Source organism: Cellulosimicrobium cellulans (assembly GCF_006539945.1).
Lineage (GTDB): Bacteria > Actinomycetota > Actinomycetes > Actinomycetales > Cellulomonadaceae > Cellulosimicrobium > Cellulosimicrobium cellulans.
This window is the reverse complement of sequence record NZ_BJNZ01000008.1, coordinates 1-57,671: the sequence shown is the minus strand read 5'-3', so window position 1 is coordinate 57,671 and position 57,671 is coordinate 1. Positions and strand designations below refer to the sequence as shown.

The 57,671-nt window shown below is 73.6% G+C and carries 48 protein-coding genes; 27 read left to right on the top strand and 21 right to left on the bottom strand.

Translation table 11 applies throughout. The features are described 5' to 3' along the window. Positions 1–32: 32 nt before the first annotated feature. From CCE02nite_RS08350 to CCE02nite_RS08340, 3 genes are read left to right on the top strand one after another with little or no spacing between them, the layout of a single operon-like run. Positions 33–1,505, top strand: coding sequence for a CDP-glycerol glycerophosphotransferase family protein (locus CCE02nite_RS08350; RefSeq protein WP_141389200.1), 1,473 nt, complete (start codon positions 33–35; stop codon positions 1,503–1,505). 10 nt (positions 1,506–1,515) lie between these two features. Beyond that, entirely contained in the window at positions 1,516–2,499 is a 984-nt protein-coding gene (locus CCE02nite_RS08345) for a glycosyltransferase (RefSeq protein WP_141389199.1), read from the top strand. Then, positions 2,496–3,326: a glycosyltransferase gene (locus CCE02nite_RS08340; RefSeq protein ID WP_141389198.1), complete on the top strand. Its 831-nt coding sequence runs from the start codon at positions 2,496–2,498 to the stop codon at positions 3,324–3,326. Before CCE02nite_RS08345 ends, CCE02nite_RS08340 begins: the two co-directional genes overlap by 4 nt. Positions 3,327–3,342: 16 nt before the next feature. Here CCE02nite_RS08340 and CCE02nite_RS08335 read toward each other — a convergent pair whose 3' ends face one another. Both CCE02nite_RS08335 and CCE02nite_RS08330 read right to left on the bottom strand, forming a co-directional pair. Next, positions 3,343–3,738: a DUF2304 domain-containing protein gene (locus CCE02nite_RS08335; RefSeq protein ID WP_141389197.1), complete on the bottom strand. Its 396-nt coding sequence runs from the start codon at positions 3,736–3,738 to the stop codon at positions 3,343–3,345. Positions 3,739–3,754: 16 nt separating this feature from the next. Continuing rightward, positions 3,755–4,486 carry a glycosyltransferase family 2 protein gene (locus CCE02nite_RS08330; RefSeq protein WP_141389196.1) on the bottom strand — a complete coding sequence of 244 codons (732 nt, stop codon included), beginning with the start codon at positions 4,484–4,486 and terminating at the stop codon, positions 3,755–3,757. Between the two features lie 154 nt (positions 4,487–4,640). On the opposite strand from CCE02nite_RS08330, the gene CCE02nite_RS08325 reads away from it, so the two are divergent. Continuing rightward, complete coding sequence (locus CCE02nite_RS08325; protein WP_141389195.1) at positions 4,641–7,544, top strand: FG-GAP-like repeat-containing protein; 2,904 nt, start codon at positions 4,641–4,643, stop codon at positions 7,542–7,544. Positions 7,545–7,588: 44 nt separating this feature from the next. Here the strand turns inward: CCE02nite_RS08325 and CCE02nite_RS08320 are convergent, their stop codons facing one another. Next, the gene (locus tag CCE02nite_RS08320; protein WP_141389194.1) at positions 7,589–9,613 is read right to left on the bottom strand and encodes a SpoIID/LytB domain-containing protein; all 2,025 of its coding nucleotides are present in this window, start codon (positions 9,611–9,613) and stop codon (positions 7,589–7,591) included. 170 nt (positions 9,614–9,783) lie between these two features. On the opposite strand from CCE02nite_RS08320, the gene CCE02nite_RS08315 reads away from it, so the two are divergent. Next, positions 9,784–10,845 (top strand): hypothetical protein, encoded by a 1,062-nt coding sequence (locus CCE02nite_RS08315; protein ID WP_141389193.1) that lies wholly within the window; start codon positions 9,784–9,786, stop codon positions 10,843–10,845. On the opposite strand, the gene CCE02nite_RS08310 is transcribed toward CCE02nite_RS08315, so the two are convergent. Genes CCE02nite_RS08310 through pseB form a run of 3 tightly spaced genes read right to left on the bottom strand, consistent with a single transcriptional unit; the run spans position 10,846 to position 14,404 of the window. After that, positions 10,846–12,288, bottom strand: coding sequence for a lipopolysaccharide biosynthesis protein (locus tag CCE02nite_RS08310; protein ID WP_170227259.1), 1,443 nt, complete (start codon positions 12,286–12,288; stop codon positions 10,846–10,848). Next, positions 12,285–13,433, bottom strand: coding sequence for a UDP-4-amino-4,6-dideoxy-N-acetyl-beta-L-altrosamine transaminase (gene pseC / locus CCE02nite_RS08305; RefSeq protein ID WP_255318726.1), 1,149 nt, complete (start codon positions 13,431–13,433; stop codon positions 12,285–12,287). Before pseC ends, CCE02nite_RS08310 begins: the two co-directional genes overlap by 4 nt. Next, the gene (pseB, locus tag CCE02nite_RS08300) at positions 13,430–14,404 is read right to left on the bottom strand and encodes a UDP-N-acetylglucosamine 4,6-dehydratase (inverting) (RefSeq protein WP_255318725.1); all 975 of its coding nucleotides are present in this window, start codon (positions 14,402–14,404) and stop codon (positions 13,430–13,432) included. The genes pseC and pseB overlap by 4 nt, the downstream gene beginning before the upstream one ends. Positions 14,405–14,519: 115 nt before the next feature. Between pseB and CCE02nite_RS08295 the strand changes: the two genes are divergently transcribed. Next, positions 14,520–15,233, top strand: coding sequence for a cytidylyltransferase domain-containing protein (locus tag CCE02nite_RS08295; protein ID WP_255318724.1), 714 nt, complete (start codon positions 14,520–14,522; stop codon positions 15,231–15,233). Continuing rightward, positions 15,230–16,711 carry a bifunctional UDP-2,4-diacetamido-2,4,6-trideoxy-beta-L-altropyranose hydrolase/GNAT family N-acetyltransferase gene (locus CCE02nite_RS08290; RefSeq protein ID WP_141389190.1) on the top strand — a complete coding sequence of 494 codons (1,482 nt, stop codon included), beginning with the start codon at positions 15,230–15,232 and terminating at the stop codon, positions 16,709–16,711. Before CCE02nite_RS08295 ends, CCE02nite_RS08290 begins: the two co-directional genes overlap by 4 nt. Before the next feature lie 57 nt (positions 16,712–16,768). On the opposite strand, the gene pseI is transcribed toward CCE02nite_RS08290, so the two are convergent. Further along, positions 16,769–17,833 (bottom strand): pseudaminic acid synthase, encoded by a 1,065-nt coding sequence (gene pseI / locus CCE02nite_RS08285; RefSeq protein WP_141389189.1) that lies wholly within the window; start codon positions 17,831–17,833, stop codon positions 16,769–16,771. Positions 17,834–18,057: 224 nt separating this feature from the next. On the opposite strand from pseI, the gene CCE02nite_RS08280 reads away from it, so the two are divergent. Both CCE02nite_RS08280 and glf read left to right on the top strand, forming a co-directional pair. Continuing rightward, complete coding sequence (locus CCE02nite_RS08280; RefSeq protein WP_141389188.1) at positions 18,058–20,064, top strand: DUF6541 family protein; 2,007 nt, start codon at positions 18,058–18,060, stop codon at positions 20,062–20,064. A gap of 61 nt (positions 20,065–20,125) precedes the next feature. Next, the gene (glf, locus tag CCE02nite_RS08275; protein WP_141389187.1) at positions 20,126–21,313 is read left to right on the top strand and encodes a UDP-galactopyranose mutase; all 1,188 of its coding nucleotides are present in this window, start codon (positions 20,126–20,128) and stop codon (positions 21,311–21,313) included. A gap of 79 nt (positions 21,314–21,392) precedes the next feature. On the opposite strand, the gene CCE02nite_RS08270 is transcribed toward glf, so the two are convergent. Then, positions 21,393–22,190, bottom strand: a complete 798-nt coding sequence (locus CCE02nite_RS08270) for a TIGR03089 family protein (RefSeq protein ID WP_141389186.1) — start codon at positions 22,188–22,190, stop codon at positions 21,393–21,395. 179 nt (positions 22,191–22,369) lie between these two features. Between CCE02nite_RS08270 and CCE02nite_RS08265 the strand changes: the two genes are divergently transcribed. From CCE02nite_RS08265 to CCE02nite_RS08255, 3 genes are all read left to right on the top strand, one after another. Next, the gene (locus CCE02nite_RS08265) at positions 22,370–22,699 is read left to right on the top strand and encodes a WhiB family transcriptional regulator (protein WP_082141085.1); all 330 of its coding nucleotides are present in this window, start codon (positions 22,370–22,372) and stop codon (positions 22,697–22,699) included. Positions 22,700–22,830: 131 nt separating this feature from the next. After that, a complete protein-coding gene (locus CCE02nite_RS21170; protein ID WP_141389185.1) occupies positions 22,831–26,196 on the top strand; it encodes a glycosyltransferase in 3,366 nt (1,121 codons plus the stop codon). A gap of 4 nt (positions 26,197–26,200) precedes the next feature. After that, positions 26,201–27,967, top strand: coding sequence for a DUF5719 family protein (locus tag CCE02nite_RS08255; RefSeq protein ID WP_141389184.1), 1,767 nt, complete (start codon positions 26,201–26,203; stop codon positions 27,965–27,967). Positions 27,968–27,981: 14 nt separating this feature from the next. On the opposite strand, the gene CCE02nite_RS21215 is transcribed toward CCE02nite_RS08255, so the two are convergent. Continuing rightward, a complete protein-coding gene (locus CCE02nite_RS21215) occupies positions 27,982–28,560 on the bottom strand; it encodes a metallopeptidase family protein (protein ID WP_308463688.1) in 579 nt (192 codons plus the stop codon). Positions 28,561–28,671: 111 nt separating this feature from the next. Between CCE02nite_RS21215 and CCE02nite_RS08245 the strand changes: the two genes are divergently transcribed. Next, the gene (locus CCE02nite_RS08245; protein ID WP_047232115.1) at positions 28,672–29,025 is read left to right on the top strand and encodes a DUF3499 domain-containing protein; all 354 of its coding nucleotides are present in this window, start codon (positions 28,672–28,674) and stop codon (positions 29,023–29,025) included. 4 nt (positions 29,026–29,029) lie between these two features. Here the strand turns inward: CCE02nite_RS08245 and CCE02nite_RS08240 are convergent, their stop codons facing one another. Next, a complete protein-coding gene (locus tag CCE02nite_RS08240; protein ID WP_141389183.1) occupies positions 29,030–29,647 on the bottom strand; it encodes a dTDP-4-dehydrorhamnose 3,5-epimerase family protein in 618 nt (205 codons plus the stop codon). A gap of 37 nt (positions 29,648–29,684) precedes the next feature. Between CCE02nite_RS08240 and rfbD the strand changes: the two genes are divergently transcribed. Continuing rightward, positions 29,685–30,590, top strand: a complete 906-nt coding sequence (gene rfbD / locus CCE02nite_RS08235; protein ID WP_141389182.1) for a dTDP-4-dehydrorhamnose reductase — start codon at positions 29,685–29,687, stop codon at positions 30,588–30,590. Here rfbD and rfbA read toward each other — a convergent pair. Next, a complete protein-coding gene (rfbA, locus tag CCE02nite_RS08230) occupies positions 30,563–31,426 on the bottom strand; it encodes a glucose-1-phosphate thymidylyltransferase RfbA (protein WP_141389181.1) in 864 nt (287 codons plus the stop codon). The genes rfbD and rfbA overlap by 28 nt on opposite strands. A gap of 121 nt (positions 31,427–31,547) precedes the next feature. Here rfbA and rfbB point away from each other — a divergent pair, with 121 nt between their 5' ends. From rfbB to CCE02nite_RS08210, 4 genes are all read left to right on the top strand, one after another. After that, the gene (gene rfbB / locus CCE02nite_RS08225) at positions 31,548–32,543 is read left to right on the top strand and encodes a dTDP-glucose 4,6-dehydratase (protein ID WP_141389180.1); all 996 of its coding nucleotides are present in this window, start codon (positions 31,548–31,550) and stop codon (positions 32,541–32,543) included. A 49-nt stretch (positions 32,544–32,592) separates the two neighbouring features. Next, positions 32,593–34,065, top strand: coding sequence for a phosphomannomutase/phosphoglucomutase (locus tag CCE02nite_RS08220; RefSeq protein ID WP_141389179.1), 1,473 nt, complete (start codon positions 32,593–32,595; stop codon positions 34,063–34,065). Then, positions 34,062–34,250: a Trm112 family protein gene (locus CCE02nite_RS08215; RefSeq protein WP_141389178.1), complete on the top strand. Its 189-nt coding sequence runs from the start codon at positions 34,062–34,064 to the stop codon at positions 34,248–34,250. Before CCE02nite_RS08220 ends, CCE02nite_RS08215 begins: the two co-directional genes overlap by 4 nt. Positions 34,251–34,338: 88 nt before the next feature. Continuing rightward, positions 34,339–35,037 (top strand): phosphocholine cytidylyltransferase family protein, encoded by a 699-nt coding sequence (locus CCE02nite_RS08210; RefSeq protein WP_255318723.1) that lies wholly within the window; start codon positions 34,339–34,341, stop codon positions 35,035–35,037. 79 nt (positions 35,038–35,116) lie between these two features. Here the strand turns inward: CCE02nite_RS08210 and CCE02nite_RS08205 are convergent, their stop codons facing one another. Genes CCE02nite_RS08205 through CCE02nite_RS08195 form a run of 3 tightly spaced genes read right to left on the bottom strand, consistent with a single transcriptional unit; the run spans position 35,117 to position 37,917 of the window. Continuing rightward, a complete protein-coding gene (locus CCE02nite_RS08205) occupies positions 35,117–36,046 on the bottom strand; it encodes a glycosyltransferase family 2 protein (protein WP_141389177.1) in 930 nt (309 codons plus the stop codon). 50 nt (positions 36,047–36,096) lie between these two features. Next, positions 36,097–36,330 carry a DUF6752 domain-containing protein gene (locus CCE02nite_RS08200; RefSeq protein ID WP_141389176.1) on the bottom strand — a complete coding sequence of 78 codons (234 nt, stop codon included), beginning with the start codon at positions 36,328–36,330 and terminating at the stop codon, positions 36,097–36,099. A 12-nt stretch (positions 36,331–36,342) separates the two neighbouring features. Then, positions 36,343–37,917: a LicD family protein gene (locus CCE02nite_RS08195; protein WP_141389175.1), complete on the bottom strand. Its 1,575-nt coding sequence runs from the start codon at positions 37,915–37,917 to the stop codon at positions 36,343–36,345. Between the two features lie 269 nt (positions 37,918–38,186). On the opposite strand from CCE02nite_RS08195, the gene CCE02nite_RS08190 reads away from it, so the two are divergent. From CCE02nite_RS08190 to CCE02nite_RS08180, 3 genes are all read left to right on the top strand, one after another. Then, entirely contained in the window at positions 38,187–40,040 is a 1,854-nt protein-coding gene (locus tag CCE02nite_RS08190) for a glycosyltransferase (protein ID WP_141389174.1), read from the top strand. 78 nt (positions 40,041–40,118) lie between these two features. Next, positions 40,119–40,937, top strand: coding sequence for an ABC transporter permease (locus CCE02nite_RS08185; protein WP_255318722.1), 819 nt, complete (start codon positions 40,119–40,121; stop codon positions 40,935–40,937). Further along, positions 40,937–41,689 carry an ABC transporter ATP-binding protein gene (locus CCE02nite_RS08180; RefSeq protein WP_174774901.1) on the top strand — a complete coding sequence of 251 codons (753 nt, stop codon included), beginning with the start codon at positions 40,937–40,939 and terminating at the stop codon, positions 41,687–41,689. The genes CCE02nite_RS08185 and CCE02nite_RS08180 overlap by 1 nt, the downstream gene beginning before the upstream one ends. A 59-nt stretch (positions 41,690–41,748) precedes the next feature. On the opposite strand, the gene CCE02nite_RS08175 is transcribed toward CCE02nite_RS08180, so the two are convergent. From CCE02nite_RS08175 to CCE02nite_RS08160, 4 genes are all read right to left on the bottom strand, one after another. Beyond that, positions 41,749–43,908, bottom strand: coding sequence for an acyltransferase family protein (locus CCE02nite_RS08175; protein WP_170227258.1), 2,160 nt, complete (start codon positions 43,906–43,908; stop codon positions 41,749–41,751). Positions 43,909–43,982: 74 nt separating this feature from the next. Further along, positions 43,983–44,927 carry a glycine betaine ABC transporter substrate-binding protein gene (locus CCE02nite_RS08170; protein ID WP_141389172.1) on the bottom strand — a complete coding sequence of 315 codons (945 nt, stop codon included), beginning with the start codon at positions 44,925–44,927 and terminating at the stop codon, positions 43,983–43,985. A gap of 104 nt (positions 44,928–45,031) precedes the next feature. Continuing rightward, positions 45,032–45,901 carry an ABC transporter permease gene (locus CCE02nite_RS08165; protein ID WP_141389171.1) on the bottom strand — a complete coding sequence of 290 codons (870 nt, stop codon included), beginning with the start codon at positions 45,899–45,901 and terminating at the stop codon, positions 45,032–45,034. Continuing rightward, complete coding sequence (locus CCE02nite_RS08160) at positions 45,898–47,256, bottom strand: quaternary amine ABC transporter ATP-binding protein (RefSeq protein ID WP_141389170.1); 1,359 nt, start codon at positions 47,254–47,256, stop codon at positions 45,898–45,900. Before CCE02nite_RS08160 ends, CCE02nite_RS08165 begins: the two co-directional genes overlap by 4 nt. Before the next feature lie 581 nt (positions 47,257–47,837). Between CCE02nite_RS08160 and ahcY the strand changes: the two genes are divergently transcribed. The 5 genes from ahcY (at position 47,838) to CCE02nite_RS08135 (ending at position 53,976) form a co-directional block, all read left to right on the top strand. Next, complete coding sequence (gene ahcY, locus CCE02nite_RS08155; protein WP_141389169.1) at positions 47,838–49,400, top strand: adenosylhomocysteinase; 1,563 nt, start codon at positions 47,838–47,840, stop codon at positions 49,398–49,400. Positions 49,401–49,435: 35 nt separating this feature from the next. Beyond that, complete coding sequence (locus CCE02nite_RS08150) at positions 49,436–50,053, top strand: hypothetical protein (RefSeq protein WP_141389168.1); 618 nt, start codon at positions 49,436–49,438, stop codon at positions 50,051–50,053. Positions 50,054–50,146: 93 nt separating this feature from the next. Further along, positions 50,147–51,658, top strand: a complete 1,512-nt coding sequence (locus tag CCE02nite_RS08145; RefSeq protein ID WP_141389167.1) for a sensor histidine kinase — start codon at positions 50,147–50,149, stop codon at positions 51,656–51,658. A gap of 115 nt (positions 51,659–51,773) precedes the next feature. Next, positions 51,774–52,433 (top strand): response regulator transcription factor, encoded by a 660-nt coding sequence (locus CCE02nite_RS08140; protein WP_141389166.1) that lies wholly within the window; start codon positions 51,774–51,776, stop codon positions 52,431–52,433. Between the two features lie 334 nt (positions 52,434–52,767). Then, positions 52,768–53,976, top strand: a complete 1,209-nt coding sequence (locus CCE02nite_RS08135; protein ID WP_255318721.1) for an acyltransferase family protein — start codon at positions 52,768–52,770, stop codon at positions 53,974–53,976. Here CCE02nite_RS08135 and CCE02nite_RS08130 read toward each other — a convergent pair. Further along, positions 53,949–54,767, bottom strand: a complete 819-nt coding sequence (locus tag CCE02nite_RS08130) for an RDD family protein (RefSeq protein ID WP_141389165.1) — start codon at positions 54,765–54,767, stop codon at positions 53,949–53,951. The two genes, CCE02nite_RS08135 and CCE02nite_RS08130, sit on opposite strands and share 28 nt — an antisense overlap. Before the next feature lie 89 nt (positions 54,768–54,856). Here CCE02nite_RS08130 and CCE02nite_RS08125 point away from each other — a divergent pair, with 89 nt between their 5' ends. Beyond that, a complete protein-coding gene (locus CCE02nite_RS08125) occupies positions 54,857–55,846 on the top strand; it encodes a stage II sporulation protein M (RefSeq protein ID WP_141389164.1) in 990 nt (329 codons plus the stop codon). A gap of 68 nt (positions 55,847–55,914) precedes the next feature. Here the strand turns inward: CCE02nite_RS08125 and CCE02nite_RS08120 are convergent, their stop codons facing one another. Both CCE02nite_RS08120 and CCE02nite_RS20965 read right to left on the bottom strand, forming a co-directional pair. Beyond that, the gene (locus CCE02nite_RS08120; protein ID WP_141389163.1) at positions 55,915–57,225 is read right to left on the bottom strand and encodes a winged helix DNA-binding domain-containing protein; all 1,311 of its coding nucleotides are present in this window, start codon (positions 57,223–57,225) and stop codon (positions 55,915–55,917) included. A gap of 7 nt (positions 57,226–57,232) precedes the next feature. Then, a complete protein-coding gene (locus tag CCE02nite_RS20965; protein ID WP_255318720.1) occupies positions 57,233–57,355 on the bottom strand; it encodes a hypothetical protein in 123 nt (40 codons plus the stop codon). Between the last annotated feature and the right edge of the window lie 316 nt (positions 57,356–57,671).

The following is a 57,671-nucleotide window of genomic DNA, read 5'->3' as shown; positions in this document are numbered from 1 at the left end:
GCCAGTTCGACGGAGAGTGAGGTCAGGACGGTATGCCTGCGCCATGGAACTACCTGCGGACCGTGCGATCGCTCGCGCACCGCATCGTCCACATCGACGAGACGACGTCGGCGGCGTACACGCGTTCCGAACGGCACGAGGCAGAGCTCGCCGGACTCGTCCGCGAGGTGGCCCGCCTCTCCGAGAGCCTGTCCCGCGCCGAGAAGGACAGGGCGGCGCGCGAGAAGGTGCTCACCTCGGCGCTCGCCGAGGTCCGCGACTCCGTCCATCTGGTCGCGCGCCGAGGGACGCTGGAGCGCCCCACGACCAGGGTCGTCTTCCTCGTGCACCACATCGAGGCGTGGGACAGCTATCACGAGCTCTACCGGCTCATGAGCGAGGCGCCCGACTTCGACCCTGTCGTCGTCTCGTTGCCGCGCGACTTCGCCGACAGCGGGACCCTCCGCGACGAGGACGTCGTCCATCGAGGGCTCGCCGAGCGGGGCGTCAGCCACGTCCGCGCCGCCGTCGAGAACGTCGACGACGTGGGCCGGCTCGTGAAGACCCTCGCGCCGGACGTCATCTTCCGCCAGTCCCAGTGGGACGAGGACATCGACCCCGCGCTGTCGACGCCGGCTCTGAGCCATGCGCGCCAGTGCATCGTCTCCTACGACACCATGAACCTCGTGGAGAACGTGCCGGCGGCGACGACGCGCAACACGGCGGTCGACAGCGAGCTGCACCGGACGGCGTGGCTCGCGTTCTGCGCGAACGCCGACATGCTGGAGGCGGCACGTCGCGACAACCTCCTCGGGGGTGCCCGGTTCCGCGTCGTCGGCCACCCCAAGGCGGACCAGCTGCGCCGGGCGGAGCCCGCGTGGCCGGTGGTGGGGACCTCGGCGGGCCGCCCCCGCGTCGTCTGGTCCTCGCACCACTCGATCGGCGACGGCTGGACCCGGTTCGGGACGTTCCCCGCGATGGCCGAGGACATGCTCCGGTGGGCGGAGTCCGGTGAGGTTGAGATCACGTGGATGCCGCACCCCGCTCTCGTGCCGTACATCTCCACGCCCCGCTCGCCGTACCGACCAGAACAGCTCGAGGACTGGCTCGAGCGCTGGGAGCGGCTCGACAACACCGCCGTCTTCACGAGCGGGTACTACGCCCCGCTCCTCGCGGCCTCGGACGTGATGGTCACCGACGGCCTGAGCATGCTCATCGAGTTCCAGGTCTTCGAGCGACCGGTGGTCTTCGTCGAGCGCGAAGGTCACCGACCGTTCACCGGCATCGGGGAGAAGGTCGTCGCGGGCACCCACCGGGTCGGCCACGCGGGGGCGGCGCGTGCGTGCGTCGAGTCCCTCCTGCGCGACGGCGACCCGCTCCTCGGCCGCCAGCGCGAGATCGTCGCGGAGCTGTTCGGGGCACCCGGGTCGGCGGTCCGCATCCTCGAGGTCCTGCGAGACGAGATCGCGACCGAGCGCCGCTCGGCCACGGCTCGGGCAGACGTCGTACCCGTGCAACTCGGGTAGCCTGCTCGCCGTGCCAGCAGATCCGAGTGCCGCGTCCGAAGCCCCCCGCGTCGTCGCGGTCGTCGTGGCGTACAACCGCCGTGACCTGCTGGTCGCGGCGCTCGACGCCCTCGCCGCGCAGACGCGCCCCGTCGACCGCGTGGTCGTCGTCGACAACCGCTCGGACGACGACTCGGCCGTCGTCGCCGCGGAGCACCCGGTCGGTGCCGAGGTCGTCGAGCTGAGCCGGAACACGGGGGGCGCCGGCGGCTTCGCCGTGGGTCTCGCGCACGCCGTCGACGTCCTCGACGCGGACCTCGTCTGGCTCATGGACGACGACACGATCCCCACCCCGGACGCGCTGCGGGCGCTCCTCGAGGCGCGGGACGAGTACCCCGGCCCGGTCGCGCTCCTGGGCAGCCGCGTCGTGTGGCACGACGGGCGCGACCACCCGATGAACACGCCCCGGGTCCGTCCCGGGGCGTCCGGGGCCGAGATCGCCGCCGCGCGGGCGGCGCGCGCCGTGCCGGTGCGGTCGTCGTCGTTCGTCTCGATGCTCGTGGACGCACGCGCCGTGCGGCACCACGGGCTCCCGGTCGCGGACTACTTCATCTGGAACGACGACTTCGAGTACTCGGCGAGGCTGCTGCGGCGCGGGACGGGGCTCTCGGTCCCGGCCTCCGTCGTCGAGCACCGCACCAAGGCGTTCGGCTCGACCGACGCCGACCCCGGCGAACGCTTCTACTACGAGGTGCGCAACAAGATCTGGATGATCACCCGGTCGTCGTCGCTCGACCCCGTCGAACGGCTCCTGTACAGCGGGGCGAGCGCGCGTCGCTGGGCCCGCACGTTCCTGCGGAGCGAGCGCCGTGACGTGCTGCTGCGCGCTGGGGCGCGAGGACTGCGGGACGGCGTGCTGCGCGGCCCCCGCCCGTCCGCACAGGTCCTCGACGGGGCCGGGGCCGAGGCCCGTTCCGTCGCGGCGGTCGACGCGGGAGCGGCGGGAGCACGGTGACGTCCTTCTCCGTCCTCCTGCCGGTCTACCACCGCGACGACGTGGCGTTCCTGCGCCGCTCCTTCGCGTCGGTCACGACGGAGCAGGAGCTCGCCCCCACGGAGGTCGTCGTAGTCGAGGACGGCCCGCTCGGCGAGGCCCTGGACCACGCGCTCGACGCGCTGGAGGCGGGGTCGCCGGTCCCCGTGCGCCGTGTCCGGCTCCCGCGGAACCGTGGGCTCGCCGTCGCGCTCGAGGAGGGCCTGGCGCAGTGCACGCACGAGATCGTCGCGCGTCAGGACGCGGACGACGTCAGCCGCCCCGAGCGGTTCGCTGTCCAGGTGCCCCTGGTCGACGGCGGTCTCGACATCGTCGGGTCGGCCATCGAGGAGTTCGAGGTCGACGAGCCGGCATCGGGCGCCGGCGCCGGCCTCGTCCGCGTGCCGCCGCTGAGCGCCGAGGAGATCGACCGAGCCGCGCGGTTCCGCTCGCCGTTCAACCACCCGTCGGTGGTGTACCGGCGCTCGGCCGTCGCGGCCGTCGGCGGGTACGAGGACCTGCCGCTCATGGAGGACTACTGGTTGTTCGCGCGCATGCTCGCGAACGGGGCCCGGGCCTGCAACGTCCCCGAACCCCTGGTCCTGTACCGCGTGGGCGCCGGCGCGTACGCGCGGCGAGGCGGGTCGCAGCTCCTGCGGTCCGAGCTGGAGCTCCAGCGCCGCCTGCACGGCATCGGGTTCACCACCACGCTCCAGGAGATCCGCAACTCCGTCCTGCGCGGCGGCTACCGCCTCGTGCCGGAGGTGCTGCGCCGCGGCGCGTACCGGGCGGACGCCCGCCGTCGCTGACGGGCGCCCGCGCGGGTCAGGACGGCTCGGTGCGGGCCTCGGCGACGGTCGTCTCCTCGAGCCGGTCGACCGACTCGTCGACAGCGGCGAGGCGCGCCTCCGCGAGGCTGAGCTCGCGCGTCAGCAGCGTGATCTTGCGGCTGAGCTGGTTCGAGCGACGGTGGCTCGTGGCGATGTAGCTGACGAACGCGATGACGAGCGCGTAGAGCAGGAGGTCGGTGCCACGGCCCACGCCGACCGCGTTGGCCAGCACCGAGAGAGCGTCGGGGAAGATGATCGCGAGCACGGCGGCCACGACGAACCCGGCGAGCAGGAGCCGCCGGATCGCCTGGTGCCGGGCGTTCGCGGTGGAGCGGGTGAGCATGACGGTCACGACGACGACCGCCAGGATGAGGATGACCTGGATCAGCACTGTTCTGGCTCCCCGCTCACTTGAAGATAAGGTCGACGAGGATGTTGACCGAGTTCCACACGGACTGGCCCTTTCCTCGCGAGTAGTCCGTGTACAGGACGTGCACCGGCGCCTCGCGCCACGGCAGCTTGCTCTTGGCGAGCTGGTCGACGATCTCGCTCGCGTGCGCCATGCGGTCCTGGGTCATATTGACGGCCAGGGCGGCGTCGCGACGCAGCACGCGCAGCCCGTTGTGCGCGTCGGAGAGCTTGAGGCCGGTCGTCGTGTTCGTGAACCACACGGCCGCGCGCAGGACCACTCGCTTGATCAGCCCCGGCTTGGTCCGCTCGTCGAGGAATCGTGACCCGAAGACGATCGCGACGTCCTCCGAGCGTGCGAGCTCGACCATGGCGACGGCGTCCGAGACCTGGTGCTGTCCGTCGGCGTCGAACGTCACGAGGTACGTCGCGCCGGGCTGCTCGCGCGCGTACTCGATGCCGGTCTGCAGCGCCGCGCCCTGCCCGAGGTTCACGGCGTGGCGCAGCACGATCGCCCCCGCCGCGCGCGCCTGCTCGATCGAGTCGTCGGAGCTGCCGTCGTCGACGCACACGATGTGCGGGAACGTCGGCAGGGCGTCGCGCACGACGTCGCCGATGACCGAGCCTTCGTTGAAGAGGGGGATGACGAGCCAGGCGTCGTCGACAGGAGCCGGAGCCACGGCGTCCGGGGCGTGGGCAACCGCGTGCCCACGCGTCTGTGGCGGATGCATGACCCCCATTGTGACAGTTCCCGGACCGCGGCACGCACGCCCGCGCGCAGGCGCAACTCGCGCGGATCGGGCGAAGCCGTGCCCATACTGGCGACCGTGGGCGAGCACAGGGGCGTCGCCCGGTCGGAGGTGACGCAGGGTGTTCCGGGTGCGCATGGCGACATCGGTCGTCGCAGGGGTCTCGGCATGGGTGACGATGGCGGTGGGCTCGGTCGGCCTGCCCGTCCTCGGCGGGGAGGCGGCGGCGTCGCCCGGGGGCGGAGCGGCGTCGGTGCCGCTCACGACGGTAGCTTCCGCGTTCGTCGCCGCCCAGGACACCGAGGGCGAGCCCGTCCTCGAGGAGGTCCCGCTCGAGCCCGACCCCGCGCTCGGCAGCCCGGACGCGTCCACGGCACCGGACGCGGTCCCGTTCGAGGGCGGCACTGCCGGTGACGGCACCGCCTCGTCCGACGTCGTCCTCGCCGCCGAGACGACGGCAGCCGGGGTGGTCGTCGTCGGCGTGACGTGGGAGCAGGGCTCCGCGCCGGCGGACCTCGCGGTCGAGATCCGCACGCGGTCCGCCGACGGGTGGGGCGTGTGGACCGCGCTCGAGGCGGACGACGCGGAGGCGGGCGAGGGCGACGGCAGCCCGCTCGCCGGCGTCCGGGACGGCACGGAGCCGTACCTCGCCGGCGAGGTCGACGCGGTCGAGGTCGCGCTGCGCCACGCGGCGGGGGACGGTCCGGTCGACGCGCGCCTCTCGGTGGTGGGCACCGCGTCGCCCGACGCGGCGGCGGGCACCGACACCGGCGCAGACCCCGGGACGACGGAGCCGGGCACGTCGGACGTCGAGTCCCCGATCGATGCGAGCCTCGGCGCGGAGGCGCTCGGAGAGGTGAGCCAGGTCTCCCTCGACGTGCTCGGCGCCGACGCCTCGACGGTCGGGACCTCGACGGAGGCCGCGCCCACGGGGGCGGGGGTGGCCGGGGCGGCCCTCGCTGCGGCCTCGTCGCCGCGACCGACGATCTTCAGCCGCGCGCAGTGGGGCGCGGACGAGTCGATCTCGACGTGGACCCCGCAGATCGGCAAGGTGGTCGCCGCCACGGTGCACCACACGGCGGGCACGAACAGCTACACCTCGGCCCAGGTCCCGGCGTTGCTCCGGGGCATCTACACGTATCACGCGCAGTCGCGCGGTTGGGGCGACATCGGCTACAACGTGCTCGTCGACAAGTTCGGACGGCTCTGGGAGGGCCGCAAGGGTGGGCTCGACCGCGCCGTGATCGGCGCGCACGCGTCGGGCGTGAACTCCGCGGCGTTCGGCGTGTCGTTCCTGGGCAACTACGACACGACGGCGGTCCCGACCGTCGCGATCGACGCCGCGGCTCGGGTCATCGCGTGGAAGTTCGCGCTCCACGGTGTGACCGCCGGTGCCTCCACGGTCATCAACGGGCAGCGTCTGCAGACGGTGTTCGGCCATCGTGAGGTCGGGCAGACGTCCTGCCCGGGGCGGTATCTGTTCGCGCGCATGCCCGAGCTGCGGTCCAAGGTCAAGGGGCTCGAGGGCGACACCGCCTCTCGGGCCTACGCGCCGCGCGACCTGTCGGGCGACGGCTTCGCGGACCTCGCGCTCCGCGGCTCGTCGTCGGCAGACCTCGCGGCAGCGTCCGGTGCAGGCTGGCGACCTCCGACGTCCGTCGGCATGGGCTGGACGGGATCCCGGACGATCGGCGCGGGTGACTGGACGGGCGACGGGCTGCCCGACCTCATGCTGGTCGACGCGAGCGGTCGGCTCTGGCTCTACCCGGGCCGCTCCGACGGGGGATGGGCGGCCCGGCGAGCGATCGGGAACGGCTGGCACGTCATGACCCTCGTGACCGGCGGGCACGACTGGGACGGCGACGGTCGACCCGACCTGCTCGCGCGGCACACGGACGGCAGCCTCTACCTGTACCCGTCCGACGGCAGGGGCGGCTTCGAGCCGCGTCGCCGCGTCGGCTCGGGGTGGCAGTCCATGGCTGCCGTCGCCATGACGGGCACCCTCGCCGACGGCCGCCCCGCGCTGGTCGCTCGCAGCGGGGTCACGCTCTACCTCTACCGCGGTGACGGGAGGGGCGGTTTCAGCGGCTCGCGCACCGTGGTCGGCACCGGCTGGCAGACCATGACCGCCATCGTCGGCGTGGGCGACATGAACGACGACGGCCGGAGCGGCGACCTCGTCGCGCGCGACACCGCGGGGCGCCTCTTCCTCTACCCGGGGACGGGCACGGGCGGGGTACGGGGCCGGTCGCAGATCGGTGCCGGCTGGCAGTCCTTCTCGGGGATCGTCTCGGCGAGCCGGTCGGGCCGCGGTCAGGACCTGTACACCGTGCGCTCGGGGAACGGCGAGCTCCTCCGCTACTCCTACCAGGGTCAGGGCGACTTCCAGCGCGTCGTGGCGACGGGCGTCGCCGGTGGCTCCGGCGTCGCGGAGCTCGTCCCGACGGGCGACTTCGACGGCGACGGGCGTCGTGACCTCGTCGTGCGCCGCACCGACGGCGACCTCTACCTGCACCGCGGGACCGGCGGCGGCCGGTACGCCGCATCAGGTACCCGCGTCGGCACGGGGTGGCAGGTCATGCGCCAGGTCGTCGACGGTGGGAACTTCCTCGGTGACGGGAACCCCAGCCTGATCACGCTCGATACGAGCGGCCGGATCTGGCTGTACCCCACGACGGGGACGGCGCGCTTCGGCGCGCGGGTCCTCCTCGCGTCCGGCGTGTCGAACGTGGACATGATCGTCACCGCGGGGATGTGGTCCGGCGGACGGGTCCCGGACCTCCTCACACGCGACTCCCGTACGGGCGACCTCCAGCTGCGGCGCGGCAACGGGGCTGCGCTCCTCGGCAACCCCACGACGATCGGCACGGGGTGGGGCGGGCTGACGCGCGTCGTGGGCGTCGGCGACGTGGACGGTGACGGCAAGCACGATCTCGTCGCGAGCCGGCCGGACGGCACGCTCGTGCTCTATGCCGGGAACGGCTCGGGCGGCTTCTACCCCTGGCGCACGTACGGGTCGGCCAGGGCCCCGATCTCCTGAGCTCCGGGCAGGGGGCGCCGTCGCCGGCGTCCCCTGCCCGGTGGTCACAGCAGGCGGTCGTACACGGTCCAGCCCTGGCCGATCGCGCGGCGCGGGGAGAACGCGTTCCCGTTCCACGGGTAGAGGTACAGCGCGCCCGAGCCGTCGGAGGCCAGGACGTCGGGCCGGCCGTCGCCCGACCAGTCACCGTGCACGGTCAGGAGGCGCATCGTCTGCCAGCCGTTGCCGATGACGATCGCGCCCCGGAGCGTCCCGTCGCCGCGACCGCGGTACAGGAGCAGTCGGCCCGCGGAGTCGCGCGCGACGACGTCGGCCGTGCCGTCGCCGTCCATGTCTCCGGCGCCCACGACCGCGGTCATGATCTGCCAACCGCTGCCGATCGCGCGGCGAGCCGTGACCTTGCCGGTCCCGTCGCCCGGGTAGAGCCAGAGCGTGCCCGCGCCGTCCACGGCGAGGACGTCGGCGCGCCCGTCGCCCGTCATGTCGCCCGGAGACGCCAGGAACGCCATGACCTGCCACCCGGTGCCCACCTGCTGTCGTGCCGCGAGCCCGCCCGCGCGGTTCGACGGGTAGAGCCAGAGCACCCCGCCGCCGTCGATCGCGAGGACGTCGCCGTTCCCGTCGCCGTCGAGGTCGGCCCCGTCCGTGACGTGCCGCATGACCTGCCACCCGGTGCCGATGCGTCGCGCCGCGGTCGCGAAGCCGCCGGACCGGTTGCCCTCGTAGCTCCTGAGCTCGCCGGCGGGCGTGCGCGCGGTGAGGTCGGGCCGGCCGTCCGCCGTCGTGTCCGGCTCGAGCCGAGAGGTCCCGGTGACCTTCCACCACGCGCTCCGCAGGCCGAAAGCCGTCCGGAACGCTGCGCCAGTGACCGTCCTGGAACCTGCGGAACCCGCGAGCACGACGTTCTCGACCCTCCCGCCCCACTCACCCGGACCGGTCCTGCTCACCACGGTGACGGAACGCGGCGTCCCGATCGTCGGATATGCCGCGCGGATCTGCGCCGCCGTGACCCGCACGCTCCACGCGTGCACGGGATTGCCCTGTGCGTCCCACGGGTCCCGCTTGGCCACGAGGTACGGAGCGCTACCGGCTGCGGTCCATCCGCCGTTCGAGGCGCTGAACTGGGTGAAGGCCGGTGCGCCCCCGTAGTAGAGCGTGACGCCCGACGTCGCGGAGATCGCCGCGTCGGTCGCGGCTGCCTCGTGCGGGGTGACCGCCCCCGCCGCGCTGAGCGAGCGCACGCCCCGGTACACCTGGCACGCGGTGTCGTCGCACGTGTGCCACGCGCTCGTGGGTCGGGCGGCGCGGTTCTGGGCGGCGTACGTCCGGGCCGCGACGGTCTGGGCTCGCAGGGCGTTCGCAGGCCAGCTCGACGGCATCTCCGCAGGCACGACCGACCGCAGGTAGTCCTCCATGCGCACGGCGTTGACGGAGGCGAGGCCGGGGGCGGCGCCGTCGGCCACGGCGCGCGCGGACCCGCGGTACTCGCGCCGCGAGCCGTCGGGCAGGACGACCTGGACGGTGGACGCGGGCGACGTCGACAGCGAGATGAAGCCGGGGGACGCGCTCTGGGACCACAGACGCCACGTCGACCCGACGAGCCCGAAGAGCACGAAGCCCGTGTCGTTGGCGTTGCGCAGCACGCGCCACTGGCTGACGGTCGCCCCCGGGAACCCGATGCTCCTCGGCACGCCCCGTGCGTCGGACATGACCATGCCGGGTGTCGCCACGACGCGCAGGTCGTCATCGGTGTCGGACTTGAGCAGCACCCGGAGCTCGGTGCTCGCGACGGTCGTCGCCGTGGTGCCGGGGTAGTAGAAGTCGAGGATCTGCCGGTACGTGGAGCCGCCGGCGGCCGCGGCGCGCGCCCCGTACTGGGACATGCCGATGCCGTGGCCGTAGCCGCGGCCCGCGACGGTCACGATGCTGCTCGCTGTGAGCGTCACGCGCTCGGTCGTGGTCACCGACGCCTGTGCAGGTGGGCCGACCACAGCCAGCGGCGCGAGCAGCGCCGCGAGCAGGACGGCGACGAGACGGGATCCTCGTCGCCGGAGTCTGGTCATGTCCATGTGCACCGACCTCCCTCTTCCTCCAGCCAGGCTAGGCACGGCGTCAGGGGGCCGCACCCCGCACGCAGGACGGTCGGTATGCTGGGCGCGCGTCGTCCGGGAGCTGCTCGGGAGACGCGCCCCGTCCGTCGGCGCGTACGTCGACGCGTGCCCGGAACCGGAGAGGCTGGATGGAGTCCCAGAACCACTACTACGGTCACAGTCGCGCCTTCGCGCACTACCTCGGCGAGGACAGGCCGCGGCACATCGCCGGGCTCGTCCAGCACGGCTGGACGGCGCTCTCGCCGGTGACCACGCACTTCCGGGACTTCCCGTGGCTCGCGAGCCCGACGTACCGCGGACCCAACCGGCTCCTCGTGTGGAGCCACCGGTCGCGCGCGTGGGACCCGGCCTCGAGCGCACCGACGACGGCGGTCGGTGCCCCCTTCGCGTACGAGGCAGTGAGCCGCGGCCTCGAGAACGGGCCGCGAGGTGAGGGCACCGTGATCCTCCCGGTCCACGGGATCGAGACGCAGGCCATCTCCGGCGACCACCGCGCAGCAGCACGGCGGTGGTTCGATTCCGAGGGGCCGTCCACCGTCTCCATCTACTGGAGCGACGCGCGCGACGAGCGGCTCGTCGACGCCTACCGCGAGGCGGGCCACCGGTGCGTGACGCTCGGCGCCCGCACCGACCCCGACTTTCTCGCGCGGCTCGTCGGCCTGATCGCGAGCAGCGCCCGCGTCGTGTCGAATCGCCTCTCGACGCCCGTGGTGTACGCGGCGTGGCTCGGGCGCTCGGTCGGCGTGTACGGCGACCCGATGCTGCTCGACTCGGAGGACCAGAGCGCCCTCGAGCGCCTCGAGCGGACCTGGCCCGAGCTCTACGGGTACGAGACCGACGACGACGCAGCCCGCGCCGTCGCGACCGACGAGCTCGGGGCGGGAGACCTCCTCGCGCCGGACGCGCTGCGTCGCGCGCTCGGCTGGGAGCGCCGCCGCGTCGCGCCGTTCGCGCGACACTGGACCACGTCCCCGGTCGAGCGGGCCCTGGTCAACGTACGCCGACGGAGCGCTCCCGCTCCCGCAGCCCCGAAGCCTGTCGGCGGAGAGCAGAAGCCGGCCCCGGACTCGTCCGGGATCGACCTCGCGTGGCTGCGCGCCGCCACGTCGTACCTGCCCCGGCCCCTCGGCGGCGCGAGGGCGTCGTCGTCGCAGCCCATCGAGCTCGACGGGTCCGCCCCCGCGGCCTGACTATCGTCGGAGTGCGGTGCGCAGCGGTGCGAGGAGGACCGCTGCGGCGAGCAGCGCGACCGCCGCGCGGAGCACGGTCCACCACCCGGTCGTCGTCGGCAGCAGGATCGCCGCCGCGGCGCACGCGAGCACGACGACGAGCGTGATCGGAGCGAGCGGCGGTCGCCACGGGCGGTCCACGAGGACGGCCTGCGCGACGGTCGTGAACAGCGCGAGGAGCACGTACATCACGGCATACGACGCCCCGATCGCCACGAGCCCCCACACCGGCGCGGTGAGCACCGCCGCGACGATGCCGAGCCCGACGGCGGCCGGCGTGGAGACCGACAGCACGCCTGTCCGTCCGCGCACGAGGATGAGGTGGCTGCTCGCGAGGTAGTAGACGGAGGCGACGGCGGAGAACGACGCGAGGACCACGGCGGGCACCATCGCCTCGTGGTCGTACGTCGGCGGTGACGCGATCTGGACGAGCAGGGGCGCCGCGAGGCAGACCGCGGCGACGAGGGCGCCGACGACGCGGAGGATCACGCGCGTGGTGCTCGTGAGGCGCGCGTGGCGCGTCGCGGGCGGCTCCTTGTAGATGAGCGGGGCCCAGGCGTTGTTCAGCGCACCCGTGAGCACCGTCGCCCCCGCACCGAGCGTGAGGACGATGTTGGCCGTGCCGCCCGCGTCGAGCAGGCGGTCCGCGACGACCACCAGGCCCGCGATCGCGACGTAGATGGCGATCTGGTGCGGCACCGTCGGGGCTCCGAGGCGTAGCGCGCGCCGCAGGCCGGCCCAGCTCGTGTCGCGGGGGCCCGACCGCAGCGTCACCCACACGCCGGCCAGCGCCGAGAGCACGTAGCCCGCGGCGAGCGCGGCAAGGTACGCCGTGCCCGTGCGCTGTCCCAGGAGGACGATCACGAGGCCCACGGCCGGGCCGACGAGTGTCCCCCCGGCGGCGAGGAGCACGAAGGGCACCGGGCGCTCCGCGCCGCGCAGGTAGGCCTGGACGACGATCACGATGCCGCCACCGAGCGACGCGACGACGGCGAGGGCGAGCGCGGCGTCCCAGGGCCGGCCCAGCAGGGCCGGACCCCACACGGGACCGAGCGCGAGCGCGAGCCCCGCGATGAGGACGCTGATGAGCGAGGACTGGACGACCAGTCCCCGGGCACCGCGGGCACCCGCCTCACCGAGGATGTACTCGCGGGTGATCGCGGCCCCCATCCCGAGGGCGACGAGGATGACGCCCACCTGCACGACGACCGTCCCGAGCGCGACGACGTCGTACTCGCGCTGCGAGAGCAGACGCGTGATGAGGGGGATGACGACCAGCGAGGCGAGGGCCGGGGCCGCGCTCCCGGCGGTGTAGATCGCCGCGCGCGACGCGACTCGGCGAGGGCTGTCGCCCGTCGGCCCGGCCGCGGGCTCGACGCCCGTGCCGTCGTGCCCCGTGGTCACCGCGCGGTGGCGAGTGCGTGCCGCGTGGCGTGGACGACACGCTCGACGTCGGCGTCCGTCAGGCCCGGGAACATCGGGAGCGAGATCTCGCGCCGGTAGTAGTCCTCGGCGACGGGGCACTGGCCGCGCCGGTAGCCGAGGTCCTCGAACACCGGGTGCCAGTAGGCGGGGATGTAGTTGACCTGGACCCCGACGCCCTGCGCACGCAGCGACTCGAAGATCGCCCGGCGACGGTCGGCGGGAACGCGCAGCGGGTACAGGTGCCACGCGGGCGCGGCGCCCTCCGGTCGGACCGGGAGCTCCACCTCGTCGAGGTCGCGGAACGCCTCGTCGTACGCGGCCTTGACCTCGGCGCGGCGCGCGACGAACGCGTCGAGGCGCGCGAGCTGGCTCGTGCCCACCGCGGCGAGCACGTCGGGCAGCCGGTAGTTGAGGCCGAACGCGTGCACCTCCTGGTGCCACGGGCCTTCGTCGGGGTATCGCTGGGCTGCGCGGTCGCGCACCAGACCATGGTTCTTGAAGGATCGCGCCCGTGCGGCGAGCCCGTCGTCCGCCGTCACGACGGCACCGCCCTCGGCCGTCGTGAGGTTCTTCGTCGGGAAGAACGAGTACGTCGTGAGGTCGGCGAGAGAGCCCACCGGGTGGCCGTCGAGCGTCGATCCGATCGAGTGGGCCGCGTCCTCGAGGAACAGCAGGCCCTTGCGGTCGGCGAGGTCGCGGAACGCGGCCGCGTCCACCGGTACGCCCGCGTAGTCGACGCCCGTGACGACGCGCGTGCGCTCCGTCACCGCGGCTTCGGCCGCGCGGGGGTCGAGGTTGCCCGTCCCGGGGTCGACGTCCGCGAAGACGACCGTCGCGCCCTGCAGCGCGGCCGCGGCCGCCGTCGCGACGAAGGTCAGCGGCGTCGTCACGACCTCGTCACCCGGGCCGACCTCCGTGGCCGCGTACGCGACGTGCAGCGCGGCGGTGCCCGAGGTCACGGAGACCGCGTGCGGGACGCCGGCGCGGGCCGCGACGGCGGCCTCGAACCGCTCGACCTCGGGCCCGGTGGTCAGCCACTCGCTGCGCAGCGCGGCGACCGCGGCCTCGACGTCGGTCTCGTCGATCGACTGCCGACCGTAGGGCAGCATCGGCTCCGCGCTCACGACAGCTCGAGGAGCTCGCGGATGTCCTCCACGGAGAGCCACTGGTCGTTCGTGTCGGACTGGTAGGCGAACCCGTCGGCCACCGGCTCGCCGTCGGCCGGTGTCTCGTAGCCCCAGCCGCCCACGTACGGCATGACCACGTAGCGGTCGCCGAGACGCACGGTCCGTCGGGAGTCGTCCGGCGCGATCATCTCCTCGTGGAGCTTCTCGCCGGGCCGGATCCCGACCTCGTGCTGCGCGGCGCCCGGCGCGATCGCCTCCGCGAGGTCGACGACCTTCATGCTCGGGATACGAGGGACGTAAAGCTCGCCGCCCTCCATCATCTCGAAGGAGTCGAGCACGAACTTGACGGCCTGGGGCAGCGTGATCCAGAAGCGCGTCATGCGCTTGTCCGTGATCGGCAGCGACTCGCCCGCCTCGGCGAGGGCCTTGAACTTCGGCACGACGCTCCCGCGGGAGCCCATGACGTTGCCGTACCGGACCACGCAGAAGCGGGTCTCGTAGGCGGCCGCGTAGTTGTTCGCGCTGACGAACAGGCGGTCCGCGCAGAGCTTGGTCGCGCCGTAGAGGTTGATCGGGCTGGACGCCTTGTCGGTCGACAGCGCGACGACCTTCTTCACGCCGGCGTCGATCGCGGCCTCGACCACGTTCTGGGAGCCGGTGACGTTGGTCGCGATGTACTCGAACGGGTTGTACTCCGCGGTGTCGACCTGCTTGAGGGCCGCCGCGTGGACCACGTAGTCGACACCGTGCATCGCCCGCTCGAGGCGGCGGCGGTCGCGCACGTCGCCGATGAACCAGCGCAGGCGAGGGTCGTCGCCGAACTGTGCCCGGACCTCGAACTGCTTGAGCTCGTCGCGGCTGAAGACGACGATGCGGCGCGGATCGTGATTGTCGAGCACCTCGCGCAGGAACGCCTTGCCGAACGAGCCGGTGCCGCCCGTCACGAGGATCGATGCGCCAGTGAGCATGGACATACGGAACTCTTCCCGTCAGTCGGAGGATTCTCGCCGGACCGGCTTCGCCGCGGCCGAACGCATGGAGCATTATGGCACGGTGCATGAGACCCCTCTGAAGGTAGTCGCCGTGATCCAGGCCCGGACGGGGTCGTCCCGTCTGCCCGGCAAGGTCCTGCGGCCGCTCGCTGGTCGGCCCGTCCTCGCGTGGATGATCCGGGCGGCCTCGGCCGCCCGAGGCGTCGACGAGGTGGTGGTCGCCACCTCCACGGCGCCCGGGGACGACGCCGTCGCCGAGCTCGCCGGATCGTCGGGCGTCCGGGTGGTCCGCGGGAGCGAGGACGACGTGCTCTCGCGCTTCGTCCTGGCGCTCGAGGAGACGGGGGCCGACGCGATCGTCCGACTGACCGCCGACTGCCCGCTCGCCGACCCCGTGCTCGTCTCCCAGGTCGTCGCGCTGTGGCGGGCCGACCCGACGCTCGACTACGTGGCGACCACGCTCCAGCGCACGCTGCCGCGCGGTCTCGACGTCGAGCTGGCGTCCCGCGACGCCCTGCGAGCCGCGGACGCCGAGGCGCGCGACCACCACCGGGTCCACGTGACGTCCTACCTCTATGCCGCGGACCGCGAGTTCCGGCGGTTGGGGATCGTGGTGGCGCCGGCCGCGAACGACCTGCGCGTGACGCTCGACACTCCGGAGGACGCGGCAGCGATCGAGGCGGTCGTCGACCGGCTCGGCGACGCACCGCCCCGGTGGCAGGAGGTCGTCGACGTCCTGCGTGCGAACCCGGACGTCGTGGCGACGAACGCGTCGGTCCGGCAGAAGGCGCTGACGGACGGATGAGCCACGCGCTGCTGCGGTGCGACGCCACGCCCGAGGGCGGCGTCGGTCACCTGGTCCGCGCTCTCGCCGTGGCGCGCGCGGCCCGGCGCGCCGGGTGGAGCGTCTCGCTCGCGGGCGAGGTGAGCTCGCCGCTGGGGCACGACCTCGTGCGAGAGGCGGGGGTGGAGCGCGTCGACGTCCCCGCCGAGGGCCTGGCGGTCCTCGCCGCCGAGCAGGGGGCGGTCCTCGTCCACGTGGACGACTATGCGGTCGGACCGGGCGCGCGCGTCGATCTCGGCCGGGCCGGCGCCCTGCTGTCGTCGATGGAGGACGGGACCTTCGGTCGTCGACCGGCGGACGTCGTCGTGGACTCGACGCTCGGCGCGGAGGACTCGGCACGACCCGACGACGGTTCCGGCCGCGTCCTGCGCGGGATCGACTTCGCGCCGATGCGCGACGCGGTGCTGCGCGCGCGCGGACGGCGGGCGGACCGGGCCCCCCGCGACCCGGCCGAGCCGCTGCGCTGCCTGGTCGTGGCGGGCGGCACGGACGCGGTCGGCGCAGCCGCGGTCCTCGCCGGGGTCGCGCGAGCGACGCGGGGTGTCGGCGAGCTCGTCGTGGTCGCGCCCCACGGTCGATGGGCCGACGTGCGGGCAGCGGCGGGCGACGACGTCGACCTCCGTGAGCCGTTCCCCGGAGTCCTGGATCTCGCCGGAGACATGGACCTGGTCCTGAGCGCAGCGGGCACGACGGCGTGGGAGCTCGCGTGCGTCGGCGTCCCCACCGTCCTGGTCGCAGTCGTGGACAACCAGGTCCCGGGCTACGAGGCGGCCGTCGCGAGGGGGTTCGCGCTGGGACTCGGCACGCTCGCCGAGCTGCGCAAGGACGTCGCGGACGGGGCGGAGCGCCTCGAGCGCATGCTCGACGACCTCCGGAGCTTCGAGCGCCCCGACGGCGTCGACGGTGGTGGTGCCGCGAGGATCGTCGTCGCATGGGACGACGCCTTCCGGTCGCGCACCGAGGGACTCTCGCCGGGCGGGCTGGTCGCCAGGCGTGCCACGGGCGACGACGCGCTGGTGCTCCTGCGCTGGCGCAACGACCCCTCGGTGCGGGCGGTGTCCCGTTCCTCGGAACCCGTCCCGTGGCGCTCCCACCGGGAGTGGCTGGCCCAGGTGCTCGACGATCCGGGCCGTCGGCTCTACGTCGTCGAGCACGGCGACGTCCGGGTGGGGACCGTGCGATTCGACCGGCGGGAGGAGGGGGAGTGGGAGGTCTCCATCACCCTGTCCCCGGAGGCCCGGGGGCATGGGTTGGCGGGAGGGGTGCTCGCGGTGGCGGAGGACGTGTTCGCCGCCGAGGAGCCCGCCGCGACGCTCGTCGCCGCGATCCTGCCCGACAACGCGCCGTCGCAGCGCCTGTTCGTGCGGGCCGGCTACGCGCACGTCCCGGACCGCAGGGACGGTGACTTCGACGTGCTCGTCAAGGACCGGAGACGCTGAGAGCGGGCGTCGTCCGGCTGGACGGCGCCCGCTCTCGGCAGGGGTTGACGGGTCTGCTCAGACGAGGTCCCACGTGAGCGGCGTCCCGCGTACGACGTCCGTGCTGAACGTCCGGCCCAGGACCGTGTCGAGGTGCACCGGCTCGAGGCCGCCCGCCGGGCGGATGGACCGGACGTTCGCCGGAGTGACCTCGTCGCCGGCACGCACGTCCTCGACCACGAAGAGGGAGCGGCGCAGACGGCGGCTCTCTGCCTCGCCGGCCGTCGGGCCCACGTGGACGGAGCCGAGGGCGAGCCAGGCACGCTCCGTCTCCGCGGCGAGCGCAGCGAGCTCATGAGGCTCGAGCGAGAAGTCCGAGTCCACGCCGCCGTCGGCCCGGGAGAGCGTGACGTGCTTCTCGATGACGGCCGCGCCGAGCGCGACCGACGCGACAGCCACCCCGATCCCCATCGTGTGGTCGGACAGGCCCGCGACGACGTCGAACGTGTCGCGCAGGACGGGAATCGTGCGCAGGTTCGACTCGGCGGGCGACGCCGGGTAGGACGACGTGCAACCCAGCACGACGATCTGGTCGTTGCCCTCGCCGCGGATCGTGCGCACGGCGAGGTCGACGTCGGAGATGTTCGCCGCGCCGGTCGACAGGACGACCGGCTTGCCGGTCCGGGCCACGCGGCGCAGGAGGGGGATGTCACCGATCTCCAGCGAGGCGATCTTGTACAGGGGCGCGTCCAGGTCCTCGAGAAGGTCGACCGCCGTGTCGTCGAACGGGCTGGAGAACGGCACGAGGCCGTGCTCGCGCGCACGCTCGAAGATCGGTGCGTGCCACTCCCACGGGGTGTGCGCCTCCTCGTACAGCTGGTAGAGGTTCTTCCCACCCCACAGCTCGTGACCCTCGCTCACGCGGAACGACGGACCGTCCGCGTCGATCGTGATGGTGTCGGCGCGGTACGTCTGCAGCTTGACGGACTGGGCGCCGCTCTCGGCGATCATGTCGACGATGGCGAGGGCGCGCCCGAGGTCGCCGTTGTGGTTTCCCGACATCTCGGCGACGACGAACGGACGGTGCTCCTCCCCGATCTGGTGCTGGGCGACGGTGAGGCTCCGCGAAGGCGTGGTGGGCATGGGGCAGACTCTATCCGAGCGCCCGGGCCGTTCCGAGGGCTCTATCGCCAGCATGCGCTCGCACGGCACGACCCTCGAGGTGTTCACGCCGCGACCTCCGACGGACGCAACCCGTCCACCGGACGGCCACAGTCGGTTGGTACGCTGCGCGAGTTTGCCCGGAGCGAGCGGCTCGAGGGACCCCACCCGGACGGGTACACGTCCGGACGACTGCAGGAGGCGTTGTGCTCGAGTGGCTCCCGACGGCCTGGATCGGGCTCCTGGCGGTGCTGTTGCTGTGGCTCCCCGGACTCGCGGTCGGCTACGCAGGTGGGCTGAGGGGGCTCTTCGCCTGGGGCTCTGCTCCGCTCGTGTCGTCCGCTCTGATCGGAGCGTCGGCGATCGTGGCGGGAGCCGTCGGACTCTCCTGGTCCGTCCTCGTCGTGCTCGGTGCGACGGTCCTCGCCGTCGGGGTGGCGTGGGGCGTCCGCGCGGCCGCGGGAGGGTGGCGGTCCCCCCGCGTCGACCGGGGCCGTGCGGTCTGGCGCCAGGTGCTGGTCACGGTCGTCGTGAGCCTGGTGGTGGCGGGCGCCCTGCAGGCCCGTCGGCTCATGGCCGCGATCGGAGGGCCCGACCACTTCTCGCAGACGTTCGACGCCCCGTACCACCTCAACTCGGTCCGGCTCATCCTCGAGTCCGGCGACGCGTCGTCGCTCCACATGACGTTGACCGCCCCGGAAGCCACCACGTCCTTCTACCCGGCGCTCTGGCACGACCTCGTGTCGCTCCTGGTCCAGCTGTCCGGCGGGACCGACGTCGTGGCGCCGGCGAACTGGACCACGCTCGTCATCGCGTGCCTCGTCTGGCCGGCGTCGATGCTCGTGCTCGCGCGCGGACTCTTCGGGCCGCGCCCGGTCATGCTCGGGCTGACCGTCGCGGTCTCGTTCGCGATGACCCAGTTCCCGAACCAGCTCACGGGGTTCGGTGTCCTCTACCCCAATCTCCTGGCCTATGCGGTGCTCCCCGCGCTCCTCGGCCTCGCCTGGCTCGCGCTGTGGCGCGCGCGTGGACGCGCGCGACTCGCGCCGCTCGCGTTCGTGGGGGTCGGCGCGGTGGCCGTGGCGCTCGCGCAGCCCAACGGGCTCTTCACGCTGGGATACGTCGCCGTCCCGCTCCTGGCGCACTACGTCGCGCACGCGAGCGTGCGCGCCTGGCGGCTGCGCCGCAGCCTCCCCGGCGCGGTGGTGCCCGGCGTGGTGCTCGTCGTGCTCTGCGTGGTCGCGTACTGGGCCGCCGGCCAGGTCTCGCTCGTCGAGGAGTTCCGGACCCAGGTCTCCTGGCCCGCGCGCATGTCGACGGGCGAGGCCGTCAACGACGCGGTGACGCTCGCCGCCATGCACCCCTCGGGCGAGAGCAACATGCTCGTCGCCGGTCTCGTCCTCGTGGGTGTACTCGTCTCCGCCTTCGTCGCGCGCTGGCGGTGGCTCCCGATCGCCTACGTGGTGCTCGCGTGGCTGTTCGTCGTCGCGGCGAGCGCTGACGGCGAGACGCGTGCACTGCTGACGGGCTACTGGTACGGCGACGTGCAGCGCCTTGCCTCGCAGCTTCCGCTGCTCGCCGTGCCGCTGGCCACGATCGGGCTGACGGTCGTCGTCGCAGGCGTCGCCAGCCTGGTGCAGGGTTCGGCGGGCGTCGGCAAGGTCGCTCGAGCTGTCTTCTCGGTACCCGTGCTGGCGGTGCTCGCCGCTCTGGTGCTCGTGGTGGTCCTGCCGCGCACGACCCTCTTCAAGAACTCGTACGACTATGTCGCTCACCGCTACGAGCTCTCGCCGGAGTCGACGACGGGCACCCTCGTCGACGAGTCGGAGATGCGGATCCTCGACGAGGTCGACAGGATCGTCCCCGAGGACGCGGTCGTCGCCGGGCAGCCCTGGGACGGGAGCGTGCTCGTGTGGGCGCTCACGGACCGGGAGACGCTCTACCCGCACCTGCGCATGCCACTCGAGGGCGACCGGGCCGTCGTGGCCGACCGCCTCAACCAGGCCGGCGAGGACCCGGAGGTCTGCGAGGCCGTCACGCGGCTCGGGCTCGAGTACGTCCTCGACCTGGGCGGCGAGAACTTCTGGGGCGACGACGGCGCGCGGTACGCCGGGTTGGACGGCCTCGTCGCGGCGGGGGTCGCCGAGGAGGTTGCGCGCGTGGAGGACTCGCGGCTCCTGCGGATCACGGCGTGCGCGGGCACCGAGGGCTGACGACCGGGCACCGTGACCGGGATACGCTGTGCGGCGTTGAGACCGAGAGCTAGGAGTGTGTGTGGACGCGGATCTTGTCGTCGTGGGATCGGGCTTCTTCGGCCTGACCGTCGCTGAGCGGATCGCCGAGGAGTACGGCCGGAAGGTCCTCGTGATCGACCGCAGACCGCACATCGGCGGCAACGCGTTCAGCGAGGCCGAGAAGACGACGGGGATCGAGGTGCACCGGTACGGGGCGCACCTCTTCCACACGTCGAACGAGCGGGTGTGGGAGTACGTCAACCGGTTCACGGCGTTCACGAGCTACGTCCACCGCGTGTACACCACGCACCGGGGCGAGGTCTTCCCGATGCCCATCAACCTCGGGACGATCAACCAGTTCTTCCGCTCGGCGCACGGCCCCGAGGCCGCGCGCGAGCTCGTCAAGGAGCTGTCCGCCGAGCTCGGGGGCAAGAAGCCGGAGAACCTCGACGAGCAGGGGGTCTCGCTCATCGGGCGCCCGCTGTACGAGGCGTTCATCCGGGAGTACACGGCCAAGCAGTGGCAGACGGACCCGCGTGAGCTGCCGGCGTCGATCATCTCCCGCCTGCCCGTGCGCTACACGTACGACAACCGGTACTTCAACGACGCGCACGAGGGCCTGCCCGTCGACGGGTACACCGCGTGGCTCGAGCGGATGGCGGACCACCCGAACATCGAGGTGCGCCTCGGGGTCGACTTCTTCGACGAGTCGCAGCCGGTGAGCAAGGGCAACGTCGTGGGGAACGTCCCCGTCGTCTACACGGGTCCGGTCGACCGCTACTTCGACTACGCCGAGGGCGACCTGTCGTGGCGCACGCTCGACTTCGAGGAGGAGGTGCTCCCGGTCGGCGACTTCCAGGGGACCTCCGTGATGAACTACGCCGACGCGGACGTGCCGTACACGCGCATCCACGAGTTCCGGCACTTCCACCCGGAGCGGGACTACCCGACGGACAAGACCGTCATCATGCGGGAGTTCTCGCGGTTCGCCGAGCGCGCCGACGAGCCGTACTACCCCGTGAACACGGCGGCCGACCGTGAGCGACTGCTCAAGTACCGCGACCTCGCCGCGGGCGAGCGGGACGTGCTCTTCGGGGGGCGTCTGGGCACGTACAAGTACCTCGACATGCACATGGCGATCGGGGCCGCGCTCTCGATGGTCGACAACAAGCTCGCCCCGCACTTCGGTCGGGGCACCGCGATCGAGAGCGGCGGCGTCGACGCCTGATCGGCCATGCCGTCCGCGCGGTCGTCGCGCGACGCCCGCGTCCCGTGGCGCGCACCCGCAGGGGTGCGCGCCACCGGCGTCAGGAGACCGTGATCCGCTCGGTGGTGACCAGCCGTGCCAGCGCGCCCTGGTCCTCGGCCAGCGCCCGAGCGCGGTCGGGGGAGAGCTGCACGACGGACCCGTCGTCGGCCAGGACGGCGAGCACCGTACGGAGCGCCTCCTCGACGGTCGTTCCGCCCCGTGCCAGGACGCGTGCGCCTGCGGGCGCGCCCGCGGGGGACGGAGAGCCCGGGACGAGGTCGGCGTGCGAGACGACGGTTCCGGCGGCGCTCTCGATCGCGGCTCCCGCGCGGTCCGGCTCCGGAGCCCAGCCGACCTGGTCCCCGTACGTCATCACGGCGGAGGCGGCGTCGACGGCGCCGCCCGGGAGGTCGCCGTCGAAGCGCCGTGCCAGCGCGGGCAGGGTCACGGCCACGAGCTCGGCGCGTGTGCCGGCCCAGAGGTCGGGGCGGGTCGTCACGACGACGTCCGGTCGCGTGGCGCCCGCACCCGTCGTACCGTCGTCTCCGGCGGGCGTGAGCACGACCGTGGTCCCGACGCGCCATGCGGCGAACGCCCAGACGACCGTGCGCCAATGCACGGGAAGGTCGAGAACCACGCGTGTGCCGGGGCCGGCGTCGAATTCTTCGACGAGAAGGTTGGTCGTCTTGTTGACCCAGTTCTCGAGCACGGCGCCGGAGAGCTCGACGCGTTCGCCGTCGTCGCCGTACCACGTGAGCCGCGGCCGGCCGGGGTCCCGGGTGACGAGACGTAGCAGGTCAGAGACGTGCGCTGGGCGCTCGGCGCGGGGGGCGGGCGGATGGGGAGAAGTCACCATGGACACCACCCTAGAGTGCTGGTACCGGCTCCCGACATGTCGGAATTTCACCCCTCGCCTCCTCCTCGCTATCACATTTCGGCTTGACGCCTGAGGACGACACGCGTGTAATTTCTTCAATGCAGTTTCCGGCGGGGTTCTCGCCACGAGGCCCGGCGAACGGCATGAAGGGGCGCACGATGTGGAACATGCTGGACGGGACGGGAGGGGTCTTCCCCTCCGACGCTGAACGAGAGGTGGAGCGCGTGGCACCGGTGCTGCCGCTCTTCGGTGAGCCGGTCGACGACTCGCTCATGGGGTGGCAGGAGCGGGCGCTCTGCGCCCAGACGGACCCGGAGGCCTTCTTCCCGGAGAAGGGCGGGTCCACGCGCGAGGCCAAGAAGGTCTGCACGGGCTGCGAGGTCCGCGCGGAGTGCCTGGAGTACGCGCTCGAGAACGACGAGCGGTTCGGCATCTGGGGCGGTCTCTCGGAGCGAGAGCGCCGCAAGCTCAAGCGCCGCGTCGTCTGACGACGAGCGCACCGCGGGCGGGTCCTCGTACGGGGCGCCGAGCCGCGCCGTGACGGGGCCACGACACCCCGCCACACCGGGGCGCGCAAATGCCACGCCTGGAGCCGTGTCCGTCGCATGATCGACGGGACATGACTTCCTCCGACCTCACCACCTCCGCGCGCAGTGCACGCCCCGGCGCCCTCACGCCGGGGGCGGCCGCGCGTGCCGCCGCTGTGCCGGGCGTCGTCGCGGCACCCGAGATCGTCGCCGCCGTCACCGGGGCGCTGCCCGTCGTCACGACCGTCACGGCCGTGGTCGTCACGCGCGGGAGCACACCGTTCCTCGCGCACACGATGGCAGCGCTGCGCGCCCAGACGACGAGCCCGCACGCGGTTGTCGTCGTGGACGCCACGACCTCCGACGCGACGCGCGAGCACCAGGGCCTCCAGCTGGGGGACGCGCGGTTCGTCGCGGCCCCGCGGGCCCGCTCGTTCGGCGACGCCGTCGACGCCGCGCTCGCGCACGTCGAGCCGGGCACGTGGCTCTGGTTGCTCCACGACGACTCGGCGCCCGCGCCGGACGCGCTCGCCGAGCTCCTGCGCGCGGTCGAGCACTCGACCGCGGTCGCGGTGGCGGGGCCCAAGCAGGAGCGGTGGACGGTGGGCACGGGGACCGGTCCCGCCGCGCCGTTCGAGCCGGGCACGGCGAGCCGCCTCGTCGAGGTCGGCGTCACGACGACGCCGCTGGGGCGGCGCATGACGGGGATCGACGACGACGAGATCGACCAGGGCCAGCACGACGCGCGTGACGACGTGCTCGCCGTCGGGCTCGCGGGCGCGCTCGTGCGCCGCACGGTGTGGCAGGAGCTCGGCGGGACCGACCCCGAGTACGGGCCGTTCGGCGACGGCCTCGACCTGTGCCGCCGGGCACGCCTCGCCGGGCACCGCGTGATCGTCGTGCCGTCGGCGGTGGTGCGGCACGCGCAGGCGTCGCTCCTCGGGCTGCGGGACCGCCGGCGCGGCGCGACCACGCTCCCCGCACCCGACCCCGACTCGTCCTCGGCCGCGCGGCGACGCTCGCAGCTCCATGCGCGGCTCGTCGGGGTCGCGGCGCCGTGGCTGCCGTTCGTCGCGCTGGCGATGGTGCTGGGCGCGCCGTTCCACGCCGCGTACCGGCTGCTCGTCAAGCAGCCCGGCCACGCGCGGGACGAGCTGCTCGCCCCGCTGTGGGCGCTCGTCCGGGTCGGGCCCGTGTGGCGCGCGCGCCGCGCCGCCCGGCGCACCCGCAGGCTCCCGCGTCGCGCCCTGCGCCCGCTGCGCGGCACGTGGCGCGAGGTCCTCGCCGAGCGCCGTGACCGTCGTCTGGCCCGGGCGGAGCAGCGGCGCACGGCGTGGGCTCCCACCGACATCGAGCGGCGGGAGCTGCGCGCGCTCGCCCTGCGGCGGCGGGCGGGGCTCGCCGCCACGGTCGTGGCACTCGGGGCGTACACGGCCGTCGTGTTCGGCCCGCTCGCGGGGACGCTGCTCGCCGGCGGGCGCCTCGTCGGCGGCTCGCTGCTCCCCGCGACGGGCACGCTCGGCGACGTGTGGCGCGCCGCCACGACCGGGTGGGTGACGACGGGTCTCGGCGCGCCGGCGCCGGCCGACCCCTACGTGACGGCGCTCGTCCCCGCCTCCCTGCTCGCGGGCGGTGCGACGCAGACCGCGGTGAACCTGCTGGTGCCGGCGTGCTTCGTCACGGCGGGGTTGGGCGCCTGGTTCGCCGCGGGCGCCCTCGTCCGCTCGGTCCCGGCGCGTGCGTGGGCCACGCTCGTGTGGGTGGCCGCGCCGGCGCTGCTCTCCGCCGTCGGCGCGGGCCGCGTGGGTGCCGTGCTCGTGCACGCCACCTTGCCGTGGCTCGCGCTCGCGGTCGTCCGTGCGCTCGGGCTCCAGCGCGTCGACGCGGTCGCGCCGGCCGCGCCCGACGCCGCGCGTCCAGCCCCTCGGCGCGAGCCGGGGTCGCTCGCCGCGGCCGCGACGGCCGGCCTGCTCTTCGCCGTCGTCGTCGCCGGCTCGCCCGTGCTCCTCCCGGTCGGCGTCCTCGTGCTCGTGGTGGCCGCGGTCGGGGTGCCCGCGCACCGCCGGTACCTCGCGCTCGTGCCCGTCCCCGCCGTCGTGCTCTTCGCGCCGTTCCTCGTCCACGTGGCGAGGACCGCGGGCGAAGGCGGGTGGCGCCTCCTGCTCGCCGACCCCGGCGCGCCCGTCGCTGCCACGGCCGCGGCGCCGTGGCAGCAGCTCCTCGGCCTGCCGGTGACGCCGGACGCATGGTTCGGCCTCGACGGCTCGGGCGCCGTCGACCTGCTCGCGCGGTGGGCGCCGTTCGCGGCCGGGTTCGTGGTCGTGGCGCTCGCCGTCGTGGCCGTGCTCCGCGGCCGTCGCCTCGCCGTCGGCGCGTGGTTCGTCGCGGCGATCGGCCTCGCGACGGCGATCCTCGCCGGCTCGACCGTCGTCGCCGCCGGGACGACGCCGGACGCCCCGGTGACCGGCTGGCCCGGGGCGGGCATCTCGCTCGCGCTGCTCGCGCTTCTCGGTGCCGCGCTCGTCGGGGCGCCGCGGCTGCCCGACGGCGGCGCCCCGCCGTGGCGGTCGGGTGCCGTCGTCGCCCTCGGTCTCGTCGTGACGCTGCTCCCGCTGGGCGCCGCGGCGTCGTGGACCGCGGGCGTGCTCGACCGGGACGACGCGCGGGTCGGCGCGGTCCGCGCGACGACCCAGCCCGTCGTCCCGCCGGTCGGTCGACAGATGCAGTCCTCCCCGCGCCAGGCCCGGGTCCTCAGCCTCGAGCTCGCTCCGGGCAACGTGGTCGAGTACGCGGCCCTGCGCTCGGACGGGCCGCAGGCCGTGGACTCCTCGGTCGTCGTGGAGGCGTGGCGCGCCGCAGACCCTGGCGCGACGGAGGGCGAGCTGCCCCGGCTCGTCGCCGACCTCGTCTCCGGGACGTCCGCTGACGTGGCCGACGGCCTCGGGCGCCTCGGCGTGGGCGCGGTGCTCCTGCCGGCGTCGGCCGAGCAGGACCAGGCGCGCGCGGAGCTCGTGGCGCGCCTCGACACGGTGCCCGGGCTCGAGCGCATGACGGAGGGCCAGGCGGGACTGGTGTGGCGCGTGGCGCCCGAGGGGGTCGACCCCTCCTGGGCGCGGGTCGAGTCGGCCGCGGGGACGCAGCCGCTCGACGCCGATCGTGAGGCGCTCCGACCGGTCGACACGGCCGTGCCGGCGGGGTCCGAGGACCGTGTCGTCGTGCTCGCGGAGGAAGCCTCCTCCGGGTGGCGGGCGACGCTCGACGGCCGCCCCCTGGAGGTCGTCGACCCGTCGACCACCGGCGGGCTCCAGGCGTTCGCCCTCGGTGCCGCCGACGGGCACCTCGAGGTGTTCCACGCGGCGGACCACCGGTCGGGCTGGATGACGGTGGCAGGGGTGACCCTGCTCGTGTACGTGCTGCTCGCGGTGCCGGTACGGCGCCGGCGGGCGGGGACGAGGTAGCGCGGTGACGACGCAGAACGAGACGGGTCAGGGCGAGTCGGCCCCCGACGAGGCGGGTGCCGGGACGTCCCGCGGCAGGCGGCGCGGGGTGGTGCGACGCGTCACGACGACCGGCGCCGGCCTGGTCGGGATGCTCGCGGCGGGCGCCGTGGCCGCGTTCGGGAGCACGGGCGCGACGCTCGTCCCCGCCGCGCCAGCCCCGCTCGACGCGGTCGAGCAGGTCGCCGTCGAGCCGGGCCCGGAGGTCACGGTCTGCCCGGGCCCTGCGCGGCTCACCGACCCGGAGACGGTCGGCGACGCGCAGTTCGGCCCCGCACCGGTGGGCACCGAGAGCAGCCTGCGCGCCGTCGTGGAGGGCGACGGGTCGGCCGACCTCGGCGCGTTCGACGGCACGACCGCGCGCGCCGACGCCCGGACGCTCGAGCGCGCCCCCGACGCGGACGCGACGGTGAGCACCGTCGAGGACCCCGCCACGGGCACCGTCCTGACCGTCCGCCCGGGCGAGGGTGCCGAGCCGCGGGTCGCGGCGTCGGTGGGATCCGTGACGACCGCCGGCGACCTGCGCGGCCTCGCCGCGGCGAGCTGCTCACGGCCCGGCATCAGCCAGTGGCTCGTGGGCGGGAGCACCCAGATCGGCAGCAGCACCCAGCTCGTGCTCCAGAACCCGGGGCTCACGCCGGCGGTCGTGCAGGTGGACGTCTGGGGCCAGGGCGGCGCGGCGGTGCTCTCCGGGGGCGGGCAGCAGCTCGTGGGCCCGGGCGAGGAGGTCGTGACGCTCGTCGAGGCCGCCGCCCCCGAGCAGCGGCGCCTCGTCGTGCACGTCTCGGCGACGGGCGGGCTCCTCTCCGCGTACCTGCAGCACTCCACGCTCGACGGGCTGGTCCCGCTCGGCGTCGACCACGTCGTGCCGGGCGCGGAGCCGGCGCACGACCTGGCCCTCGCCGGGGTCGCGAGCGTCGGCGAGGCGGTCGACGACCCGCACGCCCCTCAGCTGCGCCTCCTCGCACCGGGCGACGCACCCGGGACCGCGCGCGTGACCGTCTACGGCGCGGACGGGCCCGTGCCGCTGCGCGGCGTGGAGGACGTCGCCCTCACGCCGGGGGTCGTCACCGACGTCTCGCTCGGCGGTCTCCCCGCAGGGTCGTACGCCGTGGCCGTGCACGCGGACGTCCCCGTCGTCGCGGGGGCGTCGGTCGACCGGCGCGGCGAGCCGGACCCCGACCTGCTGCACGAGGAGCGTCAGTACGACCGGGCGTGGATCGCGGCCCGCGCGCTGACGCCCGCCACGAGCGCCCCCGCGAGCGGGGACGCCCCGGTCGACGAGGACGGCGGGCGCGCCGGTCAGGTCGCGCTCGTCCCCGGGACGACGTCGGCGCTGACGCTCGCGGCGGTCCCGACGACGGACGCGGCGGAGGACGGCGACGACGCGGTCGGACGCCTCGAGCTCCGGGTCCGCGCCTACGACGAGGACGGCGCCGAGGCCGGGACGACGACCGTGACGCTCGCCGCCGGCACGGCCCAGACCCTTGACCCGTCCACGCTGCGGGCCGAGGGCTCGGAGGCGGTGGTCGCGGCCGTGACGGTCGACGTCGTCGGTGCGCGCGAGGACCTGGACCCGGTCTGGTCGGTCATGGCGAGCGCGGGTCCGCCGAGCGGCGACGACGGCGACGAGACACCGAGCCTGCTCTCGGTCCTGCTGCCCGTCGTCGACGCGCCCGCGCCCGGCGAGGTCGCGGTCCGCGCGTCGGACACCGCGGGGCTGGGGTACTAGGGAACGGCGCCGGCTCAGCGGTCGCCGGTGTACCGGGGGTCGATCTCCTCCGGGGTCCGCGCGAGCAGGTGCGCGACCTGCTCGACGAGCACGTCGCGGACGAGGTCCTCCAGGTCCTCGGCGTCGAACGCGCGCGCTTCGACCGGGCGCCGGTAGACGACGATGCGTGCGGGTTGTCCCGACTCCGCGGGGAAGCACCGGCCGAGCGGCACACCGCCGTCCTCCCAGGGCGCCGGGTCGGAGGGTGGGACGTCCTCGACCGCGAACTCCGTCCCGCGCAGCTGCTTGGCCCACGAGCGCTCGACCCGCTCGACGACGTCGACGACGACGTCGTCGAACTTCTCCGCCCGCGTGCGGCTCGCGGGTGCGGTGGGCGGCAGGAGCGGTCCGCGGATCCCGCGACCGCGGCGGTCGCGGCGCCGCGGCACCGGGCCCTGGCCGCCCGGGCCGGGCGCACGGGGAGGGATGACGAGCTCGTCGAACGAGACCGGGGGCGGGGTGGCGGCGCCGCGCCGCGACCAGCGGTCGCGGGCTCGGCGCCCTGCGCCCGCGGGCTCTGGTCGCGAGCCGGGGGAGGGAGAGTTGCCACGCACACGACGACTGTAGCCCGCCGACGCCCGGCGCAGCGTGCCACCTGCGGCGGCGCGCGGTCCGGACGGCGTGTGCCGGCCCCACGACACGCTCGGAGGGCGTAAGGTCAGCGCGTGAGATCCGTCAGGCAGTGCTCGCGCACGGCGTGCGTCCGTGCCGCCGTCGCGACCCTCACCTACGTCTACGCCGACTCCACGGCGGTCCTGGGCCCGCTCGCGCACCTCGCCGAGCCGCACAGCTACGACCTGTGCGCCGAGCACGCGGAGCGCCTCACCGCGCCGCGCGGCTGGGAGGTCGTGCGGCTCTCGCCGCAGTTCGTCGAGACCGGCCCGAGCGACGACGACCTGTCGGCGCTCGCGGACGCGGTGCGCGAGGCGGGCAAGGTCCGGACGGAGCCCGAACCGCCGGACGTCACCGAGGTCGGACGGCGCGGCCACCTGCGCGTGCTGCGCGCCGAGGGCGACTGACCCGTCAGGCCCTGAGCGTGCGCACGAACGCGTCGACCTCGTCGGCGCGGGGGAGCGCACCGGCCTCGAGCGCGGCCCGCAGCGACGGGGCCGCGGCGTCCTTCGCGGAGAACGACGGGACGAGCACCTGACCGTGCGGCCCGGTCGTCGGCCAGTCGATCGCCAGGTCCGGGTCGGTCGGGTCCACGCCGTGCTCACGCTCGGGCGCGTAGCCGCTCGAGCACAGGTAGACGACGGTCGACCCGTCCTCGAGCGCCATGAACGCGTGCCCCACGCCCTCCGGGAGGAAGACGGCGCGGCGCTCGTGCGCGTCGAGGGTCACCGCGTCCCAGCGTCCGAACGTGGGGGAACCGACCCGCAGGTCGACGACGACGTCGAGGACGGACCCCGCGACGCACGTCACGTACTTCGCCTGACCGGGCGGGACGTCGGCGTAGTGCACGCCGCGGACCACTCCGGCGGCCGACACCGACGCGTTCGCCTGCGCCAGGTCGAGGTCGCGTCCGGTCGCCTCGCGCAGGGCCGAGGCCGTGAACCACTCGAGGAAGACGCCGCGCTCGTCGGCGTGCTGGCGCGGCGTGAGCTCCCACGCGCCGGGGACGGTCAGCTCACGGGCGTTCATGCTGCTCCTCGATAGGGTGCGTGCGGAGGTGGTCGCGGTGCGATGGACGGTCACGGGTGCCGGCGGGATGCTCGGCACGGACCTCGTCGCCCTGCTGCGCTCCCGCGGGGAGGAGGTCCGAGCGCTCGACCGTGCGGGCCTCGACGTCACGGACGCCGCGGCGGTCGACGCCGCGGTGCGCGGGGCGGACGTCGTCGTGAACGCGGCCGCGTACACGGCCGTCGACGCGGCGGAGGGGGACGAGCCCGGGGCGTTCGCCGTCAACGCGGTCGGCGCGCAGCACGTGGCACGGGCCGCCGCGGCCCGCGGCGCCCGGCTGGTCCACGTGTCGACGGACTACGTCTTCGACGGCGTCGCGCCCGCCGGGCCCGGGTCGCCGTACGCGGAGGACGCCCCGCTCGCACCACGCTCGGCGTACGGGCGCTCCAAGGCTGCGGGCGAGTGGGCGGTGCGGTCCGAGCACCCCGGTGCGCTGGTCGTCCGCACGGCCTGGCTCTACGGCGCTCACGGCACGTGCTTCCCCCGCACGATCGCCCGTCTCGCACGCGAACGCGGGTCGGTCGACGTCGTCGACGACCAGGTCGGTCAGCCGACGTGGACCGTGGACCTCGCCGACCTCGTGGTGCGCCTCGTCGGCGCCGGAGCACCCGGCGGTGCCTACCACGGGACGGCCCAGGGCCAGGCGTCCTGGTGGGAGCTCGCCCGGGAGGTGGTCGCGACCGTGGGGATCGACCCGGAGAGCGTCCGGCCGACGTCGAGCGCGGCCTTCGCCCGTCCCGCGCCCCGCCCCGCGTGGTCCGTGCTGGGGCACGACGCGCTGCGTCGCCACGGGGTGGAGCCGGTCGGGGACTGGCGCGAGCGGTGGCGTGCCGCCGCCCCGCTGGTGCTCGCCGGCCTCGAGGACGGTCCGGGGCCTCACGTGTCGAGCAGCGACAGCAGGTAGGTGCCGTAGCGCGACGGCGCGAGCGCGGTCGCGCGCTCGCGGAGCTCCTCGTCCGTGAGGAACCCGCGTCGCCAGGCGACCTCCTCCGGCGCCCCGATCTTCAGCCCCTGGCGGTTCTCGATCGTGCGGACGAAGTCGCTCGCGTCGAGCAGCGAGTCGACCGTCCCGGTGTCGAGCCAGGCCGTCCCGCGCGGCAGGACCTCGACCTGGAGCCGCCCCTCGCGCAGGTAGTGCAGGTTGACGTCGGTGATCTCGTACTCGCCGCGCGCCGACGGCCGGAGCGAGCGCGCGACGTCGACCACGTCCGCCGAGTAGAAGTAGAGGCCGGGGACCGCGTAGCTGCTCCGGGGCCGGGCCGGCTTCTCCTCGATGCTCAGCGCGCGCCCGGACTCGTCGAACTCGACCACGCCGTACGCCGTCGGGTCGGCGACGCGGTAGGCGAAGACGGCGCCGCCGTCGATCCCCGCGAAGCGTTGGAGCCGGTCGCCGAGACCCGGCCCGTAGAAGATGTTGTCGCCGAGGACGAGCGCCGCCGAGTCGCCGTCGAGGAAGTCGGCCCCGAGCACGAAGGCCTGGGCGAGGCCGTTCGGCTCGGCCTGCACGGCGTAGGAGATCGAGACGCCGAGCTGCGACCCGTCCCCCAGCAGCCGGTGGAACGCCGCCGCGTCGTGCGGCGTCGTGATGACCAGCACGTCACGGACCCCGGCGAGCAGGAGCGTCGAGAGCGGGTAGTAGACCATCGGCTTGTCGTAGACGGGCAGCAGCTGCTTGCTCACCCCGAGCGTGATCGGGTGCAGACGCGTGCCCGCGCCACCTGCCAGGACGATCCCCTTCATCCCGGCAGGCTCTCACGAGCAGGAGGGCCGGGGGAGGGTGAAATGCCGTGCACCGCGCCGGTTCCCGCCGCCCCGTCGCTAGACTCGCGGGCGGCAGGGGAACAGGTCGAGGAGGTCGTCGGTGCGGGTGCTCGTGACCGGCGGGGCCGGCTTCATCGGGGCGAACTTCGTGCGACGCACGGTCGAGACGCGGCCCGACGTCGACGTCGTCGTGCTCGACGCCCTCACCTACGCGGGCGACGAGCGGTCGCTGGACCCCGTGCGCGACCGGGTCGCTCTGGTGGTCGGCGACGTGGCTGACGCCGACGTCGTGGACCGGCTCGTCGCGTCGACGGACCTCGTGGTGCACTTCGCCGCGGAGTCGCACAACGACAACTCGCTCACCGACCCGTCGCCGTTCGTCCGGACCAACGTCCTCGGGACGTTCACCCTCCTCGAGGCCGTGCGTCGGCACGACGTCCGGCTGCACCACGTCTCGACCGACGAGGTCTACGGGGACCTCGAGCTCGACGACCCGGGCCGCTTCACCGAGTCCACGCCGTACGACCCGTCCTCGCCCTACTCCTCGACCAAGGCGTCGAGCGACCTGCTCGTGCGCGCCTGGGTGCGCTCGTTCGGCGTGCGCGCGACGATCTCCAACTGCTCCAACAACTACGGCCCGTACCAGCACGTGGAGAAGTTCATCCCGCGGCAGATCACCAACCTCCTCGACGGGGGCCGGCCCAAGGTGTACGGCGCGGGACAGAACGTCCGGGACTGGATCCACGTGGACGACCACAACGACGCGGTGTGGGCGATCGTCGAACGGGGCGCCGTCGGCGAGACGTACCTCGTCGGGGCGGACGGGGAGCGGTCCAACCTGGACGTCGTGGGCGACCTGCTCGAGATCTTCGGGCGCGACCGCGCCGACTACGACCTCGTCGCCGACCGAGCAGGGCACGACCTGCGCTACGCGATCGACGCCACGCGGCTGCGTACCGAGCTCGGCTGGGCGCCGCGCTACACGTCGTTCGCCGAGGGGATCGCTCGCACGGTCGACTGGTACCGCGCCAACGAGGCGTGGTGGCGTCCCGCGAAGGCGCGTACCGAGGCGCGGTACGCGGCCGGCGGCCAGTAGCGGGCGCCGCCGACCGGCGGCCGCCGTGGGCGCCGATAGGCTGGGGCGCGTGACGACCGACCTCTCCCACCTCATCAAGGCGTACGACGTCCGCGGCACCGTCCCGGACCAGCTGAACCCCCGGGTGGCGAAGGCCATCGGCGCCGCGTTCGCCCGCGCGGTGGCCCTGCCGGAGGCGCCCGTCGCGGCCGACGACGCGCCGGCCCGGGCGAGCGTCGTCGTCGGGCACGACATGCGCGACTCCGGGCCCGAGCTCGTCGAGGCGTTCGCCGCCGGCCTCACGGAGGCCGGGGTCGACGTCGTGCGGATCGGGCTGTGCTCCACGGACGGGCTCTACCACGCATCCGGCGCGCTGGGCATGCCGGGCGCCATGTTCACGGCGAGCCACAACCCGGCCGTCTACAACGGGATCAAGCTGTGCCGCGCGGGGGCGCGCCCGGTGGGTCAGGACTCAGGGCTCGCGGAGGTCCGCAGGCTCGCAGAGGGCTACCTCGGCGACGGCCTCCCGGCCGCCGCGGACGCGCCGGGTTCGGTCGCGGACCGCGACATGCTCGCGGACTACGCGGCGTTCCTGCGCTCGCTCGTCGACCTGTCCGGGATCCGGCCGCTCAAGGTCGTGGTCGACGCCGGGAACGGCATGGGTGGCTACACCGTGCCGGCCGTCCTGGGCACCGGCGCCGGCCTGCCCGCGCTGCCGCTCGACGTCGTGCCCCTGTACTTCGAGCTCGACGGCACGTTCCCGAACCACGAGGCGAACCCGCTCGACCCGCAGAACCTGCTCGACCTGCAGGCCGCCGTCGTGGAGCACGACGCCGACCTCGGGCTGGCGTTCGACGGCGACGCCGACCGCTGCTTCGTCGTCGACGAGCACGGCGACCCGGTGTCGCCGTCGGCGATCACGGCGCTCGTCGGGCTGCGCGAGGTCGCCAAGGAGGTCGAGGCGGGACGCACGCCGACCGTGATCCACAACCTCATCACCTCGCGTGCCGTGCCCGACTTCCTCGGTGCCGCGGGAGCACGGACCGTGCGCACGCGCGTCGGGCACTCGTTCATCAAGGCGCAGATGGCCGACAACGACGCCGTGTTCGGCGGCGAGCACAGCGCGCACTACTACTTCCGCGACTTCTTCTTCGCGGACACGGGGATGCTCGCGGCGATGCACGTGCTCGCCGCGCTCGGGTCGCAGCCGCACCCACTCTCGGCGCTGGGGGAGATGTACGAGCCGTACGTCGCCTCGGGCGAGATCAACTCGACCGTGGCCGACGTGCCCGCGGCCCGTGCGCGCGTCGTCGAGGCCTACGTGACGCAGCAGGGTGGCGGACCGGTCGAGGTCGACGAGCTCGACGGGCTGACCGTCTCGCACTGGGACTCCCACCCGCAGTGGTGGTTCAACCTCCGGGCCTCGAACACGGAGCCGCTGCTGCGGCTCAACGTCGAGGCGGCCGACGAGGACATCATGGAGAAGGTGCGCGACGACGTCCTGTCGCTCGTGCGCGCGCACGACGACGAGGAGCGAGCATGAGCCTGCAGATCGACCCCTGGGTGCGCGAGGCCCTGCGCTGCCCCGTGACCGGCGCCCGCCTCGTGGACGGCACCGGCCCGTCCGGGGAGCCGGAGCTGCACTCCACCGACCCCGACCGCCCGCTCGCGTACCCGGTGCGCGACGGCATCCCGGTCCTGCTGGAGGACGACGCGCGCGAGCTCTGACCCGGCAGGACAGCAGCGTCGCAGTCGGTAGAGTCTGTCCGGTGCTCCGCTCGTCGGCGAGCCGGAGCGAGAGACGAAAGGACACACCGTGAGCAACGCGCCCCAGGTCGTCATCCTGGCCGCCGGGATGGGGACCCGCCTCGGACGGCCGTTCCCCAAGCCGCTGACCGAGCTGAAGGACGGGCGCACGATCCTCGCCCAGCAGCTGGGCAACGTCCGCGGCGCCTTCGGCCGCGACGTCCAGGTGCTCGTCGTGGTCGGGTTCAAGCTCGAGCAGATCCTCGAGGCCGCGCCCGACGTGACGTTCGCGTACAACGAGATCTACGACCAGACGAACACGTCCAAGAGCCTGCTCAAGGCGCTGCGAGCCACCGGGGACCGGGGCGTCCTGTGGATGAACGGCGACGTCGTCTTCGACCCGCGCGTCCTCGAGCGGCTCAAGCCGTACATCGAGTCCGGGCAGTCGTTCGTCAGCGTCAACACCGCGGCGGTCGGCGACGAGGAGGTCAAGTACACCGTCGACGCCGACGGCCGGATCGACGAGCTCTCGAAGACCGTCCAGGGGGCGCTCGGCGAGGCGGTCGGTATCAACTTCGTCGCCCCTGCCGACAAGCCTGCGCTCGTGACGCGGCTCGCCGAGGTCGGCGACCAGGACTACTTCGAGCGCGGCATCGAGGTCGCGATCGAGAAGGACGGGCTCCAGGTGGTCCCCGTCGACGTCTCCGACCTGTACGCCGTCGAGGTGGACTTCGCCGAGGACCTCGAGCGGGCGAACGAGTTCCTCTGAGGACCGTCTGCGAGGTCCGTCCCAGGACGCACGAAGGGCCGGTCTCCGCACGGGAGACCGGCCCTTCGTCCGCTCGGCGTCAGCCCGCGCTCGGCGCCTTCGGCGACGTCCGGGGGAACTGGGGCTGCGGGTTGAACCGGATGCCGGCGAGGAGCTGCCGGACCATCTGGAGCTGGAGGCTGCGGGAGACCCCGCCCTGGCGCATCTTGCCGACCACGTTCTTCACGTAGGTGATCCACGAGAGCTTGCCCTCGTAGTGCCAGCGGTACGACGACTGGTTGCGGGCGCCGTACTTGAACTTCCAGACGTTCTGCGCGGTGATCTGGCCGTAGTTGACGCCCTTGTTGTCACCCATGTCGTGCACGACGTAGCTGTCGAGCACCTGGATGCCGGGACGCGTGCGCCCCGACAGGCGCTTCGTGTACTCCTTGTCGTCGTACCAGATGAAGTACTCGGCCAGGGGCAGCCCGTGCTCCTCGACCGTCCACCGGGGCAGCAGGACGGAGACGAACGTGCACTCGCGGACCTTGACCGCGTTCAGGCCCTGGACGAGGTAGCGCGGCCAGTCCCACGTGGTCACGGCCTCGTTCATCTCGCACAGCTGACCGTCGACGAACTTGACGACGGAGCACGCGAAGGGCACGCGGTCGTGGACGTGCTCCTCGACCGCGCGGTGCTCGTCGAGGAGCCGCTCGAGCGCGTCCGGCTCCGGGTAGCAGTCGTCGTCCATGATCCAGAAGAAGTCCGCCCCGAGCTCGTGGGCGCGGCGCAGGCCGGCGGCGAACCCGCCGGCGCCTCCGACGTTCTTCGGCAGCGACAGGACGTGGATGTCGTCGTCGTCCGCGATGGTGCGCAGGTAGTCGCCCGTGCCGTCCGTGGAGTCGTTGTCGACGAGCAGGATCGTCTGCGGGGGGACGCTCGACGCGCGGATCGCGGCGATGCCCTTCTTGAGCTTCTCGAGACGGTTGAACGTCACGACGACGGCTGCCACGTGGGGGGTCTGGGTCATGGGGGTGCTCGCTGTTCCGTCGAGGTCGGGGCCGGGGCGGCGCGGGTCGGTCAGTCCACCGACCGAGGTGCGGCGAGCCGCGTCTCGACGATGTCGGTCAGCTCGGCGATGCGGACGTTGTCCCGGCGGCACTCGTCGATCTCCGCGCGCAGGTCGCGCACGTCCTCGCGCAGCTGGGCCAGCTCCTCGAGCACCTGCGCGTGGTTCGGCCGAGGCTTGCCGCGCAGCCGTGCCATGAGGGAAGGCGCCACACGGTCGCCGACGGCGATGATCTTCTGCTTCATGTCGTCCTCGTCTCAGCTCTGGGCTGCGGTGGTCAGGTACGTGAGCACGGGCTGCCGGACGCTGTCACGTGCGGTCCCGCGCAGGGGTGTGGTGCCGTGGAGGGACAGGCCCAGGGGCGCGAGCTCCTGCTCGATCTCGTCGAGCGTGAGGTGCCACGTCGTCGGGTCGCGGAACGTCACCTCGGGGTCGGGCACCGTGTCGACGACGAGGGCCACGACGCTCCCGGCCTGGGCGTACTGACGCAGGGTACGCCAGACGGTGGCCCGGCCGTGGTGGCCGAGGCGTTCCAGCAGGTGGTTGGCGAGCACGTGGACACGCCCCTCCTCCTCGGCGAGGAGGGCGATCACGTCCGCGGCCTCGCGGAAGTCGATGAGGTTGCGGCGCAGCCACGTGACCCGTTCCGCCGCGGCGCCCTCGGTGAGGCCGCGGGCGCGCAGCAGCGCGGACTCGGCGTAGTCGACGCCGACGACCCGACGACCGTGCGCGGCCAGGTGCCGTGCCGCCGCGCCGGCCCCGCACCCCAGGTCGACCACCATGTCGCCGTCGTCCGTGCGGGCGAGCAGGGCGTCCGCACCGCGTAGGTCCGTGCCGCTCGCGCTCGTCGGGTCGTAGAGGTAGCGGTCCTCCCAGAAGTCGCGCTGGAAGTTGTACGAGCCGAACCAGTTGCGGAAGCGTCGGGCGGTCGCGCGCGGGGTCCGGAGCTTGTAGCCCGGGAGGGGCGTGCGCCAGTTCTCGTCGTAGTTGACGACGAGCCAGTCCTCCGGGACGGCAGGCGCCGGATAGTCGCGCCCCTCGAGCGTGACGGTGGAGAACGGCAGCATCGAGTCCTGACGCATCGGCCCGCGCACGTGGAACGGCTGATTGATCTGGCCGTCCGGCGTGAAGAACGCCGTGAAAATGTCGATGTAGCCGTCGACGAGCCCGTCGTCGCGGCGGAACGTGATCTGCAGGTGCGCGTTGCTGTGGCGGACGACCTCGTACCCGCGCGACGTGAGGTCGGTCGCGATCCGGGCGTTCTCCAGGGAGAGGTCCGCGGGGTGGCTCAGCTCCGACAGGTAGGCGAGATCGGCGTCGTCGTCGTGCGGGAGGATGTGGCCCGAGCGGACGGCGCCGAGCAACGTGCCGCCGACCACGAACGGCCGCAGACCGAGCTCGTGCAGGAGCTCGACGAGCACGTCCAGCCGGTCGAGCAGGCGCTGCTGCAAGCCCTCGTCCGCGCCGTCGAACGTCTTGCCGAGCCGGCCCCACTTGTTGAGCGCGACGTGGCGTCCCAGGGCGTCCACGACCTCCACCGGCTGGTCGCTCCGGCCGAACCGGACGGACGTGCTCCACAGGACGTCACCCGTCGTGGAGTCGGCGACGTCGATGCGGGCCGTCCCCTCGAGGAACGGCGTGATCGGCGCGGGCCACCGGTGGTCGAGGGCCTCGTGGAGCGACTCGTCGGACACGAGGTCGATCGACCACACCCGGTGGCCGTTGACGAGGACGTCCAGGGAGGAGACGTGGTCCGGGACGCGCGCGGGCAGACGGAGGAGGGTGCGGCTCGCTCGCAGCTCGCGGGACGTCGTGGCAGGACGACGCGGCATGGGTGCCCTTCGGATCGGGGTCTCGACGAGTGCCGCGGGTACGGCAGAACCGCCCCGGGCCGACCCGAGTTTACGTCAGCGTCGTGCGACGGACCCGCCACCGACGTGTTCGTGAACGCGATCTGCACATTCTGTGAACCGCGCCGATTTCGCCCGTCCCGAACGGTCTGCCCGGTAGCCTGTGGCATCGAGCCGACGCGCCGCCTCAGCGGGTGCTGCGCACGTCTTCGGCCGTCCGGATCTTCGACCCATCCTGCGAGGCGCCCACCGTGATCACCGTCCAGCACGTCGTCTACCCCACGGATCTGGACAAGCTCCCGTTGTACGTCGAGAGCCCTCGTGGGGCGACGTCGTCGATCGACGTCGTCTCGCGCCGCACGGCCCGTCTCGTCGCCGGGAGCGACGTCTCGTTCGCCTCCTACTTCAACGCCTTCCCCCTGATGCACTGGGCGGCGAACACCACGGTGACGTCCGTGACGCTGGAGATCGAGCTGGCCGGACGCGGGCAGGTCCGCCTCGTGCGCACGGACGCCCGCGGGCACGCCACGCGGCTCGAGGCGGTCCGGTTCGACGGCGAGGAGACCGTCCGGCTCGACGTGGCCACGGCGGGCGCGGCCGACGGTGGCTGGTGCTGGTTCGAGATCACCGCGTCGACCGACGTCGAGATCGGCCCCGGCCGCTGGGAGGTGGACGGGCCCGCGGCGGACGGCACGGTGACCGTGGCCGTGACGACCTTCAACAAGCCCGACTACTGCGTGCGGACGCTACGGGCCCTGGGCACGGACGACGACGTGCGCCAGGTGCTCGACCGGGTCGTCGTCGTGGACCAGGGCACCCAGAAGGTCGCGGCGGAGCCGGGCTTCGAGGAGGCACGCGAGGGCCTCGGGGACCGCCTGAAGATCGTGGACCAGCCCAACCTCGGCGGCTCGGGCGGCTTCTCGCGCGGCATGCTCGAGGCGGTCGCGCTCGGTTCCACGCACGTCATGCTCCTCGACGACGACGTCGCGGTCGAGCCGGAGAGCATCTTTCGTGCCGTGCGCTTCGCGGACGCCTGCTCGCGGCCCACCATCGTCGGCGGCCACATGTTCGACATGTACCGCCCCACCAACCTGCACGCGGTGAGCGAGATCGTGCAGCAGTCCAACTTCATGTGGGGCCCCGCGGACCCCGACCACCGTCTCGTCGACTTCTCGGACGAGTCCCTGCGCGCGACGCGCTGGCTGCACCGCAGGCCGCGCGCCGACTACAACGGCTGGTGGATGTGCCTGGTCCCGACGGCGGTCGTCCGTGAGATCGGGCTGTCGATGCCGTACTTCATCAAGTGGGACGACGCGGAGTACGGGCTGCGCGCCAAGGCGGCCGGCGTCCCGACGGTCTCGCTCCCCGGCGTCGCGCTGTGGCACATCACGTGGCAGGACAAGGACGACGCGATCGACTGGCAGGCGTACTTCCACGCCCGCAACCGCGTGGTCTCGGGCCTGATCCACTCGGGAGAGGAGCACGGCGGCGCGCTGCTCGCGGACAGCAGCCGGCTCAACCTCAAGCACCTCCTCTCGATGCAGTACTACGCCGTGACGCTCCGCAACGCGGCTCTCCGCGACGTGCTGAAGGGTCCGGGCGAGCTCCACGCGACGATGGGGACGCGGCTCGGCGAGCTGCGGGCGCTGGCCAAGGAGTTCGGCGAGGCCCGGAGCTACACCGTCGACGCCCCGGCCCCGGTGCCGGCCCGCAGGGACGTGCCGCCCACCGCCCGGAAGCACGGTCCCCGAGGTGCGGCGCTCGCGGTCTTCACGCTGCGCTCCGTCGCGCGTCAGCTCCTCGTCCCCGTGCGCCCCGAGAAGCGGAGCCGCCCTGACGCCCAGCTCGAGCGGGGCCAGGGGGTCTGGTGGGAGCTGCCGCGGTACGACAGCGTGCTCGTCCTGGCCGGCGAGGACCGCACGGGGAACTGGTACGTGCGAGACCGCAAGGCGTTCGTCGCGCTCTGGCGGGAGTCGCTCGCGCTGCACCGCGAGCTCAAGCGGCGCTGGCCCGAGGTGCAGAAGGCGTACCGTGACCAGGCGTCCGCGCTCGTCGCCCCCTCGGCCTGGCGCGCGACGATCGGGATCACCGATGGCGACGACTGACCGTCCGTCCGCGGGTTCCCGCGACGGTAGGGTGTGCGACGGCCTCGGGTGCGAGGCGTCCAGCGCGTGGAGGAACAAGTGAGTGATACAGGCGTCGTCGCGGCCGTGAACAGGCCGATGGCGCTGTGGAGGGCCCGTTCGGTCCTGGGTCTTCTGGTCCGGCGTGACCTCAAGGTCCGGTACGCGGACTCGCTGCTCGGGTACTTCTGGTCGATCCTCGACCCGTTGCTCATGGCGGCCGTCTACTGGTTCGTCTTCACCAAGATCTTCCCGCGCTCGGTCGGGGAAGAGCCCTACATCATCTTCCTGCTGGCCGCGCTGCTGCCCTGGACGTGGTTCCAGAACTGCGTGGGCGACAGCGCCAACTCGCTCCAGCACGACTCCCGCCTCGTGCGGTCGACGCGGCTGCCCCGCGAGGTGTGGCCGTTGCGCGTGGTCATGTCGAAGACCGTGGAGTTCGGGTTCTCGATGCCGGTGCTCGCGGTGTTCCTCCTCATCTTCCAGCCGGAGATCAACGGCCACATCTGGCTCTTCCCGGTGGCGATCCTCATGCAGCTCGTCCTGCTCGCCGGGGTCGGTCTGCTCCTGGCGCCGCTCCAGGTGCTCCTGCGCGACATCGAGCCGCTCATCCGGGTCGCGATGCGCGTGCTCTTCTACGCGTCGCCCGTGCTGTACGGGATCCAGGACGTGTACAACGCGAACATCCCGCAGGTCCTCAAGACGCTGTACCTGCTCAACCCCATGAGCGGGATCATCACGGCGTTCCGGGCGGGGTTCTTCCCCGACGCCGTGCACTGGGACGCGATCGCGATCGCCGGCGGGGTCTCGGTGTTCACCCTCGTGCTCGGCTGGATCGTCTTCGCGCGGACCGAGCGTTCCATGCTGAAGGAGCTGTGATGGCGGCGACCACGTTCACCGGGCTGCCCGACCCCATCATCTCGGTGAAGGACGTCGGCGTGCAGTTCGACCGCGGGCGCCGCAGCGCGGGCCTGCGGCAGATGATCCTGCGTCGTGACAAGGGCCCGGCCCGCGACTCGTTCTGGGCGCTGCGCAACGTCTCGTTCGACGTCTCGCCGGGCGAGGCGATCGGGGTGATCGGGCGGAACGGGCAGGGCAAGTCGACGCTCCTCAAGGTCGTCACGGGCGTCCTCCTGCCGGACGAGGGCCGGGCCACGGTGAAGGCCGACGTGTCCCCGCTCATCGAGATCACGGGAGGGTTCGTCCCCGACCTCACGGGCCGGGAGAACATCTACCTCGCCGCGGGCCTGCATGGGATGTCGAAGAAGGAGATCGAGGAGCGCTTCGACGAGATCGTCGACTTCGCCGAGATCCACAAGTTCCTCGACTCGCCGTACCGGCACTACTCCTCGGGCATGCAGGTCCGTCTCGCCTTCTCCGTGGTCTCGCAGCTCGACGGTCCCATCCTGCTCGTCGACGAGGTCCTCGCGGTCGGGGACAAGGCGTTCCGCGACAAGTGCTACCAGCGGATCGGCGAGCTGCTCTCCGCCGGGCGCACCCTGTTCCTCGTCTCGCACAACAACGACGACCTGCGGCGGTTCTGCACGCGCGGGCTCTACCTGCGCGGTGGTGAGCTGCGCGCCGACGGACCGCTCGACGACGTCCTGGAGCAGTACGCGAAGGAGCGGTGACGCCGGCGCCACCTCTCCGTCTCGGCGGGGACCTCGTCGTCGTCAGGGGGCGGTCGCCGTCACCGGTCCAGTCCGGCCCGTGCCGTGATCTCGGGGACGAGGCCCAGGGCGTACTGCTTGTTGAGGTGGTCCCGGTCCGCGTAGACCGGCAGCCCTCCGACGACGGCGTAGCACCGGTCGGCGTCGCAGAAGCGGTCGCTGAGGTCGACGGGTACGAGCCGCCCGGGCCCGTCGCTCGGCGTGCTCGCCGCCTCGAGCATGGGGTCGGCGGGCTGGGCGACCCCCCGGTCGACCGCGCACTCGACCGGTGACTGCGGGTTGAGGATCGCGCAGTCCTTGTCGCGGACCATGCCGTTCATCGGCGGGTCGCCGAGCACGTAGACGTCGGTCCCGGCCTCGAGCCACGGCTGCCAGAACGAGCGGAACCCCTCGACGTACTGCTCGGTCGCGCTCCGGCCCGTGCCGTCGTCGACCTGCTCCGCGCGGGCGAAGCTCGACGTGAACACCATGGCCGGCTTCTCGGCGGAGATCTCGTCGTGCACGGCGTCGCGCCACTCGTCGCACTGCGCGCGCTTCTCCGCGGTCGCGGGGTTCCCTCGGTACCCGACGTACTCGACGTCGGCCGGCGGGCACGCGCCGAGGAAGCTGAGGGTCACCTGCCATCCCCGCTCGTCGGCGATCTCCAGCAGCGGCGCCTGCCACTGCTGTGCGTGGGAGTCGCCCATGACCCACACCCGGGGTGCGTCGGGCCCGCCGCCGAAGTCGCACCGCACGGTCGTCTTGGTCCCGTCGATCTCCAGCCAGGACCCGGCCTGCCCGCACGCGTCCGGGTGGTCGAGGACGTAGTACTTGCTGTCCTCGCCCAGGACGGGGTTGGCGGCGGGGCCGAACGGGTCGTCGCACGGCGCCCCGGGGGCGAGCGCGGCCGGTCCGTAGCACGCGGCGTCGGCAGCCGCCGCCTCCTGCGCCGCGCGCTCCGCCTCGGCCGCGGAGCGTCCCGCGGCGGCGTGCAGCCCCAGGGCGAGCGCGCCGATGATCGCCATGCCCGCCAGCATGAGCACGAACGACCGGCGTGGCCGGACGGACGCCCAGCGCCACGTCCGTCCCTTGTCCTCGACCAGGACCTTGGTGACCCACGCGAGCGCGACGGACGCGACGGCGATGCCGAGCTTGTCCACGGTCGTGAGCGACCGGCTCAGCGCGAACGGAGCCACGACGATCAGGGGCCAGTGCCACAGGTAGACGGAGTAGGAGACGTCGCCGAGGACCTGGACCGGGCGCAGCGCCGTGACCCGGTCGTGGAGCAGCGGGCGACGCTCGGTCCCGGCCAGGATCACGGCGGCCGTGCCGAGCGCGGGGACCGCGGCGAGCCAGCCGGGGAACGGCGTGGCGTGGTCGTAGACGAGCGCGGTGGCGGCGATGGTCGCGAAGCCGACCAGGGCGAGCACGTTCGCCGCGGCGCCGTTGAGCCGCACCCGGGTCGCGCCGAGCGCGAGGAGGCCACCGAGCGCGAACTCCCAGAACCGGACCGGGGTGACGAAGTACGCCTCGCTCGGCGAGCGCGTCGTCATGACGATGCTCAGCACGAGCGAGAGCGCGCCGACGACGAGGACCCCCGTCGCGACGACGCGCCGCGGCCGGGAGGCCCCGCGCGCCCCTCGGACGGCGAGGAGGTAGAGGCCGAGCAGCAGGAGCGGCCACAGCAGGTAGAACTGCTCCTCGACCGACAGCGACCAGTAGTGCTGCGCGACCGTGGCGTCGTCGTTGAGCGCGGAGTAGTTCACGGAGCGCGCGGCGAGCGCCCAGTTCTCGACGTAGAACGCGGACGCCGCGATCTCCTGCGCGCTGCGTGACCACGCCGTGTACGGCAGGAAGGCCCAGACGGCGACGGCGGAGACCGCCAGGACGAGGAGCGCCGCCGGGAGGAGGCGGCGGACGCGGCGCGCGTAGAACGTCGCGAGCCGGACGCGCCCCGTCGAGAGCAGCTCCTTGAGCAGGTGCGACGTGATGAGGAAGCCGGAGATGACGAAGAAGACGTCCACGCCGACGTAGCCGCCCGGGAGCCGGTTCGGCCACAGGTGGTTGAGGACGACCGCCCCGACCGCGATCGCGCGGAGCGCCTGGACGTCCGTCCGGGGCGCTGCCGGCGTGCCGCCGGACGCACGGGGCGCGGCGTGCCGCGGGGGGTGCGTGCGGAGCTCGGTCTGGGGAGAGGTCACCGCACGATGATAGAGAGGCGGCGGCCGTCCCCCGTACGGGAGGCGGCCGCCGCGCTCGTGCTCCGGTCCGGACGTCAGACGCCCGCGGCCTCCTTGAGGTCGTCGACGAACGTCGGGTTCGCCTCGAGCCACGCCTGGACGGCCTCGGCCTCGTCGGCGTACTCGTCGGAGTTGAACATCATGTTCTCGAGCGAGAAGAGCTGCTCGTCGTCCAGCGTGAAGGCGCCGAACAGCTTGGTGAGCGTCGGGTAGCGCTCCTCGAAGTCGGACGAGCCCCACATGTGGACCTTCTCGGCCTCGCCGAGCGCGCCCTCGGGGTCCTCGAGGTCGCGGACGGGGAACTCGTCGTAGGCCCAGTGCGGGCGCCACAGGGTGACGGCGATGTTCTCGCCGGCGTCGGTCGCGCCCTTGAGCTCGGCGAGCATCGCGGGGGTCGAGGAGATGGAGTAGTCCATGCCCTCGAGCCCGTAGGTCGGGATGACCTGCTCCTGGGTGATCTTGGTGAGGCCGGCGCCCGCCTCGATGCCCACGAGCTTGTTGCCGTACTCGTCCGCCATGCCGGCGAGGTCCTCGAGCGACTGCGCGGGCGAGTCCTCGTTCACCGCGATGGTGAGCTTGGCGTCGTCGTACCAGTAGCCGAGGTCGGTGACCTGGTCGCCGTACTCCTCCTCGTAGGAGGCGTGGGTGTAGGGCAGCCACACGTCGAGCGTGACGTCGAAGTCGCCGCCGGCGAGGCCGGTGTAGATGACGCCCACGTCGGCGGTCTGGGAGGAGACGTCGTAGCCCTCCTCCTCGAGGATCGCCGTCCACAGGTGGGAGACGGCGATGCCCTCGTCCCAGCCGGAGGGGATGCCGATGGAGATGGAGGTCTCGTCCTCCCCGGTGGAGCCGCCGTCCGAGCCGCCCGACCCGGAGTCGGAGGCGCAGGCGGTGAGGGCGAGGCCGAGGACGGCGGTCGCGGCGACGGCGGCGGAGCGGCGGGCCGTGCGGTGGGTGGTGCGGGTGCGTGCGGGGGTCATGCTGTCCTTCCCTGGGTCCGGGCGGACCCGGTCGGTGTGCCCGACGCCGGGGGTGCGGCGGGCGGCTTCCCGGCGCTGCGGCCGGGCACGGTGGGGGGCGCGCCTCAGACGCGCGCTGCGGCGAGGGCGCGCGAGACGGGCGCGCGGTCGCCGAGGGCGGAGGTCACGCGGTCGAGGAACATCGCGAGGATGACGACGGCGAGGCCGGCCTCGAAGCCGAGGGCGACGTTGACGCGCTGGAGCGCGGCGACGACGTCGTTGCCGAGGCCGCCGGCGCCGACCATGCCCGCGATGACGACCATGGAGAGCGACAGCATGATGACCTGGTTGACGCCGGCCATGATGGTCGGGAGAGCGAGCGGGAGCTGGATCTGGCGCAGGATGCGCCCCGGGGTCGAGCCGAACGCCTGGCCCGCCTCGACGACCTCCTTGTCCACCTGCCGGATGCCGAGCTCGGTGAACCGCACGCCAGGGGCCATGGCGAAGATGATCGTCGCGATGATCCCGGGGACGGGGCCGGTGAGGAAGATGACGACGGTCGGGATGAGGTAGACGAACGCCGGCATGGTCTGCATGAAGTCGAGGACCGGCCGCACGACGGCGGAGACGCGGTCGTTGCGCGCGGCCCAGATGCCGAGCGGGATCGCGACGACGAGCGCCAGGACGGCCGACAGCAGGACGAGCGCGAGGGTGTCCATCGCGTTGTCCCACTGGTCGACGCCGGCGATGACGACGAACCCGACGAGCGACCCGAGCGCGAGCTTCCAGCCCTTGGCGAGGAGCGCGAGCAGGGCCAGCACGAGCGCGACGACCCAGAACGGCGGGCTCGACAGGACGGTGTCGAGACCGTCGTAGACGCCGACGAGGACGTCCTTGACGAAGCGGAAGAGCGGTCGGAACGTCGTCGTCATCCAGTCGACGAACGTGTCGACCCACTCGCCGAGCGGGATGCGGGGGACGAAGGTGTCGTTCACGCGGCACCTCCCTCGGTCGTCAGGTCGGAGTCCACGGCGGCGTCCGTCACCGTCTCGTCCTCCCGGACGGGCGCGCCGAGCTCGATCTCGCCGGTGCGCGGCTGGTCCGGCGGGACCATGGCCTCGAGCAGGGTGACGCGCGGGACGACGCCCACGAGGCGGCCCTCGGCGTCGGTCACGGGCACCGGGAGCGAGGACTCGGCCGCGGGGGCGAAGATCTCCGCCAGCGGCGTGTCCGGGGAGACGGGCGCGACGCCGTCGTGCACGAGGTCCCCGATGGACTCCTTGCCGGCCTTGAGCGCGGCGACGGCGTCGTCGTCGCGCACGACGCCGTGCAGCACGCGCTGGCGGTCGACGACGTACGCGGCCGACACCTGCGCATCGCGCATGGCGCGGCTCGCCTGGCGCGGCCCGCCGCTCACGGGCACGACGACCGCCGGACGCACCATGACGGACGAGGCCGTGAGCACGCGGGTGCGGTCGACGTCGGCGACGAACTGGGCGACGTAGTCGTTCGCGGGGTCGGACAGGATCTGCTCGGCCGTGCCGATCTGCACGATCCGGCCGTCCCGCATGACGGCGATGCGGTCGCCGAGGTGCATGGCCTCGTTGAGGTCGTGCGTGATGAACACGATCGTCTTGCCGAGGCGCTGCTGGAGGTCGAGGAGCTGCTCCTGCATCTCGCGGCGGATGAGCGGGTCGAGCGCGCTGAACGCCTCGTCCATGAGCAGGACGTCGGTGTCGGCGGCGAGCGCGCGGGCGAGCCCGACGCGCTGGCGCATGCCGCCCGAGAGCTGCGACGGGAGCGAGTCCTCCCAGCCGCCGAGGCCCGTGAGCTCGAGCGCGGTGCGCGCCTTCTCGCGACGCTCCGCCTTGCCGACGCCCTGGATCTCGAGCGGGTAGGCGGCGTTGTCGAGCACGGTGCGGTGGGGGAGCAGCGCGAAGTGCTGGAAGACCATGCTCACGCTGCTGCGGCGCAGGGCGCGCAGCTGCTTGGCGTCGGTGGCCGCGAGGTCGGTCCCGCCGACCACCACGTGGCCGGCCGTCGGCTTCCACAGGCCGTTGAGCATGCGGATGAGCGTGGACTTGCCGGAGCCGGAGAGGCCCATGACGACGAAGATCTCGCCGCGCCGGACGTCGAAGCTCGCGTCGATGACCGCGGCGGTGCCGAGCGACTTGACGTCGTCGCGGGACGCGCCCTGCTCGAGACGGCGGATGGCCTCGACGGGTCGGCGGCCGAAGACCTTGTAGACGTCGCGGACGGAGACGGCGACGTCGGCCGCTGTCGTGCCCGGCCCGGTCTGCTCGGGTACCGCTGTGGTGCTGTCTGGCGGGGTGATGCTGGGGGCAGTCATGCGGGCGGGTCTCGCCACCTTCCGTGCGGGGGACCGGCACGCCCCGCGCGAGGACGGCGCCAGAGGGGTCCGGCGGCGGCGTCTCGGGAGCGTGGCACGCGGCCGGTGAACGCGTCGCGGTCGGGCGCCCGGGGGGCGACCTCCGCGCTCTGCGCGCAGCGGGCCACATGCTGGTCCGACGTCAATCGGTACTCCAGCACCCTGCCTGATTCGAGGTTCAACTTCTACCTAGGGCCCGTGGATCAGGGACTGTTCCAGGACGTTTCTTGACCGATCATCGTTGCAATGGCGCGGATGATGGGCGATCTCGGATCGTTATCCCTTTGTGACCTTGAGATGGTCAAGCATTCGTGTTACGCGCGCGCCCGGGCGCGCGCGCCGGACGAACGGTGTAGCCCGGCCGGGCGTCCCGCTCGCCGGGGCCGGGCGGCGCCGTCGTCGGTAGGCTGGACCCGGGCGGGACCGTGGTCCCGCCCGGCGCGGACGGGAGCCCCCAGCGCAGCCACCGGCCGGCCATCGGCCAGCCACCCGCAGGGCCGGCACCACCGGCCCGACCGGCACCGAGTACGCACAGGAGAACCATGTCCACCACAGCGCCAGCCCCGACGACCGGAACCTCGGGAGCCGCTCCCGGCTTCGACGAGGTCCCCGGCCGCTACAAGGTCCGCGACCTGTCCCTCGCCGAGGCGGGCCGTCACCAGCTCCGCCTCGCGGAGCACGAGATGCCCGGCCTCATGGCGCTGCGCGCCGAGTACGGCGCGTCCCAGCCCCTCGCCGGCGCGCGGATCGCCGGCTCGCTCCACATGACCGTCCAGACCGCGGTCCTCATCGAGACGCTCGTCGCGCTCGGGGCGCAGGTGCGCTGGGCGAGCTGCAACATCTTCTCCACGCAGGACGAGGCCGCGGCCGCCGTCGTGGTCGGGCCGCACGGGACGCCCGAGGACCCGCAGGGCGTGCCCGTCTTCGCGTGGAAGGGCGAGAGCCTCGAGGAGTACTGGGACTGCACCGAGCAGATCCTGGTGTGGCCCGGTGACGAGTCGCCGAACCTCGTCCTCGACGACGGCGGCGACGCCACGATGCTCGTCCACCTCGGCCTGCAGTACGAGCGCGCGGGCGTCGTCCCGCCGGACACGCTGCCGGGCGAGCCCGACCACACGCACGAGATGAACGTGGTCCGCGCCGTGCTGCGTCGCGCGCTCGAGGCGGACCCCCTGCGCTGGACGACGATCGCCCAGGCGATCCAGGGCGTCACCGAGGAGACGACGACGGGCGTGCACCGTCTCTACCAGCTCGCCGAGGCGGGCGAGCTGCTCTTCCCGGCGATCAACGTCAACGACTCGGTCACCAAGTCGAAGTTCGACAACAAGTACGGCATCCGCCACTCGCTGCCCGACGGCATCAACCGCGCGACCGACGTCCTCATGGGTGGCAAGGTCGCGTTCGTCGCGGGGTACGGCGACGTGGGCAAGGGCGCTGCGGAGGCGTTCCGCGGCCAGGGCGCGCGCGTCATCGTGTCCGAGGTCGACCCGATCTGCGCGCTCCAGGCCGCGATGGACGGCTACCAGGTCGCCCGGATCGAGGACGTGCTCGGCGAGGCGGACTTCTTCATCACGACCACGGGCAACAAGGACGTGATCCGCGCCGAGCACCTCGTCGCGATGAAGGACAAGGCCGTCGTCGGGAACATCGGGCACTTCGACAACGAGATCGACATGGCCGGCCTCGCCGAGGTGCCCGGGGTGTCGCGCACCGAGATCAAGGCCCAGGTCCACGAGTGGACGTTCGCGGAGCCCGGCCCGGGCGGGCAGCCCGCGGGCCGCTCGATCGTCGTGCTGTCCGAGGGGCGCCTGCTCAACCTCGGCAACGCGACCGGCCACCCGTCGTTCGTCATGAGCAACTCGTTCTCCAACCAGGTGATCGGCCAGATCGAGCTGTTCCAGGACGCGACCGCCGCCGAGCGGGAGGGCCGCGAGCGCTCGTACGCGCGCCAGGTCTACCGCCTGCCCAAGGTGCTCGACGAGAAGGTGGCCCGCCTGCACCTCGACGCGCTCGGCGTGCGCCTCACCGAGCTCTCGCCGTCCCAGGCCGACTACCTCGGCGTCCCGGTCGAGGGCCCGTACAAGCCTGAGCACTACCGCTACTGAGCGTCGACCACCCGGTCGTGCCACGAGGAGGCCGCATGGACCTGTCGCCCGACGAGCGTCGCTCCGCCGTGCCCTCGCCCCCCGCGGGCGGGGGCGCGGCGGGACAGGCCGGTCCGCCGGTCGACGGCGAGCCGGAGGGACCGCCTCCGGGCGTCCGGCCGTTGTGGCACCGGGTGGGCGACCGGTGGGAGCGCGAGCCCCCGCACGACCTGCTCTACGGCGCGATCGTCGCGGGGTTCGTCATGGCGGTGTCGAGCGTGCACGCCCCGACGGGAGACCGGGTGGTCGTCGCGACGGGCCTCGTCGCCGTCGGGTACTGGCTCGCGCACTGCTACGTGGACGCGGTCAGCGGGCGCTTCCACGACAGCGGGCACTCCCTGTGGGACCGCACCCTCACGGCTCTCCGGCTCAACGTCGGCGTGCTGCTCGGTGCGGTCCCCGGGATCGGGGTCTACCTGCTCGCGTACGCGTTCGGGCTCGACGTGGAGAACGCCGCGCTCGTCGCGGTGTGGTTCACCGTGCTCCTCCTCGGCGTCGTCGGCTTCCTCGCCGCGTACCGGGCGGGTGCCCGGGGCGCACGGCTCGCCGGGGAGACGCTGCTCGCCGCGGCGTTCGCGGGCGTGGTCATCGCCGTCAAGTACCTCCTGCACTGACCCGGCCGCGCCGGGTGACACGGGGGTTGTCCCCACCCCGGCGCGGCGGCGGCCACCCTGTCGTCGTGACCGCGGCTCGCCGAGACTGGCACCATGACTGCCGTGACCCCTGACCAGCCGAGCGTCGTGCCCGCGGGCGACCCGACGTCGGGCACCCTGACCCCGGGACCGGCGCCGACCGCACCTCCGACGAGCGTCGCCGCGACGGCCGCGACGGCCGCGACGGCGGGGGACCCGACGACGTTCGCCGGCACGCAGCCCGACCCGCGGTATGTCGACCACCGTGAGCGGGTGGCGTTCGCGAGCGCGCCGTTCCACCGGCAGACGTGGCGCGCGTACGGGTACCTGTGGCTCGCGATCCTCCTCGCCCCGTTCGCGTTCACCTACGGGCTGTTCGCGGTCGTCTTCCTCGTGGCGATGCTGGTGCCGGTCATCGGCCTCGTCGTCGCGGGCTGGGTCGTGGTCGGCGGGCGGGGGTGGGGCTCGATGTACCGCTCCCTGGCGCGCTCGGCGCTCGGCATCGACGTCGCCGCCCCCGCGCCGTACGTCCGGCGCCGCGGGTTCTGGAGCACGCTGTGGAGCGGCATCGGCGACGGGACCGGGTGGCGTGCCGTGCTCTTCCTCCTCGTCACCTTCCCCCTCGCGATCGTGTCGTTCGTGGTGAGCACCGTCTTCCTCGCCGTCGGGCTCGGCGGGACGACGCACTGGATCTGGTCGCGCTGGCTCCCCCTCCAGCAGGCGAGCGACGGGTCGTGGCACCGCGGAGCGTCGTTCGGGGTGGACTGGTACGTGGACACCCCCGTGCGCCAGCTCGGCCTCGTCCTGGTCGGCCTGCTCTTCCTCTGGCTCTGGGCGCAGGTCACGCGCGGATTCGCCCAGCTCTTCCGGGCGCTCACCGTCGCGCTGCTCGGCCCGACGCTCTCGAGCCTGCGCGTCGCCGACCTCGAGGAGTCGCGCGGCCGCACCGTCGAGGACGCCGACGCGAAGCTGCGGCGCATCGAGCGCGACCTGCACGACGGCACCCAGGCGCGTCTGGTCGCCGTCGCGATGCAGCTCGGCGAGGCCAAGGAGCAGCTCGCGTCGGGCGGCGACCCCGACGAGGCGCTCGAGCTGGTCGACCTCGCCCACTCGTCGACCAAGGAGGCGCTCGTCGAGCTCCGAGAGCTCGCCCGCGGCATCCACCCGCCGGCGCTCGACAACGGGCTCGCCGTCGCGCTCGAGACGCTCGCGGCGCGCTCGCCGCTCCCGGTCACGGTCGACGTCGACCCCGCCGTCGAGGCGTCCGGTCGGCTCGCGCCGGCCGTGGAGTCGATCGCGTACTTCTGCGTCGCCGAGCTCGTGACGAACGCGGTCAAGCACGCGCGGGCGACGGGCGTGTACGTGCTCGTCGAGCGGCAGGGGAGCGGTCGCGGCGCGCGGCTGCGCCTGCGGGTGCGCGACGACGGCCAGGGTGGCGCGCGCGTCGTGCAGCCCGGGTCCGACGGCCAGCGGTCCGGCCTCGCGGGCCTCGCGGAGCGCGTGCGCTCCGTGGACGGCACGTTCGAGCTCACGAGCCCGGTCGGCGGCCCGACGGTCGTCACGGTCCTCCTCCCCGTCCGGGTCTGACGTGCGCACGGACGACCGTGTCCTGCCGGTCCGCGCGGACGGCGTCGGGCACGATGTCCCCGGGGCATCCCGCCCGCCGGGGCCGTCGCACGGCCCGCCCGACCGGAAGGACACCATGCGGCTCGCCATCGCCGAGGACTCCGCCATCCTGCGCGACGGGCTCGTCGCGCTCGTCACGCGCCGCGGCCACGAGGTCGTGGCGGCGGTCGCGGACGGCGACGAGCTCGTCGCGCGGGTCTCCCGGCTCGCGGCCGAGGACGCCCTGCCCGACGTCGCCGTCGTCGACATCCGCATGCCCCCGACGTTCACCGACGAGGGCCTGCGCGCCGCCCTCGCGCTGCGCGCCGCGCACCCCGACCTCGGCGTGCTCCTGTTCTCCCAGTACGTCGAGACGCGGTTCGCGAGCGAGCTGCTCACCGGAGGCGCGCGCGGCGTCGGGTACCTGCTCAAGGACCGCGTCGCGGACGTCGCCGAGTTCGTGGACGCGCTCACGCGCATCGCGGCCGGGCAGACCGTCCTCGACCCCGAGGTCGTGAGCCAGCTCATGGGCGCGTCACGCTCCGACGACGGGCTGGCGCGCCTCACGCCCCGCGAGACCGAGGTCCTGGAGCTCATGGCGCAGGGGCGGTCGAACTCCGCGATCGCTGAGGCGCTGTTCCTCTCCTACGGCGCGGTCGAGAAGAACGTCACGTCGATCTTCGGCAAGCTCGGCCTGCCCCAGGACGCGGGCGACCACCGCCGCGTGCTCGCCGTGCTGCGCTACCTCAAGGTCTGAGCGGGGCGGGGGACAACCCCCGTCGGACCAGGTGGTCCGCCGCGAACGGCTCGGGGGACCGTCCCGTACCGGGACGAACGGGATGTTTCGAGACTGGTGAGCACCGGGGATCCCCCCGGGCTCGCCGACCTTGGAGCATCCCGTGGCCGTCCTGTCGCCGCCGCCGTCCCCGACCCGCTCGCCGTCCCGCGCGCGACCCGCCCCCGCCCGACCGTCGCCCCCGGGCGGTGTGCAGCCCCACCGGGACCGACCGTCGTCGGGCACCGCGCGGACGCCGGGCACCGCACCGGTCCGCCTCAGCGCCGCGGACGACCTTCGCCGACCGCGGCGCGACGTGTTCGTCGACGCCGTGCGGGCCCTCGCGACGCTCAGCGTCCTGACGGTGCACTGGCTCATGGCGGACGCGACGTGGGACGGCGAGCACCTGCGCATCGGCAACGCCCTCGCGCACGGCGCCGGCTGGACCGTCACCTGGGTGCTCCAGGTCCTCGCGCTCCTGTTCTTCGCCGCCGGCGCCTCGGCCACGTACGGGCTGCGGCGTGGGCCCGACGGCGGTCGCTCGCCCGGGCCGGCGGGTGCCGGGCGGGTGGTGGCGCGCCCGAGCGTCCTCGCCGACCTCGCGGCCGGTGCACGGCTCGCCGGACGGCGCGTGCCCCGGCTGCTGCGGCCCGTCGGGGTGTTCGTCGGGGCGTGGGCCGTCGCGATCGGGGTGCTGCTCGCGGTCGGGCTGCCCGGGGACGCGGTGCGCTCGCTCGCGACGCTCGCGCCGCAGCTCCTGTGGTTCCTCGCGGTGTACCTCGGCCTCGTCGTGCTCACGCCGCTCCTGCGCCGCGCGCTGCACGCCGCGGGCTGGTGGACCGTGGGGGCGCTCGCCGCCGCGCCGCTCGCCGTCGAGGCGCTGCGCTTCGGCGCCGGGCTGGAACGCCTCGCGCTGGTCGACGTCGTGCTCGTGTGGGCCGTCCCCTACGCGATCGGGCTCCTGTACGCCGACGCGCGCTCGGGGACGCGGGTCGTGCGGCGGGGACGCGTGGTGCCCGTCGCCGTCCTCCCGCGGCCGCTCGCGCTCATCGGGATCGGGCTCGCGGCGGCGGCGCTCGCGGCCCTGCTCGTCGTCGTCGGGCCGTACCCGGTCTCGCTCATCGGCATGCCGGGAGACGCGATGTCGAACCTCGGCCCGCCGACGGCGCCGGTCGTCCTGCACGCGGTCGCGCTCGTCGCGCTCGCGCTCGCCGCCCGCGGGCCGCTCGTGCGCTGGGCGGACGGGCGCGGCCGGGCGGTCGTCGCGGGTCTCGCCCGACGGTCGATGACCGTCTACCTGTGGCACCTCACGGCGATGATCGTCGTCGTCGGGACGGTGCTCGTGGTGCTCGGTCAGCAGCTCCCGGTACCGGGCAGCGCCGACTGGTGGGCGAGCCGCCCGGTCTGGTTCGGCGCCTTCGCGCTCGTGCTCCTGGGCATCTCCCGCGTCGTCGGCCGGTTCGAGGACGCGCGTCCCGTGCGGCGCGCGTCGCGGCGTCAGCGCGTGGGGTCAGGGATCGAGTAGGGGAGCCGGTGCAGCAGCTCGGCCTGCTCCCCGGCGAGCGCCTGCGCGCGCTGCGCCGTCGCCCAGTCCCGGTCGCGCCGCTCGGCGAGCACCGCCAGGAGGAACGTCTCCGGGTGCGTGCCGGGCGGCGGTCCGGGCGCGACGTATCGCTCGACCTGCCCAGCGAGCTCCTGGCCCAGCCGGGCCCGCGACGCCGGGTGGAGCTTGTTCGCACGCGCCAGGAACTGCCGCGCCGCGAGCGCGAGGCCGTCGGGCAGGCGCCGCATGTCGGCGTGGGACGCCCACGCGGCGAGGTACGGAGGCATGACGAGCGGCGCGAGCGTCGGCCGCCCGCCCCGCACCCGGATCGCGTACGTCCCCGCCGCCATGTCGCCGAGGCGCTTGCCCTTGTCGTTCGTCAGCGACGCGACGAGCGCGACGGAGCCGAGCGTCAGCCAGATCTCGCCGATGCCGACCAGGGCGCGCAGGAAGGCGTGCCGGAAGCGGACCGGGCCGCCGTCGTCGCGCACGACCCGGATGCCCAGCGCCAGCTTGCCGAGCGAGCGGCCGCGCGAGAGCGTCTCGACGGTCGTGGGGATCACGACCATGACGAGGGCGGCGAGCGCGATGCCGATGGCCGGGGCGAAGTCCGGGTCGACCAGCTCGAGCGAGCCCGACGTCGCGAAGAGCAGCGCGAACAGCGCGACGAAGAGCGTCAGCATGTCGAGGAAGAGCGCGAGGCCGCGCGTGACGAACGACGCCGGTCGCGCGTCGAGGACCACGCCCTCGCCGATCAGGATGCCGTCCCGCACGCTGCTCCTCACCCTCGTTCCGTCACGGGCCCGTGCCCGCGCACCGGTCGGCGCACCGGCGGCACGCCCCGTGTGGCAGGGTATCGGTCGTGGACCTCGACGCCTTCACCGACGTGCACCGCGCGCAGTGGGACCGCCTGGAGACCCTCACCTCGCGGCGCACGCTCGACGGCGCCGAGGCGGACGAGCTGGTTCGGCTGTACCAGGCCGTCGCGACGCACCTGTCGACCGTCCGGTCCGTCGCGCCGGATCCCGTGCTCATCTCGCGACTGTCCGTGCTCCTGGGCAAGGCCCGGACTCGCATCGCCGGGGCGCACGAGCCTGCGTGGCGCGACGTCGTGCGGTTCCTCACGGTGTCCCTGCCCGCGGCCCTCTACCGGATCCGGTGGTGGTCGGTCGGCGTGACGGTCGCGTGCCTCGTCGTGGCGCTCGTCGCGGGGATCTGGGTCGCGACGACGCCCGAGGGCCTCGCGTCCATGGGGCCGCCGAGCGTCCAGGAGAACTACGTGAACGAGGCGTTCGCGTCGTACTACGATCCCGGCCTCGACTTCGCCACCGTCGTCTGGACCAACAACGCCTGGATCGCGGCCCAGTGCATCGGCCTGGGCATCACGGGGATCTTCCCCGCCTACGTGCTGTTCTCCAACGCCGTAGCCATCGGGTCGACCGGCGGGATGATGGCCGCGCACGGCGAGCTCGGGCTCTTCCTCCAGCTCATCGCGCCGCACGGCCTGCTCGAGCTCATGTCCGTGTTCGTCGCCGGCGCCGCGGGCCTGCGGATCTTCTGGGCCTGGGTCGACCCCGGCCCGCTGCCGCGCTCGCGTGCCCTTGCGCAGGAGGCCCGCGCGCTCGTCACGGTCGCGATCGGGCTCGTCATCGCGCTCGCGGTCTCCGGCGTCATCGAGGGCTTCGTCACGGGCTCGACCATGCCCTGGTGGCTCAAGATCGTCATCGGCGCGATCGCGCTCGCCGGGTTCTGGGTCTACACGATCGTGCTCGGCCGTCGCGCCGTGGCGGCCGGCGAGACCGGTGACCTCACCGCCGACCACGCGGGCGACGTCGCCCCGGTCGCGGCCTGACGCTTCTTCCCGGCTCCCGGCTCCCGGCTCCCGGCTCCCGGCTCCCGGCCGTGGCTCGTGGGACCCGCTCAGTCGTGCACGACGACGCGCGCCCGCGCGCCCGGCCACGCGCACCGGACCCAGTCCTCGGCTCGCGCGACGACCGCGTCGCGCACGCCGGGCTCGTGGAGCCGGTCCGCGGGGGAGCGGCGGACGTCGGCGTCGCCCGCTCCGCCGGCAGCCGTGCCGTCCGGGGTCACCTCACCCGCGGGGCCGCGCAGCGGGCGCACCTCGACGTGCACGACGTCGTCCGCAGGCTCGTCGGGCGACGTCGCTCCCGTCGTCGCCCGGGCGGGGGCGGACGGGGTGGTCGTGGCGGTGGGCCGCGCCGTCCACGCCCCGGCCACGCGCCCGTCGACGAGCACCGTCGCCGCGACCTGGCCGTTGATGCTCACGACGCTCTTGACCGGCACGTCGCCGAGGATCCGCGTCCGGTCGTCGTGGGAGAGGACGAGGTTGTCGAAGTCGCCGGCCATGATCACCGGCACGGGCGCGTCGCCCGGTGGGCGGGGCGCGCCGGGGAGGTCGAAGAGCTCCTTGCCGTCCGGGCCCGTGAACGTCACGAGCTCGGGACGCAGCACGTCGAACGCGGCCTTGAGCCGGGTCAGCCCCGCCCACCGCTGCGCGTCGACCACGGAGGCCGGGCCGAACGCCGCCAGGTAGCGCCGCACGAGCCCGACGCGGGTCGCGAGGACGGCGTCGGGGTCCGTCTCGTGCGCGACCGCGTCGAGGACCGGGTCCGACCCGCCGAGCCACGCCTGCGCCGTCGTCCACGTGGTCGTGGTGCCCGGCCCGCTCGCTCCCCAGAGCCCGCGCGGCGGCACCTGGACCAGCGGCAGCAGGCAGCGCGCCCCGTACGCGAGGTGCTTGGGGTCGACGTCCGGCCACCGCTCCGCGAGCCGCCTGCCGAGCTCGACCGAGGTGAGCGGCTCGTCGAGCAGGCCGCGCGCGACCTCCTCGAGATCGTCGAGGTCCACGTCCGCGAGGGCCGCGCCGTGCTGGTTCTTCGCCCGCAGGTACGCGGCGAGCGTTGGCCGCACCAGCGCCGTGAGTGCCAGCGCGTCGTCCGCGGCGACCAGGTGCACCGTGCCGCGCAGCGCGCCCACGCGCACGACCTCGCGGTCGGTGAGGAGCGAGCCCAGGTCGTCGGGCGCGAACGCCGCGAGCCGCGACCACAGGGCGGGGTACGGCGACGACGGCACCTGCGACTGGAGCCCGACGAGGTGCCGTACCTCGTCCAGCACCGATGCCGCGCGCGGGGCATCGAGGTGCTGGCGCGCGAGCAGCGCGCGGTTGAGGTCGTCGTGGCTCAGCCGCGGCCCGAACCGCCCGTCGCCCATCGGCTGGTCAGGACAGCACGATCGCGAGCGCGGGGATGAGGAACGTCGCGAGGAGCGCCGCCACGACGATCATCGCGACGCGACGGTTGCGCCGTGCACGCTGTCGGGGATCGGTCGGCTGCCAGGCCACGGGGTTCTCCTGAGGTCGGTGGAAAATACCCGCACGACCCTACCGCCCGGCCCTGACACGAGCGGCCCCTTCTGCCGAGGTAGAACCGTGGTCCCGCGAGGTAGAGCCGTGGTCGCGCGAGGTAGAGCCGTGGTCGCGCGAGGTAGAGCCGTGGTCGCGCGAGGTAGAGCCGTGGTCGCGCGAGGTAGAGCCGTGGTCGCGCGAGGTAGAGCCGTGGTTGGGTCCGCGGCGGGGGTGGTCTCGGTGCTCGGGGCTGCGGCGCCGTCGCCCTGGTCTGTCGGCCGTGGGTTCGAGGAGCGCCGCTCTGACGCCCCTT

Excerpts from the sequence above, each read along its gene's own strand:
- CCE02nite_RS08350 (WP_141389200.1), top strand. The coding sequence starts at position 33 with ATGCCTGCGCCATGGAACTACCTGCGGACCGTGCGATCGCTCGCGCAC.
- CCE02nite_RS08330 (WP_141389196.1), bottom strand. The coding sequence starts at position 4,486 with ATGCATCCGCCACAGACGCGTGGGCACGCGGTTGCCCACGCCCCGGAC.
- CCE02nite_RS08325 (WP_141389195.1), top strand. The coding sequence starts at position 4,641 with ATGGCGACATCGGTCGTCGCAGGGGTCTCGGCATGGGTGACGATGGCG.
- CCE02nite_RS08320 (WP_141389194.1), bottom strand. The coding sequence starts at position 9,613 with ATGGACATGACCAGACTCCGGCGACGAGGATCCCGTCTCGTCGCCGTC.
- CCE02nite_RS08315 (WP_141389193.1), top strand. The coding sequence starts at position 9,784 with ATGGAGTCCCAGAACCACTACTACGGTCACAGTCGCGCCTTCGCGCAC.
- pseB (WP_255318725.1), bottom strand. The coding sequence starts at position 14,404 with ATGCTCACTGGCGCATCGATCCTCGTGACGGGCGGCACCGGCTCGTTC.
- CCE02nite_RS08290 (WP_141389190.1), top strand. The coding sequence starts at position 15,230 with ATGAGCCACGCGCTGCTGCGGTGCGACGCCACGCCCGAGGGCGGCGTC.
- pseI (WP_141389189.1), bottom strand. The coding sequence starts at position 17,833 with ATGCCCACCACGCCTTCGCGGAGCCTCACCGTCGCCCAGCACCAGATC.
- CCE02nite_RS08270 (WP_141389186.1), bottom strand. The coding sequence starts at position 22,190 with ATGGTGACTTCTCCCCATCCGCCCGCCCCCCGCGCCGAGCGCCCAGCG.
- CCE02nite_RS08265 (WP_082141085.1), top strand. The coding sequence starts at position 22,370 with ATGTGGAACATGCTGGACGGGACGGGAGGGGTCTTCCCCTCCGACGCT.
- CCE02nite_RS21170 (WP_141389185.1), top strand. The coding sequence starts at position 22,831 with ATGACTTCCTCCGACCTCACCACCTCCGCGCGCAGTGCACGCCCCGGC.
- CCE02nite_RS08240 (WP_141389183.1), bottom strand. The coding sequence starts at position 29,647 with ATGAACGCCCGTGAGCTGACCGTCCCCGGCGCGTGGGAGCTCACGCCG.
- rfbA (WP_141389181.1), bottom strand. The coding sequence starts at position 31,426 with ATGAAGGGGATCGTCCTGGCAGGTGGCGCGGGCACGCGTCTGCACCCG.
- CCE02nite_RS08215 (WP_141389178.1), top strand. The coding sequence starts at position 34,062 with ATGAGCCTGCAGATCGACCCCTGGGTGCGCGAGGCCCTGCGCTGCCCC.
- CCE02nite_RS08205 (WP_141389177.1), bottom strand. The coding sequence starts at position 36,046 with ATGACCCAGACCCCCCACGTGGCAGCCGTCGTCGTGACGTTCAACCGT.
- CCE02nite_RS08200 (WP_141389176.1), bottom strand. The coding sequence starts at position 36,330 with ATGAAGCAGAAGATCATCGCCGTCGGCGACCGTGTGGCGCCTTCCCTC.
- CCE02nite_RS08195 (WP_141389175.1), bottom strand. The coding sequence starts at position 37,917 with ATGCCGCGTCGTCCTGCCACGACGTCCCGCGAGCTGCGAGCGAGCCGC.
- CCE02nite_RS08180 (WP_174774901.1), top strand. The coding sequence starts at position 40,937 with ATGGCGGCGACCACGTTCACCGGGCTGCCCGACCCCATCATCTCGGTG.
- CCE02nite_RS08170 (WP_141389172.1), bottom strand. The coding sequence starts at position 44,927 with ATGACCCCCGCACGCACCCGCACCACCCACCGCACGGCCCGCCGCTCC.
- CCE02nite_RS08160 (WP_141389170.1), bottom strand. The coding sequence starts at position 47,256 with ATGACTGCCCCCAGCATCACCCCGCCAGACAGCACCACAGCGGTACCC.
- ahcY (WP_141389169.1), top strand. The coding sequence starts at position 47,838 with ATGTCCACCACAGCGCCAGCCCCGACGACCGGAACCTCGGGAGCCGCT.
- CCE02nite_RS08150 (WP_141389168.1), top strand. The coding sequence starts at position 49,436 with ATGGACCTGTCGCCCGACGAGCGTCGCTCCGCCGTGCCCTCGCCCCCC.
- CCE02nite_RS08145 (WP_141389167.1), top strand. The coding sequence starts at position 50,147 with ATGACTGCCGTGACCCCTGACCAGCCGAGCGTCGTGCCCGCGGGCGAC.
- CCE02nite_RS08140 (WP_141389166.1), top strand. The coding sequence starts at position 51,774 with ATGCGGCTCGCCATCGCCGAGGACTCCGCCATCCTGCGCGACGGGCTC.
- CCE02nite_RS08120 (WP_141389163.1), bottom strand. The coding sequence starts at position 57,225 with ATGGGCGACGGGCGGTTCGGGCCGCGGCTGAGCCACGACGACCTCAAC.